General features: G+C 64.2%; 54 protein-coding genes (2 of these 54 only partly in view). 42 read left to right on the forward strand and 12 right to left on the reverse strand.

The features are described from left to right. The 21 genes from atpB to CGLY_RS06815 all read left to right on the forward strand — a co-directional run. Positions 1–272 carry the 3' portion of a F0F1 ATP synthase subunit A gene (atpB, locus tag CGLY_RS06720; protein WP_038547720.1) on the forward strand. The gene continues 529 nt to the left of window position 1, outside the view, so only the last 272 of its 801 coding nucleotides appear in the window; its start codon lies off the left edge, out of view; its stop codon occupies positions 270–272. Between the two features lie 92 nt (positions 273–364). Then, complete coding sequence (locus CGLY_RS06725) at positions 365–607, forward strand: ATP synthase F0 subunit C (RefSeq protein ID WP_038547733.1); 243 nt, start codon at positions 365–367, stop codon at positions 605–607. Between the two features lie 66 nt (positions 608–673). Continuing rightward, positions 674–1,231, forward strand: coding sequence for a F0F1 ATP synthase subunit B (locus CGLY_RS06730; RefSeq protein ID WP_038547737.1), 558 nt, complete (start codon positions 674–676; stop codon positions 1,229–1,231). A gap of 5 nt (positions 1,232–1,236) precedes the next feature. Continuing rightward, on the forward strand, positions 1,237–2,055 hold the full coding sequence (locus CGLY_RS06735) for a F0F1 ATP synthase subunit delta (RefSeq protein ID WP_038547740.1): 819 nt from the start codon (positions 1,237–1,239) through the stop codon (positions 2,053–2,055). A gap of 71 nt (positions 2,056–2,126) precedes the next feature. Continuing rightward, complete coding sequence (atpA, locus tag CGLY_RS06740) at positions 2,127–3,761, forward strand: F0F1 ATP synthase subunit alpha (protein ID WP_038551785.1); 1,635 nt, start codon at positions 2,127–2,129, stop codon at positions 3,759–3,761. Positions 3,762–3,823: 62 nt separating this feature from the next. Beyond that, positions 3,824–4,804: a F0F1 ATP synthase subunit gamma gene (locus CGLY_RS06745; protein ID WP_038547742.1), complete on the forward strand. Its 981-nt coding sequence runs from the start codon at positions 3,824–3,826 to the stop codon at positions 4,802–4,804. A 2-nt stretch (positions 4,805–4,806) separates the two neighbouring features. After that, positions 4,807–6,255: a F0F1 ATP synthase subunit beta gene (gene atpD / locus CGLY_RS06750; RefSeq protein WP_038547745.1), complete on the forward strand. Its 1,449-nt coding sequence runs from the start codon at positions 4,807–4,809 to the stop codon at positions 6,253–6,255. Positions 6,256–6,267: 12 nt separating this feature from the next. Continuing rightward, positions 6,268–6,642: a F0F1 ATP synthase subunit epsilon gene (locus CGLY_RS06755; RefSeq protein WP_038547747.1), complete on the forward strand. Its 375-nt coding sequence runs from the start codon at positions 6,268–6,270 to the stop codon at positions 6,640–6,642. Between the two features lie 203 nt (positions 6,643–6,845). Further along, complete coding sequence (locus CGLY_RS06760; RefSeq protein WP_227590414.1) at positions 6,846–7,301, forward strand: DUF2550 domain-containing protein; 456 nt, start codon at positions 6,846–6,848, stop codon at positions 7,299–7,301. A gap of 71 nt (positions 7,302–7,372) precedes the next feature. Then, positions 7,373–8,074 carry an endonuclease NucS gene (nucS, locus tag CGLY_RS06765; protein WP_038547750.1) on the forward strand — a complete coding sequence of 234 codons (702 nt, stop codon included), beginning with the start codon at positions 7,373–7,375 and terminating at the stop codon, positions 8,072–8,074. A 16-nt stretch (positions 8,075–8,090) separates the two neighbouring features. Then, a complete protein-coding gene (locus tag CGLY_RS17110) occupies positions 8,091–8,402 on the forward strand; it encodes a hypothetical protein (protein ID WP_081803810.1) in 312 nt (103 codons plus the stop codon). 11 nt (positions 8,403–8,413) lie between these two features. After that, positions 8,414–9,400 (forward strand): tetratricopeptide repeat protein, encoded by a 987-nt coding sequence (locus CGLY_RS06770; RefSeq protein WP_038547755.1) that lies wholly within the window; start codon positions 8,414–8,416, stop codon positions 9,398–9,400. Between the two features lie 68 nt (positions 9,401–9,468). After that, a complete protein-coding gene (locus tag CGLY_RS06775; protein WP_038547758.1) occupies positions 9,469–10,335 on the forward strand; it encodes an ABC transporter ATP-binding protein in 867 nt (288 codons plus the stop codon). Positions 10,336–10,487: 152 nt separating this feature from the next. Continuing rightward, a complete protein-coding gene (locus CGLY_RS06780) occupies positions 10,488–11,342 on the forward strand; it encodes an NUDIX hydrolase (RefSeq protein WP_052540744.1) in 855 nt (284 codons plus the stop codon). Next, complete coding sequence (locus CGLY_RS06785; protein WP_038547772.1) at positions 11,339–12,571, forward strand: class I SAM-dependent methyltransferase; 1,233 nt, start codon at positions 11,339–11,341, stop codon at positions 12,569–12,571. Before CGLY_RS06780 ends, CGLY_RS06785 begins: the two co-directional genes overlap by 4 nt. A gap of 162 nt (positions 12,572–12,733) precedes the next feature. Beyond that, complete coding sequence (locus CGLY_RS06790) at positions 12,734–13,522, forward strand: electron transfer flavoprotein subunit beta/FixA family protein (RefSeq protein ID WP_038547775.1); 789 nt, start codon at positions 12,734–12,736, stop codon at positions 13,520–13,522. Between the two features lie 48 nt (positions 13,523–13,570). Further along, the gene (locus CGLY_RS06795; protein ID WP_038547777.1) at positions 13,571–14,524 is read left to right on the forward strand and encodes an electron transfer flavoprotein subunit alpha/FixB family protein; all 954 of its coding nucleotides are present in this window, start codon (positions 13,571–13,573) and stop codon (positions 14,522–14,524) included. 195 nt (positions 14,525–14,719) lie between these two features. Then, a complete protein-coding gene (locus tag CGLY_RS06800; protein WP_052539807.1) occupies positions 14,720–16,342 on the forward strand; it encodes a cation:proton antiporter in 1,623 nt (540 codons plus the stop codon). A gap of 6 nt (positions 16,343–16,348) precedes the next feature. Beyond that, a complete protein-coding gene (locus tag CGLY_RS06805; RefSeq protein WP_038551803.1) occupies positions 16,349–17,551 on the forward strand; it encodes a cysteine desulfurase family protein in 1,203 nt (400 codons plus the stop codon). A 148-nt stretch (positions 17,552–17,699) separates the two neighbouring features. Continuing rightward, the gene (gene mnmA / locus CGLY_RS06810) at positions 17,700–18,806 is read left to right on the forward strand and encodes a tRNA 2-thiouridine(34) synthase MnmA (RefSeq protein ID WP_038547780.1); all 1,107 of its coding nucleotides are present in this window, start codon (positions 17,700–17,702) and stop codon (positions 18,804–18,806) included. After that, positions 18,803–19,756, forward strand: coding sequence for a uroporphyrinogen decarboxylase/cobalamine-independent methonine synthase family protein (locus tag CGLY_RS06815; protein ID WP_227590415.1), 954 nt, complete (start codon positions 18,803–18,805; stop codon positions 19,754–19,756). The genes mnmA and CGLY_RS06815 overlap by 4 nt, the downstream gene beginning before the upstream one ends. An 18-nt stretch (positions 19,757–19,774) precedes the next feature. Here the strand turns inward: CGLY_RS06815 and CGLY_RS06820 are convergent, their stop codons facing one another. Both CGLY_RS06820 and ligA read right to left on the reverse strand, forming a co-directional pair. Continuing rightward, a complete protein-coding gene (locus CGLY_RS06820; RefSeq protein WP_038547783.1) occupies positions 19,775–20,110 on the reverse strand; it encodes an antibiotic biosynthesis monooxygenase family protein in 336 nt (111 codons plus the stop codon). A gap of 95 nt (positions 20,111–20,205) precedes the next feature. Next, positions 20,206–22,278, reverse strand: coding sequence for an NAD-dependent DNA ligase LigA (gene ligA / locus CGLY_RS06825; RefSeq protein ID WP_052539808.1), 2,073 nt, complete (start codon positions 22,276–22,278; stop codon positions 20,206–20,208). A 347-nt stretch (positions 22,279–22,625) separates the two neighbouring features. On the opposite strand from ligA, the gene CGLY_RS17955 reads away from it, so the two are divergent. From CGLY_RS17955 to CGLY_RS06845, 5 genes are all read left to right on the forward strand, one after another. Then, entirely contained in the window at positions 22,626–22,748 is a 123-nt protein-coding gene (locus tag CGLY_RS17955; RefSeq protein ID WP_255372501.1) for a hypothetical protein, read from the forward strand. A gap of 149 nt (positions 22,749–22,897) precedes the next feature. Further along, positions 22,898–23,584, forward strand: a complete 687-nt coding sequence (locus tag CGLY_RS06830) for a 3'-5' exonuclease (protein ID WP_081803811.1) — start codon at positions 22,898–22,900, stop codon at positions 23,582–23,584. Positions 23,585–23,623: 39 nt separating this feature from the next. Beyond that, entirely contained in the window at positions 23,624–25,159 is a 1,536-nt protein-coding gene (ilvA, locus tag CGLY_RS06835) for a threonine ammonia-lyase, biosynthetic (RefSeq protein WP_038547789.1), read from the forward strand. 11 nt (positions 25,160–25,170) lie between these two features. Beyond that, the gene (locus tag CGLY_RS16705) at positions 25,171–26,118 is read left to right on the forward strand and encodes a hypothetical protein (protein ID WP_052539810.1); all 948 of its coding nucleotides are present in this window, start codon (positions 25,171–25,173) and stop codon (positions 26,116–26,118) included. 212 nt (positions 26,119–26,330) lie between these two features. Then, a complete protein-coding gene (locus CGLY_RS06845) occupies positions 26,331–27,134 on the forward strand; it encodes a hypothetical protein (protein ID WP_038547803.1) in 804 nt (267 codons plus the stop codon). 23 nt (positions 27,135–27,157) lie between these two features. On the opposite strand, the gene CGLY_RS06850 is transcribed toward CGLY_RS06845, so the two are convergent. Next, on the reverse strand, positions 27,158–27,817 hold the full coding sequence (locus CGLY_RS06850; RefSeq protein WP_038547806.1) for an ACT domain-containing protein: 660 nt from the start codon (positions 27,815–27,817) through the stop codon (positions 27,158–27,160). 129 nt (positions 27,818–27,946) lie between these two features. Between CGLY_RS06850 and gatC the strand changes: the two genes are divergently transcribed. Then, on the forward strand, positions 27,947–28,252 hold the full coding sequence (gene gatC, locus CGLY_RS06855; RefSeq protein ID WP_038547809.1) for an Asp-tRNA(Asn)/Glu-tRNA(Gln) amidotransferase subunit GatC: 306 nt from the start codon (positions 27,947–27,949) through the stop codon (positions 28,250–28,252). Between the two features lie 19 nt (positions 28,253–28,271). Next, entirely contained in the window at positions 28,272–29,780 is a 1,509-nt protein-coding gene (gene gatA / locus CGLY_RS06860; protein ID WP_038547812.1) for an Asp-tRNA(Asn)/Glu-tRNA(Gln) amidotransferase subunit GatA, read from the forward strand. A 31-nt stretch (positions 29,781–29,811) separates the two neighbouring features. On the opposite strand, the gene CGLY_RS06865 is transcribed toward gatA, so the two are convergent. Genes CGLY_RS06865 through CGLY_RS06875 form a run of 3 tightly spaced genes read right to left on the reverse strand, consistent with a single transcriptional unit; the run spans position 29,812 to position 34,072 of the window. Next, on the reverse strand, positions 29,812–30,471 hold the full coding sequence (locus tag CGLY_RS06865; RefSeq protein WP_052539813.1) for a TetR/AcrR family transcriptional regulator: 660 nt from the start codon (positions 30,469–30,471) through the stop codon (positions 29,812–29,814). Between the two features lie 29 nt (positions 30,472–30,500). Then, on the reverse strand, positions 30,501–32,255 hold the full coding sequence (locus CGLY_RS06870; RefSeq protein ID WP_038547815.1) for an ABC transporter ATP-binding protein: 1,755 nt from the start codon (positions 32,253–32,255) through the stop codon (positions 30,501–30,503). Beyond that, a complete protein-coding gene (locus tag CGLY_RS06875) occupies positions 32,252–34,072 on the reverse strand; it encodes an ABC transporter ATP-binding protein (RefSeq protein WP_038547818.1) in 1,821 nt (606 codons plus the stop codon). The genes CGLY_RS06870 and CGLY_RS06875 overlap by 4 nt, the downstream gene beginning before the upstream one ends. Before the next feature lie 105 nt (positions 34,073–34,177). Here CGLY_RS06875 and CGLY_RS06880 point away from each other — a divergent pair, with 105 nt between their 5' ends. The 7 genes from CGLY_RS06880 to pntB all read left to right on the forward strand — a co-directional run bounded on the left by CGLY_RS06880 (position 34,178) and on the right by pntB (position 43,527). Continuing rightward, positions 34,178–34,861, forward strand: coding sequence for an NUDIX domain-containing protein (locus CGLY_RS06880; protein WP_038547821.1), 684 nt, complete (start codon positions 34,178–34,180; stop codon positions 34,859–34,861). An 82-nt stretch (positions 34,862–34,943) separates the two neighbouring features. Next, a complete protein-coding gene (locus CGLY_RS06885; RefSeq protein WP_052540747.1) occupies positions 34,944–36,332 on the forward strand; it encodes a DHA2 family efflux MFS transporter permease subunit in 1,389 nt (462 codons plus the stop codon). Between the two features lie 18 nt (positions 36,333–36,350). Continuing rightward, complete coding sequence (locus CGLY_RS06890) at positions 36,351–37,379, forward strand: ATP-dependent 6-phosphofructokinase (RefSeq protein WP_038547828.1); 1,029 nt, start codon at positions 36,351–36,353, stop codon at positions 37,377–37,379. Positions 37,380–37,592: 213 nt separating this feature from the next. After that, complete coding sequence (locus CGLY_RS06895; protein WP_038551827.1) at positions 37,593–38,618, forward strand: bile acid:sodium symporter family protein; 1,026 nt, start codon at positions 37,593–37,595, stop codon at positions 38,616–38,618. An 11-nt stretch (positions 38,619–38,629) separates the two neighbouring features. Next, the gene (gatB, locus tag CGLY_RS06900; RefSeq protein ID WP_038547829.1) at positions 38,630–40,147 is read left to right on the forward strand and encodes an Asp-tRNA(Asn)/Glu-tRNA(Gln) amidotransferase subunit GatB; all 1,518 of its coding nucleotides are present in this window, start codon (positions 38,630–38,632) and stop codon (positions 40,145–40,147) included. A 352-nt stretch (positions 40,148–40,499) separates the two neighbouring features. Continuing rightward, positions 40,500–42,044, forward strand: coding sequence for a Re/Si-specific NAD(P)(+) transhydrogenase subunit alpha (locus tag CGLY_RS06905; RefSeq protein ID WP_038547832.1), 1,545 nt, complete (start codon positions 40,500–40,502; stop codon positions 42,042–42,044). 1 nt (position 42,045) lies between these two features. Continuing rightward, on the forward strand, positions 42,046–43,527 hold the full coding sequence (pntB, locus tag CGLY_RS06910; protein WP_081803813.1) for a Re/Si-specific NAD(P)(+) transhydrogenase subunit beta: 1,482 nt from the start codon (positions 42,046–42,048) through the stop codon (positions 43,525–43,527). Here pntB and CGLY_RS06915 read toward each other — a convergent pair. Beyond that, complete coding sequence (locus CGLY_RS06915) at positions 43,524–44,594, reverse strand: glutathione S-transferase family protein (protein WP_038547835.1); 1,071 nt, start codon at positions 44,592–44,594, stop codon at positions 43,524–43,526. The two genes, pntB and CGLY_RS06915, sit on opposite strands and share 4 nt — an antisense overlap. A 190-nt stretch (positions 44,595–44,784) precedes the next feature. On the opposite strand from CGLY_RS06915, the gene CGLY_RS06920 reads away from it, so the two are divergent. After that, positions 44,785–46,095 carry a DoxX family protein gene (locus tag CGLY_RS06920; RefSeq protein WP_144313646.1) on the forward strand — a complete coding sequence of 437 codons (1,311 nt, stop codon included), beginning with the start codon at positions 44,785–44,787 and terminating at the stop codon, positions 46,093–46,095. Positions 46,096–46,132: 37 nt separating this feature from the next. On the opposite strand, the gene CGLY_RS06925 is transcribed toward CGLY_RS06920, so the two are convergent. Next, complete coding sequence (locus CGLY_RS06925; RefSeq protein WP_227590416.1) at positions 46,133–46,906, reverse strand: LysE/ArgO family amino acid transporter; 774 nt, start codon at positions 46,904–46,906, stop codon at positions 46,133–46,135. Positions 46,907–46,976: 70 nt separating this feature from the next. Here CGLY_RS06925 and CGLY_RS06930 point away from each other — a divergent pair, with 70 nt between their 5' ends. Next, positions 46,977–47,861, forward strand: coding sequence for an ArgP/LysG family DNA-binding transcriptional regulator (locus CGLY_RS06930; RefSeq protein ID WP_038547838.1), 885 nt, complete (start codon positions 46,977–46,979; stop codon positions 47,859–47,861). Here CGLY_RS06930 and CGLY_RS06935 read toward each other — a convergent pair. Together CGLY_RS06935 and CGLY_RS06940 are read right to left on the reverse strand one after the other, a co-directional pair. After that, a complete protein-coding gene (locus tag CGLY_RS06935; RefSeq protein ID WP_038547852.1) occupies positions 47,851–48,633 on the reverse strand; it encodes an ABC transporter permease in 783 nt (260 codons plus the stop codon). The genes CGLY_RS06930 and CGLY_RS06935 overlap by 11 nt on opposite strands. After that, a complete protein-coding gene (locus tag CGLY_RS06940; protein ID WP_144313647.1) occupies positions 48,630–49,592 on the reverse strand; it encodes an ATP-binding cassette domain-containing protein in 963 nt (320 codons plus the stop codon). Before CGLY_RS06940 ends, CGLY_RS06935 begins: the two co-directional genes overlap by 4 nt. Positions 49,593–49,663: 71 nt before the next feature. Here CGLY_RS06940 and CGLY_RS06945 point away from each other — a divergent pair, with 71 nt between their 5' ends. From CGLY_RS06945 to tctA, 4 genes are all read left to right on the forward strand, one after another. After that, positions 49,664–50,524: a TetR/AcrR family transcriptional regulator gene (locus CGLY_RS06945; protein ID WP_081803814.1), complete on the forward strand. Its 861-nt coding sequence runs from the start codon at positions 49,664–49,666 to the stop codon at positions 50,522–50,524. Between the two features lie 298 nt (positions 50,525–50,822). Next, positions 50,823–51,854 (forward strand): tripartite tricarboxylate transporter substrate binding protein, encoded by a 1,032-nt coding sequence (locus CGLY_RS06950; RefSeq protein WP_038547857.1) that lies wholly within the window; start codon positions 50,823–50,825, stop codon positions 51,852–51,854. Continuing rightward, entirely contained in the window at positions 51,851–52,387 is a 537-nt protein-coding gene (locus tag CGLY_RS06955; RefSeq protein WP_038547860.1) for a tripartite tricarboxylate transporter TctB family protein, read from the forward strand. Before CGLY_RS06950 ends, CGLY_RS06955 begins: the two co-directional genes overlap by 4 nt. A gap of 1 nt (position 52,388) precedes the next feature. Beyond that, positions 52,389–53,918 (forward strand): tripartite tricarboxylate transporter permease TctA, encoded by a 1,530-nt coding sequence (gene tctA / locus CGLY_RS06960; RefSeq protein ID WP_038547863.1) that lies wholly within the window; start codon positions 52,389–52,391, stop codon positions 53,916–53,918. Here the strand turns inward: tctA and CGLY_RS06965 are convergent. After that, positions 53,915–56,287: an ATP-binding cassette domain-containing protein gene (locus CGLY_RS06965; protein ID WP_038547866.1), complete on the reverse strand. Its 2,373-nt coding sequence runs from the start codon at positions 56,285–56,287 to the stop codon at positions 53,915–53,917. The genes tctA and CGLY_RS06965 overlap by 4 nt on opposite strands. A gap of 31 nt (positions 56,288–56,318) precedes the next feature. Between CGLY_RS06965 and CGLY_RS06970 the strand changes: the two genes are divergently transcribed. Next, complete coding sequence (locus CGLY_RS06970; protein ID WP_038547870.1) at positions 56,319–57,065, forward strand: SDR family oxidoreductase; 747 nt, start codon at positions 56,319–56,321, stop codon at positions 57,063–57,065. A 104-nt stretch (positions 57,066–57,169) separates the two neighbouring features. Here the strand turns inward: CGLY_RS06970 and ilvD are convergent, their stop codons facing one another. Continuing rightward, positions 57,170–57,346 carry the 3' end of a dihydroxy-acid dehydratase gene (ilvD, locus tag CGLY_RS06975; protein ID WP_038547872.1) on the reverse strand. The gene runs 1,671 nt beyond the window's last position, so the window shows 177 of its 1,848 coding nt (coding positions 1,672–1,848); its start codon lies beyond the right edge, outside the window; its stop codon occupies positions 57,170–57,172.

Consider the following 57,346-nt stretch of genomic DNA (forward strand, 5'->3'; position numbering starts at 1 on the left):
TCTTCTCCACCTTCGTCCTGCGGCCGGTCACCCTGACCATCCGTCTCATGGCGAATATGCTGGCCGGTCACATTGTTCTCGTGCTGCTGTTCGGTGCCACGAACTTCTTCTTCTGGCAGCTCAACGGCTGGACGCTGTTGGCCGGAGGAACACTCGTCGCTGCCATCGCCTTCACTCTGTTCGAGATGCTGATCATCTTCCTGCAGGCCTACATCTTCAGCCTGTTGACGGCGGTCTACATCGAGCAGTCGCTGCACGCGGACGAGCACTGACCCCCGACATCCACACATAAAATTCTCGCCCCGCCAACCGGAACCACAACAGTGGACTTGGGTGGGGCACCACGAAAGGGAATGGAATCCTAATGAACGACCTGCTGCTCCTCGCCCAGGACACCACCACCAAGTTCGAGGGTCTCGGCACCATCGGCTATGGCCTCGCCGCCATTGGCCCCGGTGTCGGTATCGGTATCCTGGTCGGCAAGACCGCAGAGGCCATGGCTCGCCAGCCCGAGATGGCCGGCCAGCTGCGCACCACGATGTTCCTGGGTATCGCCTTCACCGAGGCTCTCGCCCTCATCGGCCTGGTCGCCGGCTTCCTGTTCTAGTGTGCGGTGTCCCGGTCAGGGACACTGTGACAAGACCTTCACACTCAAGAGCGAAAGCTGGAGACTATGACGAACTACCTCATTCTGGCAGCCGATGAGCTGCCGCTGGAGGAGCAGATCAACCCTCTGCTCCCCAAGTCGTATGACATCGTCTGGTCCCTCGTCAGCTTCATCATCATCTTCGTGATCTTCTGGAAGTTCGTTCTTCCCAAGGTCAAGCAGGTCATGGCTGACCGCACCGACCAGATCGAGGGTGGCATCGCACGTGCCGAGCAGGCACAGGACGAGGCCAAGGCCGCGTTGGAGAAGTACAACGCACAGTTGGCTGAGGCCCGCACCGAAGCTTCCCAGATTCGCGACGACGCCCGCTCGCAGGGTCAGAAGATCATCGCTGACATGAAGACCCAGGCGACCGACGAGTCCAACCGCATCATCGAGTCCGGTAACAAGCAGCTGCTTGCGCAGCGCGAGGCCGTCGTCTCTGATCTGCGTAAGGAGATGGGGGAGAACTCCATCAACCTCGCCGAGCGACTGCTGGGCGACCAGCTGTCGGACGACGTTAAGCGTTCCGGTACGATCGACTCCTTCCTCGCTGATCTCGACAGCGTCGGATCGGGGAAGTGAGGCCCGTGCACGCAGCGAGCAGAACAACCCTGGACCAGCTGACTGAGTCGCTGGACGGTGCACTGTCCGGTGCCACCGACACCGCCGCCGCCGGCGCAGCCACGGGTTCCGAGCTGTTCGAGGTCGCAGACCTCCTGGACAGCGACCGGTCCCTGCGCACGGCGTTGGTTGACCAGACTGTTCCGGCCGACCGTCGCGCCGCACTGGCCGACGGGCTGCTGGCGGGCAAGGTCTCCGACACGACACGCGAGACTGTCTCGCAGGTCGTCAAGGGCACCTGGTCCAACACCCGGGACCTGCGCCACGGGCTGGTCGAGCTGGGCCGCCGTGCCCTGCTGCGTGCAGCCCATGAGCAGGGCCATCGCGAGAAGGTCGCTACCGAACTCTTCGATGTTGCGCGTCTCCTCGAACGGGAGCCGGAACTGGAGATGCTTCTGGCAGACCGTCTCGCGTCCGGCGAGAAGCGTCGGGAGCTGCTGGCAAAGGTCCTTTACGGACACGTCAGCGCCATCACTGAGGCGCTCGCGCTTCAGGTGGTCGGTCGTCCCGTCGCCCGTCCGGTGGAGGACCTTGACGCACTGTGTGACTTCGCAGCTGGGCTTGACGGACGTCGGGTTGCCCGCGTCCGTTCGGCCGCGGCACTGTCGGAGGCACAGGAGCAGGCATTGGGTCAGAAGTTGGAGAAGATCTACGGTTCCGCGATGTCCGTCCATTCCGAGGTTGACACCAGCCTCCTCGGCGGAGCGGTCATCCGGGTCGGCGATGAAGTGATCGACGGCAGCACAGCTGGAAAGCTGGAGCGTATGCGTCGGGCGCTCGTCTAGCCCCGGATAGAACCTCGATCGACAAGATAATTCATGTAATGCTGGAAGACGATACCGAGAGCAGGAAGAACATGGCGGAGCTTACGATCTCCTCCGATGAGATCCGTAGCGCGATTGCGAACTACACCTCAAGCACTTCCGCGGAGGCCTCCCGTGAGGAGGTCGGCGTGGTTACGATGGCAGCGGACGGCATTGCCCAGGTTTCTGGTATGCCCTCCGTGATGACCAACGAACTGCTTGAGTTCCCCGGCGGCGTCATCGGAGTCGCACAGAACCTCGAGACCGATTCGATCGGCGTCGTGGTGCTGGGCAACTACGAGTCGCTGAAGGAAGGCGACGAAGTCAAGCGGACCGGTGATGTCCTGTCCGTTCCGGTTGGGGAGAACTTCCTCGGCCGGGTCATCAACCCCCTGGGCCAGCCCATCGATGGTCGCGGTGACATCGAGTCCACCGAGACCCGCGCCCTGGAGCTGCAGGCACCGTCGGTGCTGCAGCGTCAGCCGGTGCACGAGCCGATGCAGACCGGCATCAAGGCCATCGATGCCATGACCCCGATCGGCCGCGGTCAGCGTCAGCTGATCATCGGCGACCGTAAGACGGGCAAGACCTCCGTCTGCATCGACACCATCCTGAACCAGCGCGAGAACTGGGAGTCCGGGGATCCGACGAAGCAGGTACGCTGCATCTACGTCGCGATCGGCCAGAAGGGCTCGACCATTGCTGCGCTGCGGCAGACCCTGGAAGAGCAGGGTGCACTGGACTACACGACCATCGTGGCAGCTCCGGCATCCGACTCCGCCGGTTTCAAGTGGCTCGCTCCGTTCGCCGGCGCGGCCCTGGGTCAGCAGTGGATGTACGAGAGTAAGCACGTCCTCATCATCTTTGACGACCTGACCAAGCAGGCTGAGGCCTACCGCGCCATCTCCCTGCTGCTGCGCCGTCCGCCGGGACGTGAGGCATACCCGGGTGACGTTTTCTACCTGCACTCCCGTCTGCTGGAACGTGCCGCAAAGCTGTCCGACGAAGAGGGTGCTGGCTCGATGACCGCACTGCCGATCATCGAAACCAAGGCCAACGATGTCGGTGCGTTCATCCCCACCAACGTCATCTCCATCACCGACGGCCAGGTCTTCCTGGAGTCCGACCTGTTCAACCAGGGCGTCCGTCCGGCCATCAACGTCGGTGTCTCGGTCTCGCGTGTGGGTGGCGACGCCCAGACCAAGGGCATGAAGAAGGTTGCGGGTAACCTGCGACTGGACCTCGCCGCCTACCGTGACCTGGAGGCCTTCGCAGCCTTCGCGTCCGACCTGGACGAGTACTCGAAGGCACAGCTGGAGCGCGGTGAGCGTCTCGTTGAGCTGTTGAAGCAGCGGGAAACCGAGCCGCAGGCCGTCGAGGACCAGATGGTTTCCATCTTCCTCGCGGGTGAAGGTGAGTTCGACTCGGTCGCTGTCGAGGACATTCGTCGCTTCGAGGCTGAGCTGTGGGAGTACCTGCACGCCAACAACGCCGCGGTCTACGAGCAGATCAACGGCGGAACCCCGCTGTCGGACGAGTCCAAGAAGACGCTGGTGTCCGCTACCGGCGAGTTCAAGCGCAGCTTCCAGTCCACCGACGGAACCCCGGTCATCAACGAGCCTGAGGCTCAGGCTTTGGCCGACGAAGATCTCGATCAGTCCCAGATCACCGTCTCCCGCAAGAAGTAGGCGCGGGTAACTAAGACGATGACTGCACAGACCGAGTACACAGAAGAAAGGAGGTAGCAGCGATGGCAACACTTCGCGAACTGAGGGGTCGGATCAAGTCCGTCAACTCGACGAAGAAGATCACGAAGGCCCAGGAGCTCATCGCGACCTCCAAGATCACCAAGGCGCAGGCTCGCGTAGACGCGTCCCAGCCTTACGCCGACGAGGTCACTCGGGTCATTCAGCGTCTCGCGTCAGCGTCCTCACTGGATCACCCGATGCTGGATGTCGAGGCTGAAGCCAAGCGTGCGGCAATTCTCGTCATCACGAGTGACCGTGGCATGTGCGGTGGTTACAACCACAACGTGCTGAAGAAGACCGCCGAACTGCGTAAGCGGCTCGAGGGCGAGGGCAAGGACGTCGTCCTGTACATCGCCGGCTCCAAGGGAGTCACCTTCTACAGCTTCCGCGGCGAAGACGTCGCAGGGTCCTGGACAGGTTTTTCCCAGGATCCCGTCTACTCCGCAACGCACGACCTACGGCGACACCTCATCGACGGCTTCATCGCCGGTGATGAGGGCAACGTCCAGTGGCGCGAGGGGCTGAACGTCCCGGAAGGCGAAGAGCTGCCCGGATTTGGCGAGCTCCACGTGGTCTACACGAAGTTCGAGTCGATGCTGACGCAGACGCCGCGCGCGATTCGCATGCTGCCGATTGCGACCCAGATGGACGACGAACCGCTGCGCACCGGTGAGGACATGCTCTCCGACAGCGGCGACCCGGTCTCCGCAGAGGTCGATTTCGAGCCGGACCCGGATTCGCTCCTGAAGGCCCTGCTGCCGCAGTACGTTTCCCGGAGCATCTTCGCCCTGATGCTGGAAGCCGCTGCAAGTGAGTCCGCTGCTCGACGTACCGCAATGTCCGCGGCGACGGACAACGCCACAGCGCTGGTCAACGACCTTTCCCGTGTCGCCAACCAGCTGCGCCAGGCGAAGATCACCCAGGAAATCTCAGAGATCGTCGGTGGCGTGAACGCGCTCGCCGACAGCGGAGAAAGTGACTAACTATGACTACAGCTACTGAGGTGCAGCGCGACAGCGCCGCATCGACTGCTGCCGGTCGCGTGGTCCGAGTCATCGGACCGGTCGTCGACGTGGAGTTCCCGCGCGGCGCGCTACCGGCACTGTACAACGCACTTGAGGTGGAGGTGACTCTGGAAGCGGTGGCCAAGACCATCGTCCTGGAGGTCGCACAGCACCTCGGTGACAACATCGTCCGTGGTGTCTCCATGGCCCCGACCGACGGCCTGGTCCGTGGGGCCGAGGTCACCGACACCGGTCGTCCGATTTCCGTCCCGGTCGGGGACGTTGTCAAGGGCCACGTGTTCAACGCCCTGGGTGACTGCCTCGATGAGCCGGGTCTCGGTCGCGACGGCGAGCAGTGGGGCATCCACCGTGACGCCCCGAGCTTCGACCAGCTCGAGGGCCGTACCGAGCTCATGGAGACCGGCATCAAGGTCATCGACCTGCTGACCCCGTACGTGAAGGGTGGCAAGATCGGCCTGTTCGGCGGTGCCGGTGTGGGCAAGACCGTGCTCATCCAGGAGATGATCACCCGTATCGCCCGCGAGTTCTCCGGTACCTCCGTGTTCGCCGGTGTCGGCGAGCGCACCCGTGAGGGCACCGACCTGCGTCTCGAGATGGAAGAGATGGGCGTCCTCCAGGACACGGCCCTTGTCTTCGGTCAGATGGATGAGCCCCCGGGAGTCCGTATGCGCGTGGCACTGTCCGGCCTGACCATGGCGGAGTACTTCCGCGATGTCCAGAACCAGGACGTGCTGCTGTTCATCGACAACATCTTCCGTTTCACCCAGGCCGGCTCCGAGGTCTCCACGCTGCTGGGCCGTATGCCCTCCGCCGTGGGTTACCAGCCGACCCTGGCAGACGAGATGGGTGTGCTCCAGGAGCGAATCACCTCGACCAAGGGCCGTTCGATCACGTCTCTGCAGGCCGTCTACGTGCCCGCCGACGACTACACCGACCCGGCCCCGGCGACCACCTTCGCTCACCTGGATGCGACGACCGAGCTCAACCGTGCTATCGCTTCGAAGGGTATTTACCCTGCGGTGGACCCGCTGACCTCGACCTCGCGCATCCTGGAGCCTGGCATCGTCGGTGACCGCCACTACGCTGTCGCACAGCGTGTGATCGGTATTCTGCAGAAGAACAAGGAACTGCAGGACATCATCGCCATCCTGGGTATGGATGAGCTGTCCGAAGAGGACAAGATCACCGTCCAGCGGGCCCGTCGTATCGAGCGCTTCCTGGGCCAGAACTTCTTCGTGGCCCAGAAGTTCACCGATATCCCCGGTTCCTTCGTGCCCCTCGAGGACACGATCGACGCCTTCGAGCGCATCTGTGACGGCGAGTTCGACGCCTACCCGGAGCAGTGCTTCGACGGTCTGGGTGGACTCGACGACGTCGAGGCCGCTTACAAGAAGCTCACCGAGAAGTAAGGGGTCACGCACATGGCTGAGATTGCCGCTGAACTGGTGGCCGTGGAGCGGATGCTGTGGTCGGGTAAGGCCACCTCCGTCACCGCACAGACCACCGAGGGCGAGATCGGCGTGCTGCCCGGCCACGAGCCGCTGCTCGGCCAGTTGGTCGAGAACGGCGTCGTGGTCATCCGGACCACTGAGGGAGAGACTCTCGTCGCCGCGGTACAGGGCGGTTTCCTGTCCGTGTCGACGGCGAAGATCACCATTCTCGCCGATTCCGCATTGTGGGCCCATGAGGTCGACACCGCTGACGCCGAGGCGCGCGAGCGCGACGCCTCGACCGACGAGGAGCGGGAGTTGGCACAGTCCGAACTTCGCGCCGTGAAGCGTCTGCAGGAGAGCTGACAGCCGCTGCACCTGCCGCCGGGCCGGTCACCTCAATGAGGTGACCGGCCCGGCGTTCTTCGTGGGCTGCGGTGACGGCAGGAGTATCGTCCCCTTTTGGTACTCCCTCCGAGCGGCGGTAACATCAACCGAAAGTTCGGAGGCGCAATTCCCCCGACGGACGACTACCGTCGGAGGATGACGACCGAGAAGGGGCGTACCTGGTGCTGTTGAACATTCTGGTCACCGTTGTGGTGATCGTGCTCGTCTGCGGAGCACTTATCGCAGGTGCGCGTTTTCTTACGCTCCGCAGTCGAGGAATCCCCGTGGTGGTCAGAAGCCTTCCGAATCCGGATGGCAGGCACTGGCGCCACGGGGTTCTTGTATACGGGAGCGGGATCGCCAGGGTGTACAAACTCCGGTCGGTCCGGCCCGAGTCGGACCTGCAGCTGAGTCGTCACCACACCGAGATCACCGACAGGCGCCCCATCACCCGTCGAGAAGCGGCGTTCCTCGAGTCGGAACTGCACGTGATGACGTTGCTCGACGGAAAGAGGACCTGGGAGGTCGCCCTGGACGATGCCGGAGACACCGCTCTGGTCTCCTGGTTGGAGTCGGCGCCGTCGGAACGGATGGTGCGGTCGGACATGCGGATGGCGCGGAAGCGCGGAATCCGTTAACCCTTCTGGAGTGGATACGGGGGTGGGGTGCTGCCGTCAACCCCGGTGGTTGATGGGGTAGCCTGTTCTCCATGCGTTTGGTCATTTGCCGCTGCTCCGTCGACTACGAGGGGCGTCTCGCGGCCCATCTTCCCGAAGCCGACCGTCTGATCATGGTCAAAGCGGACGGTTCCGTGAGCATCCATGCGGATGACCGGGCCTACAAGCCTCTCAACTGGATGACGCCTCCGTGCACGTTGACCGTTGCGGAATCAGCCGATGTGCCGCAGGACATGGCGGAGCAGGGCGTGGAGTCTGTGTGGACCGTGGAGAATCCGAAGAAAGAGCGGCTCACCATCCGCCTCTGGAAGGTGTACTCCGACACGTCCCACGAACTGGGGGAGGATCCCGGGTTGGTCAAGGACGGCGTCGAGTCTCATCTGCAGGAGCTGCTGGCGGAACAGATCGATATTCTCGGCGAGGGGTACACGCTGGTTCGGCGTGAGTATCCCACCGCCATCGGCCCGATCGACATCCTGTCACGCGATGCGGACGGACAGACTGTCGCGGTGGAGATCAAACGCCGGGGCGGCATCGACGGGGTCGAGCAACTGTCGCGGTACGTCGATCTGTTGAACCGCGATGAACTCCTGGCGCCGGTACAGGGTGTGTTTGCCGCGCAGGAGATCAAACCTCAGGCGAAGACGCTGGCCGAGGACCGGGGCTTCCGGTGCGTGACCTTGGATTACCAGGCGATGCGCGGTGTGGAGTCGGACGAACTCCGTTTGTTCTGAGGACGGTCACGGGTCGATGCCGAGGCGAAACAGGAGACAGGGACACCAGGACCGCACCACACGTCGGGACGGGGCCTCATATCTCGGGACACGGCGCGAGGACGCGCCGTCCTGGGCAGGTGGTCCGTCCGGGTGGGCCGAATCGTACCTGGTACGTCGCATCGGGTCCCAGTCGGCTGTGAAGTACTACGTCTGCCCGGGCTGTAACCAGAACATCCCGCCGGGGCTGGCGCACATCGTCGCCTGGCCGGATTCACACCGTGGCGGCGACAACCGCCGGCACTGGCACACCGGGTGTTGGGAGCGGCGTCGGACCGGTCGGCGCTAAGATGGGGCGCCATGACGACACCGAACAATCCGGGACACCATCAGCAGCGCGGCCCCGCAACGCCGAATCGTTTCGCGGCAGGTGCCGTGGACCTCGGCGCTGTGAAGGAGGCTGCAGATCAGCGTCAGCGGGCAGCTGAACGGACCAGGGAGGAAGCCGAGAGCGGAGTGCGCGTCGCACGCAGTGCGGCGATCACTCCGGACACCTTCGAACAGGACCTCGTCGTCCGTTCAACCCAGGTAGCGGTGATCCTCCTTCTGGGAAGTCAGCGTGCGGAGGGATGCGCGGACATGGCCGCGGAGTTCACCCGACTCGCCGAAGCCCAGGATTCCTCCGGAGAGCCGGTCCAGTGGGTCTTTCGCGAGGTCGACGTTGACTCGACTCCGGAGATCGCCCAGGCACTTCAGGTGCAGGCGGTCCCTACGGTACTGGCACTGGCCGGCGGTCGCCCGCTGACCAATTTCGAGGGCGTTCAGCCGCCGGAACAGATCGCCCAGTTCGTCGCCGCAGTGGTTCGTGCCGTCGACGGCAGGTTGCCAGGGCTTCCCGAAGAGGAGGGCGCCGGCGAGGATGCTGGAGCGGCCGGGGTTGACGGTGCTGACAGTGACGCCGGTGACGGGGATGGAGCAGACCCCCGCTTCGACGAAGCCGCCTCACTGCTCGACGAGGAGGACTTCACCGGCGCCACGGCCGTGTATGACCGGATTATCGCAGACACCGCCGCGGAGCCGGAGACCGTCTCGGAGGCCCGAGCCGCACGGGTGACGGCTGTTCTCCTGGAGCGATCGGCGTCCGGTGCCTCCGACGACATCGATGACCTCTTGTTGGCAGGTGCGCGCGAGGAGGCGTTTGACACGCTCATTGAGCGCATCAGGACCAGTGAGGGGAAAGACCGCGATGCGGCGCGTTCGCGACTCCTGGAGATTTTCTCCATGTACGACACTGCTGACCCGGCGGTCATCGCCGCCCGGACCCGAATGGCTTCCGCGCTGTTCTGAGTGGCGGAGGACGGGATCGTCGGTGACGGGGACCCCTGATCTGCCGCCGGTGGTGCGGATAGGGCACGATGGGAAGGGTGAATGACACCATCATCTCGACTCCCGCCACTGCCGATGCCCTGGATGAGGACCTTGTCCTGGATCTCCGCGACGTTGCCATGGTCCGCGACGGACGACATGTCCTTCATCCGGTGACATGGCAGGTAGAGGTTGACGAGCGATGGATTCTCATCGGCCCGAACGGTGCCGGGAAGACGTCGCTGCTGACGATTGCCGGTGCACGTCAGTATCCGTCGTCCGGCACGGCGCGGATCGTGGGGGAGACGCTGGGGAGGACCGACGTCCGGGAACTGCGGACCGCCGTGGGGATGTCCTCTGCCGCCGTCGCTCATCAGGTCCCCGGAGGAGAGAAGGTCATCGACCTCGTTATCTCTGCCGGATATGACGTGATGGGGCGGTGGCGTGAGAAGTATGACCGGGGAGATGAACTCCGTGCCATGGAGATCCTGGAGCAGATGGGTGCGGTCCACCTCGGCGACCAGATGTGGGAGACGCTGAGCGAAGGTGAGCGCAAGCGGGTCCTGATTGCCCGGGCGTTGATGACTGACCCCGAACTTCTGCTGCTCGACGAACCGGGGGCCGGTCTTGATCTGGGAGGCCGCGAAGACCTGGTCATGATGCTCGGTGAACTGGCAGCGGACCCGGACGCACCGGCTACGGTGATGGTCACTCACCACGTCGAGGAGATCCCGCCGGGATTCACCCACGGTATGATTCTCGACGAGGGGCGTGTGGTGGCACAGGGATTGCTTGAGGACGTGATGACGTCAGAGAACCTGACACGTGCCTATCATCAGCCGATCTCTCTGACCGTCGACGATGGTCGGTACTTTGCCCGTCGGACGAGAAATGCTGGAAGTCACCGCGCACGGTAGCACCCGCCAGCGCTCGGTAACTGAGACGACGTGAGAGGGCTATGGTGGAGGACATGGTGGACGGCAGCGTGAACAGCAGACACCGCGCAGGAGACAACGGCGCCGTTGCGGCAGACTCTGCAGTGGCGCCCGCCCGGCACGCCTCGACACTGATGCTCCTGAGAGACACCCTCAGTGGCCCCGAGGTCTATGTGCAGGAGCGCGCAAGCACGATGCGCTTCTGCGCGGAGATGACGGTGTTTCCCGGTGGGGGAGTGGACGCCAGGGACCTGCCCGGTGACGCTGACGGTGACGGGCACGATTCACCGGCGATCGGCTGGCAGGGACCGTCGACCCAGTGGTGGTCAGAGCGACTGGGGACCACGCCCGACCTGGCCCGGGCCCTGGTGTGTGCGGCCGTGCGTGAGACGTTCGAGGAGACCGGGACTCTGCTGGCAGGTTATGCCGGGGAGTCGGCGGAGAACGGCAGTGGCCCGGTCCGGGACACGACTCCTTATCTGCCGTTTCGCCAGGAGCTGGAACATCACCGGCTGGCGTTCTCCGATTTTCTGAGTATGCATGACCTGGTTCTCCGCGGAGATCTGCTGCGGCCGTGGGCGAACTGGGTGACCCCTGAATCCCAGCCGATCCGGTATGACACCGCATTCTTCGTTGCGGCGATGCCTGAGGGCCAGGAGGCGTACGGCGACACCCGCGAAGCGACGTCGACCGGGTGGTTCCGTCCGGCGACGCTTTTGGACGGCTGGCGTAACAGGAAGATCAATCTGATGCCTCCGACCTGGGCACAACTCAAGATGCTCGATACTTTCCGGAGCGTCAGTGAGGTGCTGGATTTCGCCGAGACGCTGCGGGTCGACCCGGTCCGTAGTGAGCCTGTCGATGAACCGTATATGGCGGAGTACTACCTGTTGGAGACCCGGATGTACGGCTATCCGGAACGGGTGTTCGCTCCCGGGATGAAATTCGCCGTCGATCCGGAGGACCTGCCTCCGTCCCCGTTCTCGTGACATATACGGTCGACGAGGTCCACTGGCTCGCCGAGAATGCGGGTGCCGTGGCAGAGGCTGAGCAACTCGAGTTGTCGACGTCGAGCAAGGTGCGGGACAGTGCGAGACTCCGGGAGCGCCACGGTGACAAGGCGAGGGCGCTCAGTGAATTGGTGACGGCGCGGCGCGCGGCTGTGCGGGGCGGGAAAGTGCCCGGGGACTGGTTGGTCTGCGGAGAGTCGGGGCAACAGGCGACTCCGGCCCTGGTTGCGGCAGAACGTGCGGGTTTCCTTGCCGAGGTTCTGGGCGTGGGTTCGTCCGGGGGCCAGACGGGGCCGGTTGTCGCGGACGTGACCTGTTCGGTGGGCACAGAGCTCCTTCATCTGTCCCGGTGGTTCGGAACCGTGTTCGGTGCTGATCTGGATCCTGCACGGCTGGCGATGGCGCAGTACAACATGGCAGCGTCAGGTGTGTCCGCACACCATGTCGGGCTCGTCCGTGCGGACGCTGTCCTGCCTGCCTTTGCACCGGGAAGCGTCGACGTCGTGGTGGCTGATCCGGCACGTCGGACGTCCCGCGGGCGGATCCGTGATCCAAAGGACCTGCTTCCACCACTTCCTGACCTGTTGTCGGCGCATGCGGGAGCCGCTCTGGCGGTGAAGTGTGCCCCGGGAATCGACTACACAGACTGGGAGGGGCAGGTTGATGTCGTCAGCGTCGACGGTGGCGTGAAAGAGGCGTGTCTCTACACCCCCGACCTGGCACGCCATGATCGTCGTGCAGTGGTGTTCCGCAAGGGTGAACGACGGGTGCTGACCACTGATGACCCGGAGTCGGAGGACGTAGCTGCCCTCGGACGGTACATCCTCGACCCGGATGGGGCGATCGTGCGCGCGGGGCTGGTACGCCAGTACGCTGCAGCGATCGGGTGGTGGCGGATTGACCCGCATATCGCCTACCTCAGCGGGGATTCTCTCGGTGCGTTCCGGGAGGGTGGTGCAGTGCCAGGGCAGCGCGTCTTCGAGGTGATCGATCAGGTGCCGCTGAAGCGACTGAAGTCAGCACTTGCTTCGTTGGGGTGCGGGCGCCTGGAAATCCTCGTGCGGGGTGTGGACGTGGACCCGGATGCGCTACGCCGGAAGATGAAGTTGAAACGCGGACACGGTGGCCGGGAACTGACGGTCGTCGTCGCGCGGATCGGGGACACGGCGACAGCCGTGATCGCGCAGGAACTACACCTGCGGGGGTAGTGATAAAAAAATGATTTCCGGCACGCCGCCCGGTATCGGTGCAGGTGACGCAGTTTCTGAGGTGACGTGGCCCGGAGCGGATTTCCGATGTGCGCTACATCACGGTGATTCGCAGGTAGACTTCTGACCGAAGAAAAGCACCCCAAGCAGGAAGGCCTATGAATGTCGAACATCGTGGTTCTGGTCAAGCAGGTGCCGGACACCTATTCCGAGCGCAAGCTGACTGATGACGACTTCACCCTCGATCGTGAGAACGCCGACGCGGTCCTCGACGAGATCAACGAGAATGCCGTAGAAGCTGCACTCCAGCTCAAGGAAGCTGGTGGCGACCGCAACGTCGTCGTGCTTTCCGTCGGTCCTGCCAGCGCCAAGGACGCGCTGCGCAAGGCACTGTCCCTCGGTGCGGACGAGGCCATCCTCGTCACCGACGATGCCCTGGCAGGCTCCGATGCTCTCGGTACCGCCTGGACCCTGTCGAACGCGCTGAACCTGGTCGATGACATCGAGCTGATCATCGCGGGTAACGCATCGACCGACGGTGTCGCAGGTGCGGTTCCCGGCCTGCTCAGCGAGTACCGCCAGATCCCGGCGCTGACGCATCTGCGCACCCTCGATGTCACGGCCGACAAGGTGTCGGGCGAGCGTGTCACCGAGGACGGCGTCTACACGGTCGAGGCTCCGAAGCCGGCCATCGTCTCTGTCACGGAGAAGGCCAATACCCCGCGTTTCGCTGTCTTCAAGGGCATCATGGCTGCCAAGAAGAAGAAGATCCGCGAAGTCAGCCTGGGCGACATCGGCGTCGCTGCGGAGAACGTCGGCCTGGCGGCTGCGTCCACGTCCGTGACGAACGCTGCTCCGAAGCCGGAGAAGACCGCCGGCGAGATCATCACCGACGAGGGCGACGGCGGCAACAAGCTGGTCGAGTACCTCGTGTCGAAGAAGCTCGTCTAGTTCACCCCGATTCCCGAGAACGAATCTGTCGAAAGGACATTCACAACCATGACCAACGTCCTGGTACTTGTCGAGCACACGCAGGGTGAACTGAAGAACTCCACCCTCGAGCTCATCACCGCAGCCCGCGCATTCGGCACCGTCGGTGCCGTCGTCGTCGGTGCCCCCGGCACCGCCGAGAAGCTGCAGTCCGGTCTGGCTGCCGGTGGCGCCGAGACCATCTACGCCGCTGAGTCGGAGGACGCGGAGAAGTACGTCGTCACCCCCTCCGTCGACGCCGTGTCCGGCCTCGCAGCCCAGCTGCAGGTCCCGGTAGTCATCGCCGCTGGCGCCGCCGGTAACGAAATCGCCGGTCGCGTGGGCGCCCGCGTCGCTTCCGGTGTGCTCTACGACCAGATCGAGATCCACGCCGACCGCTCCGCCACCGGCTCCATCTTCGGCGGGGACTTCACTGTCGAGTCCACCGCCGGCGGCGCGTCCCCGGTCTACACCCTGCGCGCCGGTGCGGTTGACCCGGAGCCGCAGGCCGCCTCCGGCACCATCCAGCCCGTCGAGCTTCCTGCTGCCGGCCCGACCGCCGTGACCGTCACCTCCTTCTCCCCGGCGGAGAAGGCTGACCGTCCTGAGCTCACCGAGGCGAAGATCGTCGTCTCCGGTGGCCGTGGTGTCGCTGGTCCGGAGGGCTTCCGCGATGTCGTCGAGCCCCTGGCCGACGTGCTCGGCGCAGCGGTCGGTGCGTCGCGCGCTGCTGTCGACGCCGACTACTACCCGGGCAAGTTCCAGGTCGGACAGACGGGTAAGACCGTCTCCCCGAACCTGTACCTGGCCCTCGGTATCTCCGGTGCCATCCAGCACAAGGCCGGTATGCAGACTTCCAAGACCATCGTCGCCGTGAACAAGGATGACGAGGCCGGTATCTTCGAGATCGCTGACTTCGGTGTCGTCGGCGACCTCTTCAAGGTCGCCCCGCAGGCGACCGAGGCTCTCAAGGCCCGCGGCTAGGAGTACGTCCCTGCAGGCACCTGGCGGTGTCTGTGCCGGAACCGCCGGGTAGACTGTGCGGTGAACCGGTGAGGTGTACCGTGCACGGCACAACGAGGACCCGCACTCATCGAGTGCGGGTCTTCGCCGTATTCCCGGAAGTTTCGGCGGCGCCCCACCATGCCACTCCGAGCCCACCACGAAGGACAGAATGCCGTGACCACCCTCTTCGTCATCATGTTCCTGATGCTCGGCACCGTCCTGACGGTGGGGGTCGGCGACCGTATCGGCCTTCCGTGGCCGGTCCTGCTTCTCCTGGTGACGACCGCGGTGATGTTTATCCCGGGCACTCCCACCGTGTGGATTGAACCGGAGCTCATCCTTCCTCTGTTCCTACCTCCACTGCTGTGGGCGCTGGCACGCAGGACATCGTGGGGAATGTTCCGGGACCAGTGGCGGACGATCCTCAGCCTGTCGGTGGGGCTGGTGTTCACTACCGTCGCTGTCGTGACCGGCGTGACCATGCTGATCATCCCGGGAGTTGGGCTGGTGGCTGCCATGGCTCTCGCCGCAGCGGTTGCTCCACCAGACCCCGTCGCCGTCGAGGCGGTCGCGGAACCTGCAGGCATTCCCCGCAGGATCATCGGGTCCCTGCAGTCTGAGGGGCTGTTCAACGACGCTGCCTCTCTGGTGATCTTCAGTGCGGCGATCACCGCGGCAGAGTTCAATGATGACATCCACTGGTTTGAGGCCGGCGGGACGTTCATCTACAGCGCGGTGGGTGCGGTGATTCTCGGATGGCTCGTCGGACGGGGATCGGCGTTGGTGCTGGGGTGGCTGGATTCCCCCGTCGCCGGTAACGCATTCACCTGGGTCCTGCCGTTCATGGTGTACCTCGCGGCGGAGGAGATCCACGTGTCCGGCGTGATCGCCGTGGTCGTCGCCGCGGTGGAGCTGACGTCCCGTGCGGATGCGACGGCAGCGGACTCCAGGTTGACCGGCTCGGCGTTCTGGGAGGTCACCGAACTTCTGGTCACGGGGTTGGCCTTCGGGCTGATGGGCATGAATGTCCGCGACGCGATCATCGACGATCAGACAGACCACCTCAACCCGGTCTGGTGGGGTCTGGTGATCTCCGCCGTGCTGATCCTGGTGAGGTTCCTCTGGATGTTCTGGCTGCTGCGAGCCAACCGAACCAAGCGGGGCCGCTACCGTGCGCCGATCCGTTTCACCGACGTGATCTTGCTCAGCTGGTCCGGGATGAGGGGACTGGTGACGTTCGCGCTGGTGCTGTCGTTGAACCCGGCGGATTTCCCGCTGCGCGACGAGTTCACCATCGTCGCCTTCGTCGTACTTCTGTGCACGATGGTGATCCCGGGGCTCACCCTGCCTGCACTGACGTCGTACCTGCGCACGCACCACGACGTGCAGGACCTGGACGATAAGCTGACGGAGGAGGCCCTCGACGAGGCGTACCGGGTCGCGCTGGACGTTGTCCGCAAGCAGATGAGCGAAGGGCTCTCGCCAGAACAGGCGGCCCGGATCGAGGAACGGCTCGGTCTTGTGCGCTCGGCATCGAACCTGGACGACAGCTCTGATGACAGCGCCGATGATGCTCCGGACGAAGTGGGCGCGACGGAGGCCGAGATCCTCCGCAAGCGTCGCGCCCGCAGCCAGGCGTTGGGCCGCAAAGCCCTCGACGTCAGGCGTGAGGCGATGTACGCAGCCCAGCGCAGTCTGGCCGCGTCGAAGTCGCGACGGGGCGTGGATCCCGAAGCGATCGGGGAGAAGATGCGCGAGCTTGACCGCCGCCTCCTCGCTTTCCCCGAGGAAAAGTGAGTGCCTGTGACACCGACAACACCGACAACGCCGAGGATCTTCGCCGACCACGCCGCTACCGCACCGTTACGCCCGGAGGCGGCTGCCGCGATGGCCGATACAGGGATGCTGCTGAACCCCGCCGGTCAATACGCTTCGGGACGACACGCGCAGCGGGTGCTGGAAGATGCACGCGAACAGGTGGCCGAGCTTCTGGGCGCTGACCGCGCTGAGGTGATCTTCACTGCCTCCGGGACAGAATCGGACAATCTGGCTGTCCAGGGTCTCGCGTATGGCGCAAAGAAGTCACGGGGACCTGCAGCCCGGAGGATTCATGCTGCGACGACGGAACACCCTGCCATCGTCGAGACCGTCGACTGGCTGTGCAGCGACCTGATGGGCGGAGGAGCTCCGCAGTTCGATCACAGTGAGATGCCCGTCGACGAGAAGGGGCGAGTTCGTGTCAGCGAACTGCCGGAGCTGGAGGCGTCGGTCGACGCTGTCATGACCTGCATGTGGGCGAACAACGAAACAGGCAATCTGCAGCCGGTTGCTGACCTGGCAGGACGAGCAGCCGCCGCCGGTGTGCCGTTCCACGTCGATGCCGTACAGGCTGTCGGTCACCTGCCCGTGGACTTCCATGCTCTCGGCAGCTCGACGTTGGCGGCGAGTGCGCACAAGTTCGGCGGTCCAAAATCCATGGGTATCCTGCTCGCCCGTCGGGACGCGGTACTGGTCAGCCCTCTGCGCGGGGGTGGGCAGGAGAGAGGCGTCCGGTCAGGGACCGCGAACCCTCAGGGCGCGGCAGGCACCGCCGCAGCCCTGGCTGCCGCTGTCAGCGAGATGGAGGAGGAACGGCGACGGCTGTCAGTGTTCCGGAAGAAGGTTCTTTCCGTTGTCGGTGCGATTCCACAGTCGCAGATCTACACCGATCCCTCCGGCGGTGCGCTTCCCGGGCATGTCCATGTGGCATTTCCCGGGGCGGAGGGAGACAGCCTGATCATGTTGCTGGATGTCGCAGGAGTGGACGCCTCAACAGGGTCGGCATGTTCGGCCGGGGTGAACCGGGCCAGCCACGTGTTGACGGGCATGGGGGTCCCGGTTGAGGTGGCACGCGGCGCGCTGCGGCTGACCTTCGGGACGGCCACCACCGCGGACGACGTCGACCGGCTCTGCTCGTTGTTGCCCGGTGTCGTTGATCAGGCGCGTGCGGCAGGGATGGCCTCGTAGCGGCAGGGCTGTCGTGCCTGTCGATGGACGGATTCGCACCTGACCTGGCACGGTGTAGGGTGAAAGGTCGACTGCAGGGGCCTCGAGAGCTGGCGGTCACACACGATCACCGACGTGCACCGGTGTGCACGGGAGAGAAGAGGAAGGTATGCGGGTTGTCGCAGCGATGAGCGGGGGAGTGGACTCTTCCGTGGCTGCAGCACGGGCGCTGGAGGCAGGGCATGACGTCGTCGGTGTGCATCTGGCGTTGAGTCAGTCGCCGGAGGCTGTCCGGGCAGGATCGCGGGGATGCTGTTCACTGGAGGACTCCGCCGATGCCCGACGGGTGTGCGACTCCCTCGGAATTCCTTTCTACGTGTGGGACTTCTCCGACCGGTTTAAAGCTGATGTCATCGATAACTTCGTGGAGTCCTACGAGATCGGGGAGACGCCCAACCCCTGCCTGCGCTGCAACGAGAAGATCAAGTTCGAGGCGCTGCTGGACCGGTCGATTGCGCTCGGGTTCGACGCCGTGGTCACCGGGCACTACGCCCGTCTGCACGACGGCGTGATGCGTCGCGGCATCGACGACAACAAGGACCAGTCGTATGTCCTCGGTGTGCTCGATGATGAGCAACTGTCGCACTGCATGTTCCCTGTCGGTGACACCGTGAAACCGGACATCCGCGCCGAGGCGAAGGATCTCGGCATGGGGGTGGCGTCGAAGCCGGACAGTCACGACATCTGCTTCATCCCGGACGGCAACACCCAGGCGTTCCTCGGTAAGCAGATCGGGCTGCGCCCCGGGATGGTGAAGTCGGTCGATGGTGAGACTCTCGCCGAACACGACGGTGTGTACGGCTTCACCATCGGGCAGCGTAAGGGTCTCGGTGTCGCTGGCCCCGCGGCCGACGGACAACCGAGGTACGTCACTGACATTGACGCCTCCACCGGGACGGTCACCGTGGGCGGCCGGGAGGACCTGCGTGTCGGCCACATCACGGCCGACCGACTCAAGCGTCTGGACCCGTCCAAACACGGCACCATCTTTGACTGTGACGTCCAGGTCCGCGCCCATGGCGGCGTAGTCCCGGCGACCGCGACGCTCAGCGGCGAGTCCGTCGCCCTCGACCTCCACGAACCCCTGCGAGGTGTCGCACGCGGACAGGCGGCGGTGGTCTACCTCCCTGACACAGACGGTGACATCCTGCTCGGATCAGGCACTATCTGTGCCACCGTGCCGTGGACGGCCGACAAGCAGGCTCAGTCGGCGTGAACCCGGGAGAGGACGGACCACTGCGTTTCGGCTGGTGGGAGGACGTGGTGACCGACCACGCCGACCTTCGCTCTGCTCTGGCTGCGGCGTCCCGACGCACCCGTGACGTGGATGAGGACATCGGGGTGGTTCCTCCGTTGAGCCTGCCGCAGAGCGACCTGTTGCCGGCGACGGCCGCGATGGGCGCGCTTGTCGGGGGCCCGTACCTGCGGTCCCATGCGCGCGGCTGGGAAGTTGCCCCGGGAAAAACACTGGATGCACGCCACTTCCTCGGCCGGCTCCACGAGCTGGCTGACATTGTCGCCGAGGTGATGCCCGGCACGGATCGGCTGATGGTGCACGTGTCCGGCCCCTGGACGTTCGGGGCGTCTGTCGAGTATCGAGGGCATCCACTGTGTTTCGACCGCCCGGCATTCCGGGACATCGCCCTGTCTCTTGGCGAGGGGGTGAAGGAGTTCTGTGATGCTGTCGGAGCGTCTGTGGTGCATGTCCACGAGCGGCGACTCGGCGAGGTTGCTTCGCGGTTGCAGGGAGCGACGGAGTTCGAGACCATGCAGGTTGACCGCGAGGTCGCGGTGAATGTCGAGCGCCGTTTCATCGAACAGGTGCGAGGCGGGGGCGAACGGTCAGTCATCTTCGACAGTGGCGTCGAGTGGCCTGAGGTGACACACACCGGGGCGGATTGCATTGTCGTTGATGGTCTGACAGACAGCGTCGCGCGGATGGTTGACGGTGGTGCCTCGGTTGCCTGGCGGGTTGATGACGGACAGACCAGTGAAGACATCGCGCGCAGTGTCATCCGGACGTGGAGACAGTGGACCTTCGATGTGGCGACGCCGGAGCCTCAGGTTGACCTGGTTGCGGTGGGCGAGGGGATCCTGAAGCCCGGTGCGGCAGCTGAACTGGCACGGACCGTGCGGGGAGCTGCGGCATTGCTGCACCGCAACTGAGTAAGGTCGCAGGCAGGCCTAGTCGTCGGAGGTCTGCGCGCTGATCGCGTCAAGGTCCACGACCTCGAACTCCAGCAGTGAAGCCCCGGTAGCCACCGGCTTCTTTTCCTCGTCGCCATGCGGCCCGCTGTGTGCGGCCTTAGCCGGGCCTGCCGCCCAGGTCTGGAAGTCTTCTTCAGATGCCCAGGTGGTGACCACGAAATACCGGTCATCGCCCTTGGTCGGTCGCAGCAGCTGGAAACCTTCGAATCCGGGGGAGGAGTCGACAGTGTGGGCACGTGCTGCGAACCGTTTCTCCAGCTCGGGGCCGGCGCCCTCGGGTACGTCGATGGCGTTGATCTTCACGACGGACATGGAACTCCTGACTATGGTGAGGGCAAGTGTCTCAGGTGCGAGCCTACCGTGGAGGCCGCGTCCGCGGGGCGCGGTGACGGGGACCGCCGGAGACGTCAGCGCACCGCGTCCGGTCCGGAGGCGAGCAGTTTCTCGAATCCGGCCTCGTCGAGCACCGGCACACCGAGGTCCTCGGCCTTTGCCAGCTTCGATCCTGCTTTCTCCCCGGCAACGACGAAGTCGGTCTTTTTCGACACAGACCCGGAAGCCTTTCCTCCCCTCGACTCCACCGCTTCCTTGGCCTCCGTCCGATCGAAGTGCGCCAATGATCCGGTGACGACCACGGTCAGCCCTGCGAGGGTCTGCTCGGGCAGCTCGGACGCTTCCACGATCTGTTCCATCCGGACGCCGGCCGCTGCCCAGGCATCGACGATTTCCCTGTGCCAGTCAACGGCGAACCAGTCCTTGACCGACTGCGCGATGATTCCACCGACCCCGTCGATCTCGGCCATGTCCTCGACAGACGTCTTATCGATGACGGGAATGGACTGCAGGTTCGCCGCAAGTGCCTTGGCAGCCGTGGGGCCGACGTGGCGGATCGACAGTGCGGTGATGACCCGCCACAGGTCGACCCCCTTCGCCTCCTCAAGATTGTCGAGGAGAACCTTGCCCTGCTTGTTCAGCGTCCCTGCCTTGGTGGTGTAGGCGCTCGTGGTGGCCAGTGTCTCCGCGGTGAGTGAGAAGAGGTGGCCTTCATCCGGCAACACCCCCGACGCGATGAGGTCGTGGGCGGCACGCTCACCGAGCGCGTCAATGTCGAAGGCACCACGCCCGGCCAGGTAGTTCAACCGGTTCTGCAGTTGGCCGGGGCAGTACCGGGTGTTGGGGCAGCGCCAGTCGGCGTCACCCTCTTTGGTGGGGGAGAGCGGGGTCCCACATTCCGGACACAGTGAGGGATACACGTACTCCCGTTCGTCTCCGGTGCGGGCTGTCTCCACCGGGCCCAGAACCTCGGGAATGACCTCGCCGGCCTTACGGATCATCGCGCGGTCTCCGAGGCGGACGCCCTTGCGGTGTGCCTCAGTGGCGTTGTGCAGCGTTGCCATGGTGACCGTTGAACCTGCGACATAAGTGGGTGTCATCACCGCGTACGGGGTCGCGCGACCGGTTCTCCCGATACCTACGCGGATGGACTCCACGGTCGTCACCGCCTCCTCCGGTGGGTACTTGTAGGCGATCGCCCATCGTGGTGCGCGGCTTGTGGAGCCGAGGTTCTGCTGCTCGGTGACGTCGTCGATCTTCACGACGAGTCCGTCCATCTCGTGAGCGGCGTCGTGTCGGTGCTCGCCCCAGTACGTGACGGCGTCGAGGACCTCGTCGGCGGAGTGGACCTGCCTGGTGTACGGACTGACGGGAAGCCCCCACGCCTCGATCGCCCGGTAGCCGTCGTGCTGGCTGGCAGGTTCGAATCCTTCCCTGGCCCCGATGCCGTGGCAGATCAGACGGAGGGGCCGTTTGGCTGTTTCCTCCGGGTTCTTCTGCCGCATTGCGCCGGCTGCGGCGTTCCGGGGATTCGCGAACATCTTCTTTCCCTCGGCCTGCCGGTCTGCGTTCATCGTCGCGAAGTCCTCGACAGTGATGAAGATCTCTCCCCTGATCTCCACGAGAGAGGGGACCGGGAACTCGTCGGTACCGGTGAGAACGTCGGGGATGTCATCGAGTGTCCGCGCGTTGTGGGTGACATCTTCACCGGTGACACCGTCACCTCGGGTGAGAGCGAGGTTCAGACGGCCGTCGATGTACAGAAGATCAATCGAAGCACCATCGATCTTCAGCTCGGTAAGATAGGTCGGTGCGGGGGTCCTGGTCAGCCACTCCCGCATTTCGTCGAGGCTGAAGACGTTGTCGAGGCTGAGCATCGGCTCCCGGTGGTCGACGTTGCGGAACGGTGAGTTCTCCGGGGACGGAGCGACTTCCTCGGTAGGGCTCGGTCCCTGCACGGCTTCAGGATGAGCTTCTTCCAGCTCCTGCAACTCGCGCATCATCGCGTCGAAGTCGGCGTCGGAGACTTCGGGTGCCTCGTAGTAGTACAGCTCCCGGTGTCGGCGGATGTCAGCGGCCAGACGGTTCCAACGGTCCTCAGGCGTTTCAGGCGTCTCTGGCGATGTCTCAGTCGGTGTCTCAGTCACCGTCGCCAGTGTAGTGAGCGCAGCGTCGACTGGGGAGCTCCATCCGGTGCATGGGCAATTGTTCTGTCGGTATGTGAGTGTGTCTTCACAGTAGGAGGGGCTGATGTGATGCGCCCCACTGCAGGCGGGGGTGGGGCTTCTTGCGGTCTGCATAACTAGATGCGGCGGAGGTCGGGCCGATGGCCTGCGGTGATCAGCTGAATGTGATGTAGGTATCGGGGTGGTCCTCTACGGGAAGGGGTGGAACTGTTCACCGGGCAAAATCTAGCGTTGGCCGTGTCAAGAAGAACACCCCCTCGCAGACCAGCGAATAGTTCAGATGGCTGCATTTCGGAAAGGACGATCACATGTTCAACCTGCTCAGCCGTGAAGAGATCAACGAGATGACCTCCGGCGCCAACTACTTCCTCTTCGGAGACGACGAGGCCATCGCCGTCGACACGCCGGAGCATGACGACTTCCTCGTCTAAGTCCGCACGGGGCGCAGGGGTATTGTGCCCGTCATTCCCTGCGGTGACGTCGCCCGGGCGCACGGCCAGATCGACCGTGTGCCCGGGCGATGTCGTATGTCGAGTACACCGCGGCATTGGTGTCCGGGCGGCGTTATAGAGTGGCACCTATGACGACCGCCGCGCATTTCGATCCGACCCATCTCCTCAGCTTCGACCTGGAGACCACAGGTACGGACCCGCTTACCGCACGCATCGTGACCAGTGCCCTGATCTCGATCAACGGTCGTCAACGTGATGACCTGGAGATGCTCGCTGACCCGGGTATCCCGATTCCTGAAGGGGCGGCGAAAGTCCACGGCATCTCCACGGAGTACGCCCGGGAACACGGGCGCCCTCATGATGAGGTCCTCGCTGAGACGATCGAGCGGATCCGGGCGGGATGGCGCGATGGAGCGACACTGATCGTGTACAACGCCGCGTACGACCTTACGGTTCTCCGGAGCCTGGATCCCACGTTCACCGTGGACGGCCCGGTCGTCGACCCTCTAGTCATCGACAAAGCGAAAGATCCGTACCGCAAAGGTAAACGGCAGCTGGAACCGGTGTGTGCCCACTGGGGTGTGACGCTGGGCAACGCGCACGAGGCCACGGCAGATGCTCTGGCAGCTGCCAGAGTGGCATGGAAACTTGCCCGTGCCTACCCCGAACTTTCCGAGGTCAGTGCGGACGAACTCATGCTCAACCAGGCAACCTGGCACTACGAGTCGCAGTCCGGACTCAAGAAGTACTTCGAGGACAAAGGGCAGACGGACCGTGCAGCCACGGTCAACACCTCCTGGCCCGTACAGTCCTAGTGACCGGTCGGATACAGCCGTTCAGTACGATTGACCACCATGGCTAACTCCGTGACGAAGACCTCGGCCGAATACCTCCGCGACATCGTTGCCGCGCCGGTCTACCGCGCGGCCAAGCACACGCCCCTGGACACCATGGATGCTTTGTCGGAGAAGACGGGCAACCGTGTCCTGGTCAAGCGTGAAGACCTTCAACCCGTCCACAGTTTCAAGCTGCGTGGCGCGTTCAACCGGATGTCGCAGCTCACCGGCTGTGCCGGTGTGATCACCGCCTCAGCGGGGAACCACGCGCAGGGCGTGGCGCTGTCCGGACGCGAACTCGGTATCCGGTCGGTCATCGTCATGCCGGTGACCACCCCGTCCATCAAAGTGGACGCGGTGCGCGGGTTCGGCGGCGACGTTGTGCTGCACGGTGAGAACTTCGACGCGGCACAGGGGAAGGCCAAGGAGCTCTCGGAGACCGAAGGCCTGGTCTACGTCCCACCGTTCGACAATGAAGCGGTGATCGCCGGCCAGGGCACCATCGGACTGGAGATCTTCCAGGCTGGCCCCGTCGACCGTGTTTTCGTTCCCGTCGGCGGCGGCGGCTTGGCCGCCGGTGTCGCTGTACTGCTGAAGGAACTGAACCCGGAGATTCAGGTCATCGGCGTGGAACCCGAGGAGTCCGCATGCCTCACTGCAGCGCTGTGGGCCGGTGAACCGGTCGAACTTGAGCATGTCAGCCTCTTCGCCGAAGGCGTGGCTGTCCGCAAGATCGGTGCCGAGACCTTCCGACTGTGCAGGGAGTACCTGGACGAAGTCGTCACGGTCAGCTCCGATGAGATCAGCGCAGCCATCAAGGACCTTTTCGACGACACGCGGGCGATCGCTGAGCCGGCAGGCGCGGTGTCCCTGGCGGGACTCAAGAAGTATGCCGCGGCCAATGACATCCAGGACGAGACCCTGGTGAACGTGCTCTCCGGCGCCAACCTGAACTTCCACACCCTGCGCTACATCTCCGAGCGGGCGGAACTCGGCGAAGGTGGAGAGGCGATCTTCGCGGTCACTATCCCGGAGGAACAGGGCGCGTTCTTCAAGTTCTGTGAGGTCCTCAACGGTCGGATGGTCACGGAGTTCAACTATCGCGTCGGTGAGCGCGGCGATGACCGCCGAGCGCGGATCTTCGTCGGTGTCCAGCTCAAGGAAGGTGTCACGGAGCGGGAAGCGATTGCGGATGCTCTGGCTGACGCGGGCTACGACGTGGTGGACCTGTCGGACGATGAAGTCGCCAAGGAACATATCCGCTACATGATCGGTGGTGTGCCGCCAGCCTTCGTCAACGAACGGATGTTCTCCTTTGAGTTTCCGGAGCACCCGGGCGCGCTGGTGCATTTCCTTGATGTTCTCGGCACGAACTGGAATATCACCGCCTTCCACTACCGGAGTCAGGGAATGGACTACGGACGGATCCTCGCCGCGTTCGAGGATGCACACTCCGCAGACTTCGAATCCCATCTCAGCGACCTGGGCTATCCCTTCACCGAGGTGACCGACAACCCGTCCTACCAGCTCTTCCTTGCCCCGGCCGGGGAGTAGGAGTCAGACGGATGGAGCGGCAGAGTACGGGGATCGAATGGAATGAGCTGCTCCCGATCCTGCTCGGCTACCCGTCCGATTCATTGCATGCGACGTTGGTGATGCGCGGCGACGGCGACTCGGACGTCCGCTACGAAGTGTGGCGGCAGGGCAGGAAACTCCGCGTGGAGAAGGACGGTTCGCCCGACTATATCTGCGACGGGGAGACGACCTGGTCCTTCGAGGAGGCGACCGGTGTGCAAGGATCAGACGGACGTCCTGTCGCTAGTGATGCACGGAAGGCGGTGTACTGCGGTCCCGCACAGGGCCTGTGCGCGCCCAGGCGGTCCAGCGACTGGCAGGGATCCGATTTCACGACTCCCGAAGGTCCGGTCACCGTGGAAGAGTTCCAGGGGCGGGACTGCTGGACTGTTGCGCTGAAAGCGCCACCGCGCAAGGCCGGACCGTTGCGAATGTGGGTCGACCGGGACTCCGGGTACCCGCTGGGCGAAGTGAACGAATCCTCGGAAGCGGGGGACTATGGACGATGGTTCGAATCCCCGGAGATTGGTATCCCACTCGACGACTCATTGTTCACCTGGGACGGCCCATCCCTGACGCAGTCTGAACGCCATGAGTTGATCGCGAAAGAACTTGAAGTGCTACGGAAGACTGGGGTCGAATGGTTTGTCGACAACATCATGTCAGGAAGTCTCACCGCATCTGCCATCGTCGACATTGCGCCGCAGGACATCGGGCGACGTGACGGAGGTGGTTTCCTTGCACGGAGCGAGGGAGCCTACTACTCGATGACCCGGCGTGGGGGAGAGGCAGCCGTCGGTGATGACGGTGATCACGATGCCATCGTACGGTGGTCGACTGCAGGCTACGATTGGGCATTCAGATTTGAGAACCCCCATGTGATCTGTGACGATGCTGTGCGGGATGAACTCGGGAGACGTTTCGGGGGCCAGGGATGACGACGACCTGGGATGAGATTCGACGCAGACTCGTCAGCATCCCGCGGTCCACACTGCACGCACGGGTCCGGTGGTATGGGCGGAGAAGTTCCCGGTGGGACTATGTTAACGGCCGATATCCCTGGGGGCCGGGGCCGAGTTTCATTGACGTCACCAATCGCGCCCTCGGAACCCTGCATGCATCTGACCTCGAGGTGTGGCGGGACGGGCCTATGCTGCGAGTGGAGAAGAACCGGTACCCGCTGTACATCACCGACGGCGAATCGGTCTGGGATTTCCAGGACAATCCCAGGCGCCCCCAACTCGGTACGCCAGGGGATTTGCGGTATTCGTGCGAAGCACAGTGGCTCATCCTGCCGCCGCCGGCTGCCCAGTGGGATATCAGTGACCAGCACACGACCGACGTGTACAACGAGCAGATCGAGGGTCGTGACGCCTGGGAGATCACTGTCGGCGGTGTACGGGTGTGGATCGACTGTGAAACGTTCTACCTTCTCGCACTAGGTGACGTGGATTCCGGTTACCGGGAGTACTTCGCAGCCCCTGATATAGGATCCGAACTTGACCCGGGGCTGTTCACCTGGGACGGAGATGTCATTCCTGCCGAGGACCTCGAGCGGCGGAGGAAACTGGCGCAGTCCCGGAAACAGGAGGACAAGCGCCAGCGGAGCCGAGAGTGGTTGCTCGACAACGTTGTTGCTGACCCTATGGCCGACGAAGCGTTCTTGCCGCTACCGGTGACGATTGACCTGACTCCGACATCGGTACCACACCACAACGACACTACCGGAGAATTCACGGCCGTCTGCGACGGATTTAGCCTGGGTAGGCGGTTGCGGGGAACACGCGACAGACTCCCCGCCGCACCGTATACCTACTTCTGGACGACCACGAGGTACGACTGGGAGCTTTCACTCCTTGACGGTGTCACCCTGACCGATCAGGGAATCCAGGACGTCTGGAACCAGCTCCACCCCGGCGAGCCGGTGACCGACTACCGCCCGCCCGGGCAGTGATTCCCAGAAAGTACCGGGAGGTGTCAGCTCAGTAGCGCGCCGAGTATCTCGCCGACCTCACCGAGATGCTCGATCTCCGAGAGCAGGAAGTCCGGGCCGCCCGGCCGCCCGAGAATCAGGATGTAGTCCGTACCGGACAGGGGAGTGGCTGCCAACGCAGAGTCCATCACTGTCCAACTCGACGGCACCCAGGTGTCACGGTCGGTCAAGGCACGGGGCTCGGCGACGGGAGTCTCGGACAGCACCCGGCCGTCGTCCTCCGGGGCGGAGGACGAGGCTGCGACGCGCCGGGTCTTCTCACCGGACTCGAGGATGACCGCCCACTGGACCGACATCGACTTCGGGAGTGCGTCAATCAGTTTCTGGACGCTGTCGACGGTGCGGCGCCGGTGCCGCGCGAGCTCTGCGAGCAGGCTGATCTGGCCCCTACGGTCGACTGTTCCCGAGAACGGCCGAATGGAGTCGACGTAGACCCCGTCGACTTCCTGCGCGGCACTGATCAGCGCGTCGGCGAGACGGCCCGCGGGAAGGTCGACGACGACGTCGTCGACGACGGTGCCGTCAGGATCATGCTCGACCACATCCACGCTGCGGATGTCCGCGTCGATCGTTCCCATCGTGGCGGCAATGAGCCCGAGGGTACCGGGGACATCGGGAAGACGGACGCGCATCAGATAGGACAAGGTGTACCTCAGCGTAAATAGGACGGTGGACGCCCCGATTGTAGCGAACCGGGGTGAGCGTACGCTCGACGCAGCGTCCTACTAGAGTGGTCGGGGTAAACCCAGCGAAGACGAAAAGGGGACCCACCTGTGTCCGAGATCTCCCGTGACGAGGTCGCGCACCTCGCCAGGCTCTCCCGCCTCGACCTGACCGAGGACGAGCTCACCCACTATGCAGCACAGATCGACGGCATCGTGGAAACGGTTGCCGCCGTGCGTGAGGTCGACACCACCGGTGTCGAGCCTCTGAGCCACCCCACCCAGAACGTCGACGGTGCTGTGTCGGTGATGCGTGAGGACGTCCCCCAGGAGTCCCTCACCGCCGAGCAGGCCCTTGACCAGGCTCCGAAGCAGGCGCAGCAGCGTTTCCAGGTTCCACGGATCCTGGGCGAGTAGAGGGCGAGACGACAGCGAAATGAGTGAAGTGAACAGCACCACCTACACCGTCGGTACCCGGGACGATTCGGACCTGACGACCTGGACCGCCGCAGAACTCGCGGAGAAGATCCACGCCGGAGAGGTCAGTTCCGTTGACGCCACCCGCGCGCACCTGGACCGCATTGCCGCCGTTGATGAGGCCGTCCACGCGTTCCTCCACGTGGGGGAGAAAGAGGCTCTCACGGCAGCGGAGAAGGCGGACAAGGACATCGCCTCCGGGCATGTCGCTTCCGCTCTGGCTGGTGTTCCGCTGGCGTTGAAGGACGTCTTCGTCACCACCGATGCGCCGACGACCTGTGCGTCGAAGATGCTCGAGGGGTACATGAGTCCCTACGACGCCACCGTCACCCGGCGCCTTCGCGAGGCAGGCATCCCCATCCTGGGCAAGACGAACATGGACGAATTCGCGATGGGTTCGTCCACCGAGAACTCGGCCTACGGACCGACGCACAACCCCTGGGACCTCAGCCGTACCGCCGGCGGTTCCGGCGGTGGCTCCTCCGCAGCACTCGCCGCAGGCATGGCGCCGCTGGCCATCGGCACCGACACCGGCGGGTCCATCCGCCAGCCGGCAGCGCTGACCAACACCGTCGGGGTCAAGCCGACGTACGGCACCGTCTCCCGGTACGGCCTTGTCGCCTGTGCGTCCTCCCTTGACCAGGGTGGTCCCACGGGGCGGACCGTGTTGGACACCGCACTGCTGCATGAGGTCATCGCGGGGCACGACGCGCAGGACTCCACGTCCTCCGAACGTCCGGTCGCTCCCGTCGTCGACGCGGCACGACAGGGCGCCGACGGTGACCTGACCGGCGTGACCGTCGGCGTGGTGAAGCAGCTGGAGACGGTTCAGGGACTGCAGGCCGGGGTAGCCGAGAGCTACCGGGCATCCCTGGAGCAGCTCAAGGCACAGGGCGCGACGATCGTGGAGGTCGACTGCCCCAGCTTCGAGTACGCACTCAACGCCTACTACCTCATCCTGCCCTGCGAAGTCAGCTCCAACCTCGCCAGATTCGACGGGATGCGGTACGGGCAGCGTCAGCTCGACGACGGGCACCACTCCGCAGACCAGGTGATGTCAGCGACCCGCGCCGCCGGTTTCGGGCCGGAGGTGAAGCGTCGCATCATCCTGGGCACCTACGCCCTGTCGGTCGGATACTACGACGCCTACTACCTGCAGGCACAGCGTGTCCGTAACCTCATCGCGCAGGATTTCGCCAAGGCATTCGCCGATGTGGATGTCCTGGTGTCCCCGGTGACCCCCACGACGGCTTTCGAGTTGGGGGAGAAGGCCGACGATCCGTTGGCGATGTACCTCTTCGACCTGTGCACGCTGCCGCTCAACCTCGCCGGTGTGTGCGGCATGTCTGTCCCGGGACCTCTGTCCGCGGACACAGGTCTTCCGGTTGGTCTGCAGATCATGGGTCCGGCACACGGCGATGATCGCCTGTACCGTGTCGGTGCGGCCTTCGAGGCGGGCCGACAGTAGCGCTACTGGCGCGGGCGGCAGACGGAGGCGATCAGACCTCCGGCCAGTGGCGCTCCAGTCCCTCGATGATGAAGTTGACCTTCACATCGACGAACCCCCGCTCCGACCAGGAATCGTCAGGCTGGAAGAGATGGTCCGCGCTGATCCGGTCCTGAACCCGTTCCAGCCCCGACGTTCCGGCAGAGTCAGTGGCCCGCATGCTCTCGATGCCGAGGCGGCAGGCCATCACCGTATCTCCGATGAAGTCGAGGGCGAACGCGGCCTGCATCCGGGACCTGCCGTGCTCCTCGAGGATGCGGACATATCCGCGCAGGGGATCCTCGATGTGAGCGAACGCAGCAGGGTAGGCATACAGCGTCTTTGCCAGACCGGGGACCTCCTCGCACATGCGCCAGCATTCTGTCGCCCAGAGGCGCAATGCATCCTGCCATGCAGCACCCGTCTCCGGAGTCTCGATTGTGGCGGCCACGCGGGCCAGGCAGGCGTCGAGGAGCGCGTCCCGTGACGGGAAGACCCGGTATAACGCCGGGGTGACCACACCCAGGCGCCGGGCGATGGCGGACAGAGTGAAGTCTGCGATTCCGAGCTCCAACGCAGTATCGAGCACGTCTTCCCGGGTGAACGAGGGCTTCGGCCCGGTTTTCCTGCCGGGATTCCCGGTGGACAGAGGTGTGTGCGGTGAGCCGGTCATGCTCCCCAGCGTAGTGGGCGGCCTGCCGTCTACTCCACCAGCCGCCATCCCTGGGCTTCGTGCAGATGCCTCCAGTACCGGGCGTAGGTGCCGTCCAGACACATCAGGTCCTCGTGCGTACCCTGTGCCTCAACCTGCCCCCGGTTATTCAACTGCACGATGACATCGGCGCGGGCAATCGTGTCCAACCGGTGCGCGATCGTGATGACGGTGGCACGTGTGCGCAGCGTATCGACCGCAGCGACAATGTTCGCCTCGTTCTCGATGTCCAGTGCGCTGGTCGCCTCGTCCAGAAGGACGATCGGCGCCTTCTTGAGCAAGGCCCTGGCTATGGCGACCCGCTGGCGTTCGCCTCCGGACAGCGCTCGGCCCCCTTCACCGACGCGGCTGCCCCAACCGTCTGCCAGACGCGCGGCAATGTGGTGGGCTCCGGCCAGGGTCGCTGCTTCGAGGACGTCGTTGTCGGTGGCATCCTCGCGGCCCACGCGGATGTTCTCCAACAGAGTGTCGTCGAAGAGGTAGACGTCCTGGAAGACCATCGACAGCTGCGACATCAACTGCTCCGTCGTCTGAGAAGTCACCGGAACACCGCCGACGCGGACTGTCCCGGTGTCCGTGTCGTAGAACCTGCTGACAAGGCGGGCTACCGTCGTTTTACCGGATCCGGACGGGCCGACCAGGGCGACCATCTCCCCCGAAGGAACCTCAAGGGTCACGTCGCGGAGGACAGGCGTATCCGCCGAGTAACTGAAAGTGACGTGATCCAGCGACACTGTTCCGGGGGCGGTCAGATCTGCGGGAGCGGACGGTTCGGGTAACGGTTCTGCGGTGAGCACCTCGTCCAGCCCGTCAAGGACCGCACGTCGTCCCTCTATACCCATCGCATTTTCGGTGATCGCGGACAAGGTACTGGTGAAACGCATTGCCAACCCGATGAATGCGAGTGCCGGGACCGGGTCCAGGATTCCGGACACGGCGAGGGATCCGGTCACGCTGATCAGGATAACGATCACACCCTGTGTGGCGGCTCCGCTGAGAAGGAGCCCGCCTGTCTCGATGCCGAGCGCTCTCAACTTTGTTGTCCGCGCATCATCCATTGCATGTCGCAGCGGCCCGAAATCCTCGCTGCGGCCACAGGAACGGAGAGCACCCTGGCACTGGGCAAACTCTACGATGCGGTCCGCGAGTTCCTCCTGTGCCGGTGTTGTACGGCGGGTCGCTCGCCGCATCAGGGTTGTCGACGCGATTGTCAACAGTATGAAAACGGGGACGGCTCCGGTCAGTACCAGTCCCAGTAACGGATCCCAGCACCATGACACCACGATGATCACACCCGCGGCCGCGGTCCTGCTGATCAATGGAACGATCATGTGAGCGAGGATCTCGCCTGTGGTCATCAGCTCCGTGGAGACGATGCGGGAGAGTCTTCCTGCGCGGGACTGAGCGAACCAACCCAGGGGCTGTCGGGTAACCCGGTTACCGACCAGGCGGTGAATGTTCTTCAGGAAGTCCAGCGCGATGGAATAGCCCCACCGGTTTGAGAGGTAGTTGGCGACGAACGTGGTCAGTGTGAGGCCGGCGAGAACCCACAGCCAGGCGGTGAACCCGAGCCCCCACACCGTCCTATCGGTGGCTAAGGCGGTCACAGTAGGCAGGAGTGCGCCGAGGGCGGCGCCCTCGAGGAGGCCGGCGATGACAGCGATGGTGATGACAGCGCGCATCGCCTCGGGACGCGCGAGCATCCTTCGACACCGGGGAATGATGTCCGTCAACGGGAGGTTCATTGCTGAGGTCCTTCGGGGTGATCGGTCTGGGCGGTGTCCCAGAGGTGGGCGTAACCAGGCTGGGACAGCATGCTGGCGTGGTCGCCGGTTGCCATGACACGACCGTTATCTATGAGGACAATCTGGTCGACGCCGGTGATCACCTCGGGGCGATGCGCGATCAGCAGGACGGTTCGTCCCTGAACGAGTGTTGACAGTGCCTGTTGAATCTCATGCTGTGACTCCGGGTCGGTCAGGGCTGTGGCTTCGTCGAGGATCAGTACAGGGGCGTCGACAAGTAATGCGCGGGCGATGGCGATGCGCTGGGCCTGCCCACCGGACAACCCGGAGTCTGAGCCGAGGACGGTGTCGAGACCGTGGGGGAGTGCTTCGATCTCCGTGAGAATATGGGCGGCTCGCGCAGCGTCACGGATCTGTGTGTCGGTGGCACCGGGGCGGCCCAGCGCGATGTTGTCGCGGATGCTGATGCTGAGCAACTGTGGGTCCTGCAGGACGAAACCGACATGTGAGTACAGGTCAGGTATGTCGGAGACCGGGACACCACCGATGGTCACGGAGCCGGAGTCCGGATCAGCGAAGCGAGCCAGCAGGGTGGCGATGGTGGATTTCCCTGAACCTGATGGTCCTACCAGTGCGGTGATGGTGTCTTCATGCAGGATGAAGGTGGCGTCGTCTACTGCAGGGGAGTTGGATCCTCCGTAGGTGAACGTCACGTGGTCGAAGACCACGTCGTGGCGTCCTGGTGTGCGTGCACTACCGCGCAGCTCGTGCTCTGCCCCGGTGTTCTGAAGTGAGGGGGTCTCCAGAAGTGCCGACAGTCGCAGGGCTGCCTGTCCGGCGAGTTGACGTGACCACAGCGAGTTCATCCCCACCTCGATGGCGAACGGGACCAGCAAAGCGATGAGCGACGTGGCCGTCACATCCGCTACGGAAACATGACCGTTGTGGACCAGCCACGCGCCGCCACCGAGGTTGATCAGCAGGAGCAGGGGTACTGCGAGAGTCGACTGTCCCAGTGCCGCCATTCGGATCATTGGTTGGCACCACGCGAAATAGAAACTGTAGAAAGCGTCAGCGGCTTTCTGATAGCGGCTGTGGGCTCGTCCCACCTGTCCGAACGCCTTGACGACGGTGATGCCCGTGACGAACTCCACCATCCGCGCTGACACGTCGCCGAGCTTTCTGTCCATTTCTACGGTCTTCTCGCCCATGCCGCGCAACATCACCAGATTCGAGACAAGGTACAGCGGGAGAGTCGCGATCGACAGGAACCCGAGGCGCCAGTCGATGATGAAGGCGTAGACCATCAGGGCCAACGGCATGACGATCGCATTCGTTCCTTCGACCGGCTGATGGGCGATGAGCTGGTGGACGGTGGTGATGTCGTCCTGCAACGCTTTGCGGACCCGGCCGGAGTTCGTTGCGGTGAACCAGGACAGCGGGACTTTCGCCAGACGTGCCACCAGATTGCTACGGATGACGTGGCCGAGCCGGACATCGGCGACATGGGTCACCGTCAGCGCAGCGAAGTAGATGAGCAGACGTGCGCTGAACGTGCCGACGAGAATGAAGAGCCACTGTCTGACGGCGACGCCGTCGACCCCGTCTCCGGTCGCCGAGGCACGGAGGAGGATTTCACCGATCTTCACCAGTGCGACATAGGGGACAACGGACAGGACCGCGGAGAGTACCGCGAGGATGCGGCCGATGGTCAGGGCGCCGGGCACCGGGGACAGTAGGCCCCTCAGAGCCGCTGCACCAGCGTTCTGCCGGTCTTTTTCCGGGGACGTCCCGGTCGTCGGATCTGCGGGCGACATGGTCCTCCAAAGGTATGCCATACTTAACAACTAATGGCATTCATGGTAGGTGGGATAGGGCTCTCGCACAAGGGGGCATGCTCGAAAAGGCGTACCCTTGTCGGCATGACCCAACAGGCACTGCACGGTGACGGGTGGGCGGTCGGCGTCGACGGCACCCGACGGTGGGGCACGCTCGGAGCGGCGGGCCTCTTCCTCACCACACGGGAAAATGACACGACCCTCCTGCTGGTCCAGCATCGGGCCAACTGGACAAATTTCGGAGGTACCTGGGGAATTCCCGGCGGAGCGGTGGAGCCAGGGGAGTCTGCGGTCGAGGCTGCTCTGCGGGAGACCCAGGAGGAGACCGGGGTGGACCCTGCGAATGTACGGGTTTCCGACCACCTCGTCACGGCCCGCGCTGAACTCTCCCACGTGCTGGTCAGAGTTCCACTGGCTCCCGAAGACATGGTGTTGGCGGCGCCGGTGACGGCAGCGGCCGAACGCGGTGCTTCGCTCCTGGACGCCGTGCGGTCGCACAAGATCACTCACCCGGAGACGGGGTACCCCTTGACGATCACCCTGAGCGGGCAACTGTGCTGGGAGACCCCCGACGACAGCGTCGAGGAATGGACTTACACGACCGTGCTGGGGGTGTGCGACGCCCCGTTGGAGCTGTTCCCGTCAGCGGAGAGCGCGGACCTGGCGTGGTGTCCACTGGACGAGGTCGCGGAGCTGCCCCTGATCCCGCCGTTCCGAGACGCGCTGCCAGGCCTCCGTGAACGGATGGAGGGGGCGGAGCAGGACTGACATTCCGGTCGCCTTCGTGGCAGACTGGTCCGACGTGACCGAAACGAACGCTCCGGCGACACCGGCTCCGCACTATCCCACGATGCCGTTGCCGGCAAAAGAGGCATGGCCTGCCCTCTTCGCCCTCTGCACCGGCTTCTTCATGATCCTGTTGGATCAGACCATTGTGGCCGTGGCGACGCCGGAGTTTCAACGCCAGCTCCACGCAGACTACAACCAGGTCATCTGGGTCACGTCCGCGTATCTCCTGACGTTTGCGGTACCGCTCCTGGTGACCGGACGCCTCGGGGACAGGTTCGGTCCCCGGAATGTCTACGTGGTGGGTATGGCGGTTTTCACCTGCTCGTCGCTGTGGTGCGGCCTGGCCGGAGGCGTCGAGGAACTGATCGCCGCCCGTGCAGTACAAGGTTTGGGTGCAGCCTTACTGACTCCGCAGACCATGGCGGTGATCAACCGGATCTTCCCTCGCGACAAACGTGGCTCGGCGCTGGGGGTATGGGGCGCCACTGCCGGGCTGTCCACACTGTGCGGGCCGCTGCTCGGTGGTCTGATCACCGGCACCGTCGGCTGGGAGTGGGTCTTCTTCATCAACGTGCCTATCGGGGTGCTGTCGATCATCGCGGTCATGGTGTGGGTACCTCGCTTCCCGCCGGCCGCACGGCGTATAGACCCGCTGTCCATCGTCTTGTCTGTGGTGGCCGTGTTTCTGCTTGTCTTCGGATTGCAGGAGGGCGAGAGCATGGACTGGGCATGGTGGATCTGGATGATGATCGGCGTGTCCTTCATGCTGTTCGCGTTGTTCGTCCGTCAACAGGTTGTCGCTGAGCACCGCGGACGCGATCCGTTGATGCCGTTGAGCCTGTTCCGCGTCCGCAACTTCTCGCTGGGTAATATCGGCATTGTCAGTATGGGATTCGCCGTGGCGAGCGTGCCTCTGCCATTCACGCTCTACTACCAGCAGGTCCACGGTCTGAGCCCGTTGCAGGCCGGAATAATGCTCGTGCCCCAGGCCGCCACGTCGCTGGTGCTGTCACCGATCGTGGGACGTTTGACCGACAGATACAGCTCGCGCGGGCTGGGAGCGTCGGGTTTCGCGGTGATGGCACTGTCCACCGTCGGGATGACTGCGGTGATGGTCTCCGGAGTACACCATTACTGGACAATCATTCCCTTGATCGGCCTGGGAATCGGGAACTCGCTGGTGTGGGCGCCGAACTCGGCATCCACCATGCGTGATCTCGAGATGAACCAGATGGGAGCAGGATCCGGCGTCTACAACCAGACACGGCAACTGGGCTCGGTCATCGGCGTAGCAGCGGTTGGTGCGATGATGCAGTGGCGTCTGACCGTCGATGACCCCGGTACCGCGTTCGGTCTGTCGGTGCTCATCCCCGCCGCGATGATGCTCGTGGGCGTGACCTCGTCGCTGTTGTCGACCAACAACCTGCACCAGTCGCAGGCGCGGAAGTAGCTGACTAGGATCGTCACCATGCGTATCGCAACCTTGACCAGTGGAGGGGACTGCCCCGGACTCAATGCCGTCATCCGGGGTGTTGTCCGTACAGCGGCAGGCCGAGGAGCAACCGTCGTCGGCTACGAGGACGGTTGGCAGGGGCTGGTGGAGGACCGACGGGTCCAGCTCTACGACGACGAAGACATTGACCGGATCCTCATCCGCGGCGGCACGATCCTGGGGACCGGGCGACTCAAGACCGCCACGTTCAAGGATTCGATTGACCTGGTCAAGGCGAACCTGGCGGACGCCGGTATCGACGTGCTCATCGCCATCGGCGGCGAAGGCACACTGAAGGGAGCGCAATGGCTCCATGACAACGGCGTTCCTGTCATCGGTGTGCCCAAGACCATTGACAACGACGTTAACGCTACTGACTACACCTTCGGTTTCGACACTGCCGTGGCGGTGGCCACGGATGCCATCGACCGGCTGCATACGACTGCTGAATCACACAACCGGGTGATGATCGTGCAGGTCATGGGGCGGCATGTGGGGTGGATCGCGTTGCACGCGGGCATGGCCGGTGGCGCCCACGACATTCTGATCCCCGAGGTGCCGTTCGACATCGACGAGGTGTGCAAGCGGATGTCCCGGCGCTTCGAGTTGGGTGAGAAGTACGGGATTATCGTCGTCGCTGAAGGGGCGGTGCCGAAAGAGGGGACGTTCGATATCGGCGACCGGGCGATCGACCAGTTCGGCCATCAGAAGTTCGACGATATCGGGGCCAAGATCGCCCACGAGATCGAGAACCGTCTCGACACCGACGTGCGCTCCACGGTTCTCGGGCACATTCAGCGTGGTGGTACTCCCACAGCGTTCGACCGGGTGTTGGCGACCCGGTATGCGGTGCATGCCACCAAGGCGGCGTTGCGTGGGGAGACCGGTCAGGTTGTTGCCTTGCATGGTGAGCGCATTGAGTTGGTGTCTTTCGACGATGCCGTGGGGCATCTGAAGGTGGTGCCGCAGCAGCGTATCGACTCGGTCGGCGCGCTGATCGGCTGACCACTAACGGGACTCGAGGTGCCGCCTTCCGGTGGAGAACTCCTCACCAGGGGTGTCCGTTGATCACGGTGCACGATCACCTGCTTATGTCTCCCCGGAGCAATCCGTATCGCCGGCGGAGTTGTAGTGTGTCGCTCACCGCCGGATTTCACTGTGATTCTTGACCATGATCTGACCTCGACATCACAGCGCCATGTCTCCCTGGAAAGCGTCATGCCATCCCCTTCTGTCTCCACTGAACCATCCACACGGTCCGTCCAGGCTTCTCAGGACCGTAGTGCCTATATCGCCTCCCTCGGTTTTCCACTGTTGGTCATTATCGGCGGCATCATCGGCTTCTTCGGGGGCCAGGAGTTGGCCACCGCGACGTCCGGCTGGACCAACTGGTTGCTCGGTCTGATCATGTTCGGCATGGGGCTGACCCTGCAGCCCCGTGATTTCGTCCTCGTCATCAAACGCCCGCTACCTGTGCTCATCGGGGTTGTGGCGCAGTTCGTGATCATGCCCCTCACTGCGCTGTTGGTGGTGTGGGTGCTCGGTCTCCCCTCCGCCATCGCCGCAGGAGTGATCCTCGTCGGATGCGCGCCGGGCGGTACCGCCTCGAATGTCGTGTCGTACTTGGCCCGTGGTGACCTTGCCCTGTCCGTGGCGATGACCTCGGTCTCCACGCTGCTTGCACCACTCTTGACCCCGTTGCTTACTCTGTGGTTGGCGGGGGAGTACATGCCCCTCGACGGTGCTTCCATGGCGTTGTCGATCGTCCAGGTCGTGCTTGTCCCCGTTGTTGCAGGACTGGTGTTCCGATTCTTCCTTCCGTCGGTGATTGAGCGGATCCTGCCGGCGCTGCCCTGGATCTCCGTATTCGCCATTGCCGCTGTTGTGGCGATCGTCGTCTCGGGCAACCGCGACAATCTCTTGGAAGCGGGCCTGCTCGTTCTGGTTGCCGTCGTGCTTCACAACACCCTCGGTCTGACGTTGGGGTACGGTGCCGGGCTTGTCACCGGACAGCCGGTCCGGGTGCGGCGCACCATGGCGATTGAGGTCGGGATGCAGAACTCAGGGTTGGCGGCGGGCCTTGCCGCCCAACACATGGAGCCTATGTCCGCTCTGCCGGGTGCGATCTTCTCTGTGTGGCACAACCTGTCGGGCGCGATCTTCGCCGCACTGTGCCGTGCCGCCGACGGTCGGGCAGCGCGAAGATCCGACCGCCCCAGCGACGGTTCAGGAACCATCCACTAGACTGACTCACCATGACTGCCGTGGTGAACGATTACTCCGATGATGTGATGGACTTCGACGAGGTGCTCGAGCGCTTCGACCCTGTGATGGGTATGGAGGTCCACGTTGAACTGGCGACGCGGACGAAGATGTTCTCTGCCTCCTCGGCGGAGTTCGGGGACGCGCCGAACACCAATGTCGATCCCTGCAGCCTCGGGCTTCCTGGAGCTTTGCCCGTCGTCAACAAGCAGGGAGTGGAGTGGGCCATCAAAATAGGTCTCGCGCTGAACTGCGAGATCGCCCCGTACTCCCGCTTTGCCAGGAAGAACTACTTCTACCCGGATCAGCCGAAGAACTACCAGATCTCCCAGTATGATGAGCCGATCGCCCACGACGGATACCTGGATATCGTTCTCGACGATGGCACACCGTGGCGTATCGAGATCGAACGGGCCCACATGGAGGAGGACACCGGCAAGCTCACCCACCTCGGAGGAGCAACAGGCCGGATTCACGGCGCGACGGCTTCTCTGGTGGATTGCAACCGGGCAGGGATTCCACTGATCGAGATCGTGACCAAGCCGATCGAGGGCGCGGGGGAGCGTGCCCCGGAAATCGCTCGCGCCTACGTCACTGCCTTGCGTGACCTCGTCAAAGCCCTTGAGGTTTCTGATGCCCGTATGGATCAGGGATCGATGCGTGTGGACTCGAATCTGTCTCTGCGCGCGGTGGGTGCATCGGAGTTCGGCACCCGCACCGAGACCAAGAACATTAACTCGCTGAAGTCAGTTGAACAGGCTGTGCGTTTCGAGATGCAGCGCCAGGCGGCGTGTATCGTCAACGATGTCGAGATCATCCAGGAGACCCGCCATTACCAGGAGGCAGACGGTACTACCTCCCGGGGCAGGGTCAAGGAGACGATGGCCGACTACCGCTACTTCAACGACCCTGACCTTCCTCCGGTTCTGGCGCCGTCGGAATGGGTTGAATCAATCCGTGAGACCCTGCCCGAGATGCCGTGGATCCGTCGCGCCCGCATCCAGGAAGAGTGGGGTCTCAAGGACGAGGAGATGCGTGACCTGGTGAATGCCGGTGCGCTCGACCTAATCATCGCCACAGTCGAGTCCGGGGCATCGCCGGCAGAGGCTCGCAGCTGGTGGGTCGCCTACCTCGCTCAGAAGGCCAAGGAAGCGGGCGTTGAGCTTGAGGGACTGCAGATCACCCCCGATCAGGTTGCCCGGGTCAGTGCACTGGTCAAGGAGGGTAAGTTGACCAACAAGCTGGCCCGCAAGGCGGTCGATGGTGTACTCGCCGGTGAAGGCGACGTGGATGACGTCGTGGCGGCGCGCGGTCTCGAGGTCGTCCGTGACGATGGTGCGATCGAGAAGGCGGTGGATGACGCCATTGCGGCTAATCCGGACATTGTCGAGAAGTACCGCGCGGGAAACAAGAAGGTCAGCGGAGCCATCGTCGGCGAGGTCATGAAGGCGACCAGAGGCAAGGCGGATCCTGCCCAGGTGAACAAGCTCATCGCGACGAAGCTGGCCTGATCATCTCCCTGGTCGGACAACAGGGGCTGACCGGCCAGGGCACAAGGGTGGGAGAGTAGCTGTAGAAATGTTCCTTTGGGGCGAGAAAAGGAAAACTGGGCCCGAATATCGGCGACGGGGGGAGCAGGGACGCGGATTCGGGGGTAGCTGAGGCCGTGTGGGTGGAAGATCCGGACAATATCTCGGAACTTCTGTTGGACAGTCAGCTACATGTGCATAATAAACCGGACGTTAACATACGTGTACCCAATGACTGGGTTGACGTCTGGACACGTGCGGAACCTCCAGCCACCACTCAGGAGGTGCCTGCGTGATTCCGGAGCGATCGACCACGCACCAGAGGAGCCCTCCGTTGCTCATAGGTATCCCCCGGGAACCGCAAACCTTGGTCTCGGCGACGCCTGACACCGTCGGCAAACTGATCAAGCTCGGCTACGACGTAGCCGTCCAGGCCGGCGCAGGTGACCAGGCGAACTTCCCCGACAGCCAGTTTGAGGCTGCGGGTGCCACGATCGTCGGCGAGGACGTATGGTCCTCCGACATCGTCACCACTCTCGACACTCCGTCCGCCGACCACCGCGCCGCTCTGAAGTCCGGAGCGATGCTGATATCCCGGCTCGCACCGGCCCGCAATGATGAGCTTATCGCCGAGCTGGCAGCAAAGAACGTCACTGCCGTTGCGATGGACACCGTTCCCCGGATCAGCCGTGCGCAGTCCATGGACGTGCTCAGCTCCCAGGCCAACATCGCTGGATACCGTGCTGTCATCGAGGCCGCGAACACCTTCGGTCGTCTTTTCACCGGGCAGGTGACTGCCGCGGGGAAGGTCCCGCCGGCAACTGTCTACGTCATCGGAACCGGTGTCGCCGGTCTGGCAGCCATCGGTACGGCGAATTCGATGGGTGCGGTGGTTAAAGCCACGGACCTACGGCCGGAGACTGCCGAGCAGGTGGAGTCCATGGGCGCAGAGTTCGTGGCTATCCCCACAGCTTCGGAGAAGTCTGACGACGGGTACGCCAAGGAGATGACACAGGACCAGGCAGCTGCCGCCGCGAAGCTCTATGCTGAGCAGTCGGCTGCCGCGGACATCGTGATCACCACGGCGAATATTCCGGGTCGTACGTCACCGGTGCTGCTGACTGCGGCGGACGTGGCGAAGATGAAGCCCGGTTCCGTCATCGTCGACATGGCTGCCGCCAACGGCGGAAACTGTGAACTCACCGTTGCCGGTGAGGTGACCACCACCGACAACGGTGTGAAGATCATCGGCTACACCGATCTCGCCGGGCGTCTGCCCGCACAGTCCTCACAGCTTTACGGCCAGAATGTCGTGAACCTGTTCAAGCTGGTCACTCCCGGCAAGGACGGCGAAGCGGTGTTGGATCTCGAGGATGAGATCGTGCGAGGGATCACCGTCACGAAGGCTGATGAGGCAGGCTCTGCCGCCGATATCCTGTGGCCGCCACCTCCGGTGAAGGTTTCGGCGGCTCCCGCGCCGACTCCGAAGGCAGAATCGGCCGAGCCGTCCGGGTCGTCCGGGGAGGAGGCACCGGCAAAGTCCACCCTGCCGTGGAAGCTGCTTGCGGGCCTGCTGGGGATCGCCCTGGTGTTGGCCAGCCCGTTGGCTGTCGCCGACGAGTACATGGTTCTGATGCTGGCTGTGGTGGTCGGGTTCTACGTGATCACCGCGGTGACCCACAAACTGCACACACCGTTGATGAGTGAGACCAACGCTATCTCCGGAATCATCCTGGTTGGCGCGATTCTGCAGGTCGGCTCGTCCAATATCGCCGTGGCAGTGCTGGCATTCATCGCCATCGTCGTCGCCTCGATCAACATTTTCGGTGGCTTCTTCGTCACCAGGCGCATGCTCACCATGTTCGAGGGAGGCAACTGACATGAACCTGACCAACCAGCTGATTCTTGCCAACGGTCCGAGCGCGTCTGTCCTGGAGTGGACAGACAAGGTCACCAATCTGGCGTACATTGTCGCTGCCCTGCTGTTCATCCTGGCGCTGGCCGGTCTGGCCAAGCAGCAGACCGCATCACGCGGTAACCGGTTTGGTATGGCGGGTATGGCGATCGCCCTGATCGCCACCATCGTCAAGGCCGTCGTTGCTTCCGCCGACGATACTGAGAACTACAACAGTCCGGTCGTTACCCTGCTGCTCATCGCCGTGGCGATGATCATCGGTGCGGCCATCGGCATCCCCCGTGCCCGCAAGGTCGAGATGACCGGTATGCCCGAACTCATCGCCATGCTCCACAGCTTCGTGGGCCTGGCCGCCGTGCTCATCGGTGTCAACTCGTTCATCCAGAAGTCGGAGTCCACCGAGCCTGTCGCCGGATTCAACCTGGGCGAGATCTACCTCGGCATCTTCATCGGCGCAGTGACTCTGACCGGTTCTATCGTCGCGTACCTGAAACTGTCGGGGAAGATCGGCGGTTCCCCGCTGATGCTGCCTGGACGCAATCTGCTCAACGTGCTGGTCATTGTGGTGTCCCTGGTCGGTATGGGCGTGTTTATCGCCGCCGGCATCGACAACCCGGCACTGTCCTGGACGATTCTGGGCATCATGCTGGTGCTCGCCCTGGCGCTGGGTATTCACCTGGTGGCCGCTATCGGCGGTGGTGACATGCCCGTGGTCGTCTCGATGCTGAACTCCTACTCGGGATGGGCCGCCGCGGCCGCTGGCTTCATGCTGGCAAATCCGCTGCTGATCATCACCGGATCGTTGGTCGGTTCCTCCGGTGCCTACCTGTCGTATGTGATGTGCAAGGCGATGAACCGCTCGTTCATCTCCGTGATTCTCGGTGGGTTCGGAGCAGATTCCTCCGCCGGTGATGACCGTGATTACGGTGAGCACACTGAGGTCTCTGCCGAGGACACAGCGGAGCTGCTCAAGGGTGCGAAGTCTGTGATGATCACCCCGGGCTACGGCATGGCGGTGGCGCAGGCGCAGTACCCTGTTGCCTCCCTGGTGGCGAAGCTGCGCGAGCAGGGGGTGGACGTCACCTTCGGTATTCACCCGGTTGCCGGTCGACTGCCCGGTCACATGAACGTCCTGCTGGCCGAAGCCAAGGTGCCCTATGACATCGTCCTGGAGCTCGACGAGGTCAACGACGACTTCGGCGATGTGGACGTGGTGCTGGTCATCGGCGCCAATGACACCGTCAATCCGATCGCCGAGGAGCCGGGTTCTCCGATTGCCGGCATGCCGGTGCTCAAGGTGTGGGATGCCGAGAAGGTCATCGTCTTCAAGCGCTCGATGGGCTCGGGTTACGCAGGGGTGCAGAACCCGCTGTTCTTCAATGAGAACACCGATATGCTGCTTGGCGACGCCAAGCAGTCGGTCGAGGCGATTACCGCGGCTCTCTAGTTTTCCTCGACGCCGTCACCCGGCCGGACGTCTTCGGCCCGGGGTGTGGCAGGCGCACTGCCCTCGCCGAAGGGGGAGCCGCCGAGCCGCTCTCTGCTATGCGGCGTCGTGAACCCCGCCGGGTCTGGCCCCACTGCCACGACCCCGGTGGGGTTCACGTCTGTGTGGACGATGTAGTAGTGGTTCTTGATCTGGCCGAAGTTCGTGGTGTCGCCGAATCCGGGGGTCTGGAAAAGGTCACGGAGATATCCCCAGAGGTTCGGTTTGCTGGAGATCGTGTACCGGTTGCATTTGAAGTGACCGTGGTAGACCATGTCGAAGCGGACCAGGGTAACGAAGAGGTAGATGTCGGCCAGCGTGATGTGCTGTCCGACCAGGTACCGATTCTCTGCCAGTCGGTCCTCGAGCATGTCGAGTGTCGCGAACAGCTCGGAGAACGCCTTTTCGTAGGCGGCCTGCGATCCGGCGAACCCGCACTTGTAGACACCGTTGTTCACGGTGCGGAATACTCGGTCGGCGATTTCGTCGATTTCCGGCGTGAGGTCGGTGGGGTAGAGATCGGGCGCGCCGTCTCTGTGCAGGGGCGTCCACTCGGTGACGAAATCCTGGACGAGCGTCCGGAAGTCGTTGGTGACCACGGCTTTCGTCTCGACATCCACCAGTGCGGGAACCGTGATTCCTTTGGGGTAGTCGGAGTAACGGTGGAGGTAACAGTCACGTAGTCGTCCGACCCCGAGCACAGGATCGACGGAGTCCGGGTCGAGGTCGAATGTCCAGGATTTCCAGTCGTGGGTGGGGCCGGCGAGTCCCAGAGTCAGCGGTGCAGGATCGTCCGGAGCGTCTGCCCCGTCGAGCCCCAGAAGGCGACGGACGATGACCGCACGATGGGCCCACGGGCAGGCCCGGGCGGCGACCAGCCGGTAGCGACCGGCTTCGACGGGCCACGGCTGCCCCTGCCCTGAAGAGGTGGAGGCCGGACGGAATCCGGCCGGGTCGGCGACGACGCGGTCGTCGATGTAGTTCATATCTCTGTTGAAGCCTTCGTCCCCACTGGCGACGTAGCCCATGGTGTCCTCCTGGTGTCTACTGTGTCGTTCCTTCTGTCCTGTGGGTGCGACATACCGTGTCATCCTCCGCTGTCGCGCCCGGGTTCTAGCCTAGGCTTGACACACGTATCCATGCGGAAACGAGCACACAGACCAGCACGAGATCTGGCGCCAGAGGCCACCACGCCAGCGGCGCAGAAGGTGGAAGACCATGGGATTGTTTGACCGTAATCCGGACAAGTCGGGAAGGCCACGCAGCGAGGACTCGGCCACGCCCACCGGAGGCGTAGACCACAGCGACGACGATCTGTTCGACGCCATCGACTCAGTGGACGGGATCGATGTCCCGGAGGCGACACGCCCTCTGTCTGTGCCAGGGGCGAACAATAGGACCCCGGACGGCCCAGTGCCGGACGGCGTCCGGGAGCAGGCTGCCCCGGAGACCCCGGAGACCCCGGAGACCCCGGAGGTCCCGGAGCCTACGGAGTCAACGGCAGTCACGGACGCGACGGAGCGCATGGACAGTGCGAATCCGTCCGATGCCGGGGAAGCGAAGCCGAAGCGGGACATCTACGCGATGTCGGGCAGGGCCCGGCCGCAGCGTATCGAACCGCGTTCTGCGGAGCCGGCGGGCACTCCGGAGCCGTCGGACGGTGACCGTACCGAGGTCTTCGGCGCCGCGGCGGCCGATCCAGCCTATGGCGTCCCCGATGACGAGGAACAGCATCAGACCCGCGCGTTCGGAAGTTCGGTAGGAGCGTCCGGCGTGACGGAGCCGGCCTACACTGACGGCTCGTCGACGTTCGACGGGGATCCGGGAGCAGGACAGTACGCCCCGGAGACCTCGGTATTCGCTGCAGGTGCAACAGGAGCTGGGGCTGCTGCAACGACCCAGGTGAGCGCCCGGCCGACGACTGACGACCGTACTGTCGTCTCTCCTGACGATCCTGAGTCGGCAGACGCGACGGCAGGCTCGGCTACCCGGGGCGGGAACGTGGAGGCCGACCCGAGGAGAGGGACCCTCGATTTCGGCTTGTTCATCCTGCGTGTCGTGGTCGGGGCGCTGCTCGTGGTACGCGGGTTGCAGACACTCTTCGCCTTCGGTGGTGACCCGGGCATCAGCGCTTTCGAGCAGACGTTGGCGGCCTACAACTTCGCCGACATTCTGGCCGTCGGTATTCCGGTCGCGCAGATCGTGGCTGGAGGACTTCTGGTCTTCGGTCTCCTCACCCCGGTGGGAAGTGCTCTGACGGTGGTGGTCGCCGGGTTCCTCGCGTTGCACAACCTGTCGATCTGGGACTCGGGGTACTGGCCGTACACCCTCAGCCCCCAGGTGCAGTTCTGGGCCCTTCTCGGCCTCGCTGGTCTTGTCCTGACCTTCACCGGGCCGGGGCGGTACGCCGCGGACGCCTCCCGGGGCTGGGCCACCCGGCCGTTGGCCTCAGCCTGGGTGTTTGCCGTCATCGGTCTGGCGGGTGCAGCAGGGGCATGGCTGGCCGTCGGGGGTGGAAACCCGTTCTGATCAGGGGAGGGGGGCGCCTGCGCTGCCGCCTGTCAGATCACCCCAGGGCGAGACGGGCGGCCATGCCGATCATCAGCAGGCCGATCCCCAGGTTGATCCACCGCCATACCCGTGGGCGGGACAGCGGGCGACTCAGTAGGCGGGCTCCGTATCCCACTACGAGGAAGAACAGGGTTGATCCGAGAACCGCACCGGTGGTGAACATCCATTTTCCGGTGTCGTCGTATTGGTTGGCCATTGTTCCGAACACGACAATGCCGTCGACGTAAGCTGCGGGGTTGAGAAAGGTCACCGCCAGTGCGGTGGGCAGGGCCGCGAAGGCCTGTCGCCGGCGGGGGCGGAGGGGAGCGTCCGTGCGGCGGGGGATTGTACGGGTGATAGTCGCCACCTGGCCGACGCCTCCGTGCGGATAGTCGGCGGTGGGCGCAGGTAGGTCGGTGGACACGGCAGGGGCTGGTGAGCCGGATTCGGGGGTGTAATCCCGAGGGGTGCTGTCGATTCCGGTGGGGTGGCGGACGTCCCGCAGACAGGTGACAGCGAACCAGAGCAGGTAGGCGACGCCTCCCCACCGCAGGATCTCCAGGAGAACCGGAAGTTTATCGGTGACGACGCTGACTCCTGCGGTGCCCAGCGGCAGCAGGATCAAGTCACCGAGGATGAAGACAGAGACGACCAGTCCCACACCCCAACGCTTGACCCCCTGCTTCAGAAGAACCACGTTCTGCGGACCGACTGCCGCGATGACGGACAGCTGGAACACCAGGCCGGCAAGGCCGATGTGGAGGACCGGGAGGAAGTTTTCGTTCAGCACGAGGACGAGCCTAGGAAGCCCAGATTGTGAAGACAAGCAAGCTTAAGTTGATATGATTAAGATATGCTTCATGATGCCACGTCACATGGATACCTTGCTGCTTGTCGTCGATGAGGGGAGTTTCGAGGCCGCAGCGGCTCGCCTCGGTGTCAGCCCGTCCGCGGTGAGTCAGCGCATCAAGGCTCTCGAGGCGGATGTCGGCCGCGTCGTCGTACGACGGACATCGCCAGTGGGCGTCACGGATGCCGGCGAGGTGCTGATCCAGACTGCTCGACGGATGCGGTTGCTGGAGTCGGAGACAGACGACAGATTACGTGGACGGCTAGGTGAGCGGCCGGTCAGTGTAGGAGTCAACGCGGATTCGCTGGGCACCTGGTTCCGTCCCGTGCTCACGCACGTTGCGGATGTGGGAGGTATTTCCCTGGAACTGAATCTGGAGGACGAACAACACTCCCTGGCGATGCTCCGTCGGGGAGACTGCATGGGGGTGGTCACCGCAGAAGCGGAGCCGGTCGCGGGATGTGTGGTCGAGGAACTCGGGAGTCTGCACTACTGGCCGGTCGGGGCCCCGGATCTGGCCGATGAGCTCCAGGCGGCCAGGAACGTCCACGGTGAGGACGCGTGGGCTTCGCTGCCCCTCCTGGTCATCGGGCCGCACGACCGGATGACCGACGGGGTGCTGGAGCCACGCGGTGTGACACCGCGGCCGGGCCGCAGGGTCTCCCGGATTCCGAGTTTCGAGGGGCTCAACGACGCGGTGGTCGCGGGCCTGGGGTGGACGCTGGTGCCGGTGGCGTCAGCACGGCCGTACGTGGAGGCGGGAACGATGGTACGTCTCGCAGAGGACGTCATCGAGGTCCCGTTGTACTGGCAGCACTGGCGCCTGGAATCGGACACCCTCGGTGTGCTCACCGACGCGGTGCATGCGGCGGCGGCCCTGGGGCTCAGTTCCTGAGTCTCCGGTAGGCCCGGGCGGACAATGGAAGAAAGATCGCCACCAGGGCCAGTGGCCACAGAGCAGCGGCCAGTACCGCGTGGTCTGCGAGTGCGCCCCCGGTGAACCCGGTGGGGTTGCCGAAGAGTTCGCGGGCGGCGGTGGCCGTGGCGGACACCGGGTTCCAGGTGGCGAGGGGTTCCAACCATGTAGGCATGTATTCCGGAGAGACGAAGGCGGTGGACAGGAATCCTACGGGCCAGACCAGCACCTGGACCATGGTCGCGGCGCCGTCGTTCCTGCCGAGAGTGAGTCCCAGGTAGATTCCGATCCACAGCACGGCGAACCGGAACCAGAGCAGCAGCGCGACGGCGAGGATGGCCTCGGGGGCGCTTCCGGTGACTTGCCAGCCCAACAGGAGTCCGCCGGCGACCAGGACGATGAGCTCCACTGACGAGGTGATCATGTCGGCTCCGACGCGGCCGAAGGCCACCGAGGCGTCGCCTATCGGAAGGGACCGGAAGCGGTCGGTGATGCCTTTCTTCGCGTCATTGGCCATCGCGGTGGTTGTCGCCTCGACACCGAACATCATCGACAGCGCCATCATGCCGGGCAGGAGGAAGTGGATGTAGTCTCCGCCGCCGGGCAGACTGATCGACCCACCGAAGAGCAGGGAGAACATCAGCAGGAGCATGACGGTGAACATGATGGTGAACACCGGTGTGAGGGGTTGGCGGCGCCAGTGGAGGAGCTCCCTGGTTGTGAGCGTCAGCCCGCTGGTGATGCTGTTCATCGGTTCTCCTCGGTAGACGGTGATGATTCTGTGACGGAGAGGAAGACTTCGTCGAGGGTGGGACGGCGCAGCGCGATGTCGGCCGGCGTCAGGTTTGCGGCGTCGAGCCGGCGGATGATGTCGACCATGTCTGCGGTGCCGTGTGGTGCGGGCAGGCTGACGAGGAGTCCCTCGGGGCCCGGTGTAAGTGACAGCTCTGCCGGTGCCAGCGCACTCGCCACATCGACGCTGGACACCAGACGGCTGAACGAGAGGTCGACACGGTCACCGCCACGGTTCCTCTTGAGCTCGTCGGGCGTGCCGTCTGCGATGATCCGACCTGCCCTCATGATCGAGATGCGGTCGGCGAGTCGGTCGGCCTCCTCCAGGTACTGGGTGGTCAGCAGGACGGTGGTGCCGGCGTCGGCGGCCCGGAGAACGGCATCCCAGACGTCGATGCGGCCCCGTGGGTCAAGTCCGGTGGTGGGTTCGTCGAGGAAGAGGACGTCGGGATGGCGGATGAGGGAGACCGCGATGTCGAGACGTCGGCGCATTCCTCCGGAGTAACCCGACACCGGCCGACGGGCCGCGTCCGTCAGGGAGAACTGCTCCAGGAGTTCGTCGGCACGGCGGCGGGCAGCGGGCCGGCGGAGCCCCAGGAGCCGAGCAAACAGCATGAGGTTCTGGTGTCCACCGAGAACCTCATCCACTGCCGCGTACTGGCCGACCAACCCGATACGGGCGCGTACGGCGTTGCCCTCGCTCACATCGGTCCCGGCGATGCTGGCAGTCCCCTGGTCGAGGGAGGTCAGTGTGGTGAGCACCTCGACGGCGGTGGTCTTGCCGGCTCCGTTCGGTCCGAGCAGTCCATGGATGCTGCCGGTGGGAACGGTGAGGCTGAAGTTGTCGAGTGCGCGGCGTGCCCCGTAGGTCTTGACCAGGGAATCGGTGTAGATGGCGGGAGGAGGATCGGAACTCATCATAAACTCCTAACAGTGTACGGAATTGCCGAGGGAGGTTCAACGTACGCCGTTCGGAGTAGGCTGTCAACATGACATCCGACGCCAGCCACGCGACCCCGCAATCCTCGCCGGCAACGTCCGCTGGAGACGAGGTCCGGGAGCCCGACCGAATGCTGCGACTGGTGTGGCGGCACCAGGTAGGTGAAGAGGCCGGAGCGCGCGGACCCCGGAAGAAGTGGTCCGTCGACCAGGTCGTGGACACTGCCATCGAAGATGCCGACGCGGCCGGAATCGAGGGGCTCTCCATGCGCAAGATCGCCGAGAAACTCCACACCTCCGCCGCGAGTCTGTACACCTATATCCCGGGCCGCGACGAGCTTCTCGGGCTGATGATCGACCAGGTGATGGGACGCGTCGATCTCGTGCCTTTCGGCGGGGCAGCAGCGGACCCGGAGGCCGTCGGTGATCGGCTGCGGGAGATCTCACGGATCGCCTGGGAGGAGATTCACCAGCACCCGTGGTTGCTCGCCGCCCAACGGCACCGGCCCCTGATCGGGCCGAACATCTCCCGGCGTTATGAATGGCAGCTCTCGGCCCTGGACGGGTGCGGACTTGATGACGTCTCCATGGACCACACCATCGCACTGGTCGAGTCCCATGCCATCGCCAGCGCCTCGGCCAGTGTCAATGCGCGCGAACTCGCCCGAACGTCCGGGCATAGCGACGCGGAATGGTGGAAGGTCAACGAACCTGTCCTCGCCCAGGTCATGCAGGACGACGAGTTTCCCGTGTCTGGGCGTGTGGGCACCGCAGTGGGGGAAAAGTACCAGGCCATCACCGATCCGGTCGCGGTCTACGAGTATGGGCTCGAGGTGATCCTCGACGGGGTCCGGACGCGACTCACTGACGTCGCCGACGTCGCCGACGTCGGTGGCACCGATGGTGGTTAACTTCTGGAGGGGCTGGTCCCGGGGTGCGATCCACTCGTCGGGGTGGGCAGGCGGCACAGCTGTGTGAGGGGAAACCTGCGTGAGGTCATGCCGTGCGTGCCGCCGACCATGCGGTTTTTTTCGGTGAACACTTTCCTGCAATGATTGAACGCGTTCAAGGCTCGGCCTTCCGTGACCCCGTCGGTCTACCGTCCCCGAGACGGTGTGTACCGCGCTGGTCTCCGGCAGCGTCCGGTGTCACAGTCACTCGAGCCACGCGTCCCGGTTACTTCCCTCCGGGGCCCGTCAAGGAGCTCCAATGAGCCAACCCAAGGCCACAGATCCCCCCGACCACGCGAGGTCCCGGTTCCGCACCGTCGGCACCGCAGTCTTCGCCGTCGTCGCCGTCGTAGTCATCGGGACCGCATCCTTCTTCTCGATCCGGTCGGCCTCGGGCGGCACGGATGTACGGAGCAATCTCTCACTTATCGCACCAGCGGCTGCCGGCGGCGGCTGGGACACGTTCCAGCGCGAGCTGCAGCAGACCCTGAGAACCAACGGGATCGTCAACAATGTCCAGGTTGTCAACGTTCCTGGCGCGGGCGGCACGATCGGCGTGGGTGTTCTCGCCCAGCAGCCGGAGGCCAACAACCTCATGGTCGGCGGATCCGGCCACATCACGGCGCAGGTCCAGTTCGGCACCCCGTCCAGGATCCAGGACGTCACCCCGGTGGCCAAGGTCCTCGAGGAATACGACATCATCGCAGTCCCCGCCGATTCCCCTCTCGAGTCGATGGATGACGTCAGCGACGCGTGGACGCAGAACCCGCGTTCGCTGGCATGGACCGGGGGCGGCTCCTTCGACCAACTCGTCATGACGGATATCGCCCTGGAACTTGGTGTCCCCGCGTCGGAGACCACGTACATCCCGTCGGACGGCGGCGGCGAGGCCATTCAGGCGCTGCTCAACGGGACGGCCGACGTGACGGCTGGCGGCTTCGCGGATATCTACCCCCAAGTCGAGTCCGGACGGTTGCGGGTCCTGGGCGTCGTGGCTGAGGACCGCCTCTCCGGAAGCCCGGAGATCGAAGCGATCCCCACGCTGGCCGAACAGGGCATCGACGTGACTATCACCAACTGGAGGGCACTTTTCGCCCCTCCCTCCGCCACACGCGAGGACATCGAGGAACTTCAGGACCTCATTGCCGAAGCTGTGGAGACCCCGGAGTGGCGTGCCACCGTAGAACGCAACTACTGGCGCGAGGCGCCAATGCACGGCGAGGAGCTCGATCAGTACATCCAGGACGAGACGGACAGGATCACCACCCTGTTCGAGGAGATGGGACAATGACCACAACAAGCGACATCGCGGAACCTCGGACCACCTCGCCGGTCGGTGCGGGCACGGTCTGGGCCGGCCGGTCCGGGCTGATCATGCCCGTCGTAATCGCCGGGTTCAGCCTTTTCCTCGTCATCGGTTCGATCGCCATGGACGGCCCCGACGCGGATTTTCCCGGACCGGGATTCTTCCCGACTTTGATCGGAGTCATCGGCCTCATTCTCGCCACGGTGATTGCCGTGGGCATTATTCGCCGCCCGGAGCACGTGGAGGGTGCGGACGAACAGACGACGCGGTTCCATTCGGACTTCGGGGCCCTCGGGTGGACGGTCCTGGGGTTCCTCGCCTTCGCGGTTTTGCTGCCGTGGCTCGGCTGGATCCTCGCCTCCGGACTGCTGTTCTGGTGTGTGGCCCGGGGATTCGGTTCGCGCCGTCCCGTGTTCGATATTCTGGTGTCGGTGTTCATGGGCTCTGTGGCCTACCTCGCTTTCGACGTGGCACTCGGCCTCAGTCTTCCTTCCGGCATCATCGGCGGGGGGTTCTGACATGGATTCGCTCAGCCTCCTGATGGAGGGCTTCGCAGGTGCCCTCACCCCGGTCAATCTCATGTGGGTGCTCCTCGGCTGTCTCCTCGGCACTGCCGTGGGCGTTATGCCGGGTCTCGGCTCCTCGATGGCGGTGGCGCTGCTCCTGCCCATGACCTTCGCCCTCGACCCGACGGCGGCCTTCATCTTCTTCGCCGGCGTGTACTTCGGCGGACTCTTCGGCGACTCCACCATGGCGATCCTGATGAACACCCCGGGGCAGGCCTCTGCCATCGCCTCGACGTTCGAGGGGCACAAGATGGCCCTGTCCGGTCGGGCACCTCAGGCGTTGGCGACGGCGGCCATCGGTGCCTTCATCGGTGGTTTCGTCGCTTCGGTCGTGGTCGTCTTCTTCGCCCCGCTGCTCGCTGAGCTGTCGACGTACTTCGGACCGGCAGAGTACTTCGCGCTGGCATTGTTCGCTTTCGTCGCGACCTCCTCCGTGGTCTCCGACTCGGTTCCCAAGGGTCTGTCCGCCCTCATCATCGGCCTGGGTATCTCGACGGTCGGCATCGATTCGGTGACCGGTACGGAACGGTTCACCCTCGGGGTGCCGCAGCTGTTCGACGGGATCTCGATCGTCACTGTCACAGTGGCAATCCTCGCCCTCGGAGAGGTCTTCTTCATCGCTTCCCGCGCACGACGTGAGAATCAGGACCTCAAGACACGGTCCGCAGGGCGGCCGTGGCTGAAGCTCGCCGAGTTCCGCGAGGCGTTGCCGGCCTGGTTGCGGGGCACGGCGATCGGCATGCCCTTCGGCATGATCCCGGTGGGTGGCTCCGAGGTTCCGACGTTCCTCGCCTATTCCGTGGAGCGGCGCCTGGACACCCGTCGGAAGTCGCCGAAGTTCGGTAAAGGCGCTATCCGTGGACTCGCCGCGCCGGAGGCCGCCGGGAACTCGACGACAGGTATGGCGATGGGTGCTCTGCTGGCCCTTGGCCTGCCGGTCTCCGCCACGGCGGCCATCCTGCTTGCGGCCTTCCGCCAATACGGTCTGCAGCCTGGCCCGCTGCTCTTCGACCGCAACCCGGACCTGGTCTGGGCACTGCTGGCGAGCTTCTTCATCGCCATGGTGGTGCTGTTGATCATCAACCTGCCTTTCGCCCAGCTCTGGGCCAAACTCCTGCTTATCCCACAGCCCTATCTTTATGCGGGGATCGCCCTGTTCTGCGGTCTCGGTGTCTACGCCACCTCGGGCCGGGTGTTCGACCTCCTGCTTCTGTTGGGTATCTCGGTGGTCGGCTTCCTGATGCGCCGCTACGGCTACCCGCTGGCACCACTGATTATCGGCATGGTCCTCGGACCGCTGGCCGAGACGTCGATCCGCGACGCCCTGCTGTCCTCGTCAGGCGACTTCACCGTCCTGGTCTCCAGCCCCATCACCTGGACCATCTACGGTGTGTTGGCGGTCGTCCTGCTGGTGGCGATCCGCAGCGTGGTGATCAACCGAACCCTCCGGCGACGTCTGAAGGCCGGGAAAGCGGATGCCTAGACGCCCACGGCTACCGACGCCAAGGCAGCCCCCGTCGCCGTTCCGCCCGCCGCGATCGTCGCGGGTGTCCCGGCGGCGATGATCCGGCCTCCGTCGACACCGGCACCGGGGCCCAGATCCAGGACGCGGTCTGCCTGCGCCACGACGCGCAAGTCGTGTTCGACCACCACCACGGAATCACCGGCGTCGACCAGCCGGTTGAGTTCCTTGACCAGCAGGTCAACATCCGCGGGATGAAGCCCCGTCGTGGGCTCGTCGAGCAGATGGACCGTGGGCGTACTGCGGCGTACCCGCCGGCTGCGTTGAAGTTCTGTGGCCAGTTTGATGCGCTGAGCCTCCCCGCCGGAGAGCTCAGGGGCGCCCTGGCCTAGACGAAGATAGGACAGCCCCACCGCCTCCAGTGCCTGAAGGGCAGTGTAGACGGCAGGCTCATCGGCGAAGACGTCCAGTGCCTCGGTGACCGTCAGACCGAGGACGTCGGCGATGGTGAGCCCGCGCCAGGTCACCTCCAGTGTCTCGGCATTGTACCGGGCGCCGTGACAGTCCGGACAGATGGTGTAACTGCCGGGGAGGAAGACGAGCTCGACCTCGATGGTCCCCTCGCCGCTGCAGGTGGGGCATCGCCCCTGGGTGACGTTGTAGGAGAACCGCGACACCGTCCATCCCCGTTCCTGGGCGTCATCCGTGGCGGCGAAAAGCTTCCTGACGTGGTCGAATAATCCCGTGTAGGTCGCCAGGGAGGACCGGGTGGTCCGACCGATGGGTTGCTGCGTGATATGGACCGTGCGGATCCCTGCATCGGCGAGCACCTCGGGCAACGCGCTCGACACCAGTGTCGACTTGCCTGAGCCTGAGATCCCGGTCACCGCAGTGAACTGGCCGAGCCCCAGCCCGGTGTCAACATCCAGGGTGCGTTCAGTCGTCCGCACCGGCAATGACGACGACGCCTGCCGGACCGCGAAACTGCCCGACCCTTTCAACGGTGGAACGGGTGCGGCAAGCGCCCGGCCGGTGGGCGTGTCCTGTCCGGACAGGCCGGCAACCGGGCCGGACCACAGGACCTCGCCACCGTTCTCCCCGGCACCGGGACCAATGTCGACGACCCAGTCAGCACCGGCCACCAGCGACATGTCGTGCTCGACGAGGATCACGCTGTTACCGGCCTCCAGGAAGCGCACCATCAGCTCACTGACGGCGACCCGCTCTGTCGGATGCAGTCCTGCAGAAGGTTCATCCAGGACGTACACCACGCCGAACAATCCGGAATGAAGCTGCGAAGCCAGACGCAACCGCTGCAGTTCACCACCGGACAGAGTCGAGGCAGGTCGATCCAAGCTCAGATGCCCCAGCCCCAGTTCCACGGCTGCCCGGACCGTAGGAATCACCTGTTCCAGCAGGAGACGCTCGGCCTCCGACGGGGACGTGACCCCGGTGAACAGTTCCACCAGGTTCTCCAGCGGGACCGAATTGAGCTCGTCGATCGCCATACCGAGATACGTCACCGACAAGGCGTCCGTGGTCAGACGACGGCCACCACACGTCGGGCACACCGAATGATCCATGAACGAGAGAACCCGGCGTCGGGTCGCGTCCGACGATGACGACGCCAACGTCTCCTGGAGGTAGGTCGACACCGACCGCCACGTCCCGTCATAGGTCCGCTGGATCTGGTGGGCACCGCGGACCGGATGCACGGTCACCACCGGCTTGTCCGGAGTGAAAAGGATCCAGTTCCTGTCCTCACGGGACAACTCAGACCACGGTACGTCCGTCCGGTACCCCAGAGTGACGAGAATGTCGTGGAAGTTCTTCCCCAGCCATGCCCCGGGCCAGGCTGCGATCGCCCCGTCATCAATCGACAAGGACGGGTCCGGGACCATCGACTCCTCGGTCGGCACGTGGACCGTTCCGGTGCCCTGGCACGTCGGGCACATGCCTGATGCCGTGTTCGGAGAGAAGCGGTCAGAATCCAGCCGCCCCACGCGCTCCCTCACCTGTGTCGGATACGTGCCGGCCCGGGAGAACAACAGCCGCACCGAGTTCGACACGGTGGAGAAGGTGCCCACCGTCGACCGCGCACCACCACTCGTCCGGGCCTGTTCCAGGGCGACTGTCGGGGGAAGTCCGTCAATCCGGCCGACCCGTGGATCCACCGCGCCGGCAATCAGACGTCGGGCGAACGGCGCCACCGACTCCAGATAACGCCGCTGCGCCTCACCATGGATCGTGCCGAACGCCAGGGACGACTTCCCAGAACCGGAGACACCCGTGACCGCGACAAGTTGACCGCGGGGCAGGGTGACGTCCACGTGCCGAAGATTGCGCAGGTCGGCGTCGTGAACGCGGATATCTGAATTCGTGTCGGTCATGCCCGCTCATTCTAGGCGGTAGCGTGGGGACATGGACTTCGGGATACATGGAAAATGGGCCGTGATCGGAGCCTCCAGCCAGGGGCTGGGATTCGGATGTGCAGATGCACTGGCTGCTGAGGGGGTGAACCTCGTCGTGAACGCGCGCCGGGCAGCGCCACTGGCTGAGGCAGCTGACCGCCTGCGTTCGCACGGGGTGACGGTGCACGAGATCGTCGGCGATATCAGCGACCCGGCGGTCCGCTCGTCGTTGCTGGGTGCAGCCCCGCAGGTGGACATCCTCGTCACCAATGCCGGTGGGCCGCCGCCCGGCGACTTCCGTGACTGGGACGAGGATGACTGGTTCGCCGCGCTCAGGCAGAACATGCTGACCCCGGTCGAACTGATCAAGGCCACAGTGGACGGTATGGCGGACCGTGGGTTCGGGAGGGTCGTGAATATCACGTCCGGGGCAGTGAAAGCACCGATCGCACAACTCGGACTCTCCAACGGCGCTCGGAGCGGCTTGACCGGGTTTGTAGCCGGCGTGGCCCGGCAGCCACAACTCGCCACGGCGAATGTGACCGTGAACAACCTGCTCCCCGGGCGGTTCGCGACGGCGCGGTTGACGCAGACCGGAGGCGGTTCCGCACCCTCGCCCGACGGAATCCCGGCCGGACGGTTCGGTGACCCCGCAGAATTCGGGGCGACGTGTGCTTTCCTCTGTTCATCTCAGGCGGGCTACATCACCGGTCAGAATGTGCTCATTGACGGGGGAGTCTACCCGGGCACGCTGTGAACCCGCGGCGATCTGAGACACCAGGGCCGTGTCGGTTTGACGGGGTCAGAACCGACACAGCCCTACGGTGCCAGCAGAATGCGCGGATGAGCACACGCGACGGGTCAGTCGACCTCGCGCACGGCACCCTTGTCGGCGCTGGTGGCCATCTTCGCGTAGGCACGCAGCGCCTTGGTGACCTTGCGTTGGCGGGTAGCAGGCTTCCAGGGGTTCTCCGACGCATCCATCGCGTCGCGCCGTCGGGCGATTTCCTCGTCTGGCACGTCCAGAGTCAGCTGACG

This window comes from Corynebacterium glyciniphilum AJ 3170 (assembly GCF_000626675.1).
GTDB classification, from domain to species: domain Bacteria; phylum Actinomycetota; class Actinomycetes; order Mycobacteriales; family Mycobacteriaceae; genus Corynebacterium; species Corynebacterium glyciniphilum.

Bases quoted from the DNA above. Each gene is read 5' to 3' on its own strand.
- CGLY_RS06725 (WP_038547733.1), top strand. From the start codon at position 365: ATGAACGACCTGCTGCTCCTCGCCCAGGACACCACCACCAAGTTCGAG.
- CGLY_RS06730 (WP_038547737.1), top strand. From the start codon at position 674: ATGACGAACTACCTCATTCTGGCAGCCGATGAGCTGCCGCTGGAGGAG.
- atpA (WP_038551785.1), top strand. From the start codon at position 2,127: ATGGCGGAGCTTACGATCTCCTCCGATGAGATCCGTAGCGCGATTGCG.
- CGLY_RS06745 (WP_038547742.1), top strand. From the start codon at position 3,824: ATGGCAACACTTCGCGAACTGAGGGGTCGGATCAAGTCCGTCAACTCG.
- atpD (WP_038547745.1), top strand. From the start codon at position 4,807: ATGACTACAGCTACTGAGGTGCAGCGCGACAGCGCCGCATCGACTGCT.
- CGLY_RS06755 (WP_038547747.1), top strand. From the start codon at position 6,268: ATGGCTGAGATTGCCGCTGAACTGGTGGCCGTGGAGCGGATGCTGTGG.
- nucS (WP_038547750.1), top strand. From the start codon at position 7,373: ATGCGTTTGGTCATTTGCCGCTGCTCCGTCGACTACGAGGGGCGTCTC.
- CGLY_RS17110 (WP_081803810.1), top strand. From the start codon at position 8,091: ATGCCGAGGCGAAACAGGAGACAGGGACACCAGGACCGCACCACACGT.
- CGLY_RS06770 (WP_038547755.1), top strand. From the start codon at position 8,414: ATGACGACACCGAACAATCCGGGACACCATCAGCAGCGCGGCCCCGCA.
- CGLY_RS06775 (WP_038547758.1), top strand. From the start codon at position 9,469: ATGGGAAGGGTGAATGACACCATCATCTCGACTCCCGCCACTGCCGAT.
- CGLY_RS06780 (WP_052540744.1), top strand. From the start codon at position 10,488: ATGCTCCTGAGAGACACCCTCAGTGGCCCCGAGGTCTATGTGCAGGAG.
- CGLY_RS06790 (WP_038547775.1), top strand. From the start codon at position 12,734: ATGTCGAACATCGTGGTTCTGGTCAAGCAGGTGCCGGACACCTATTCC.
- CGLY_RS06795 (WP_038547777.1), top strand. From the start codon at position 13,571: ATGACCAACGTCCTGGTACTTGTCGAGCACACGCAGGGTGAACTGAAG.
- mnmA (WP_038547780.1), top strand. From the start codon at position 17,700: ATGCGGGTTGTCGCAGCGATGAGCGGGGGAGTGGACTCTTCCGTGGCT.
- CGLY_RS06820 (WP_038547783.1), bottom strand. From the start codon at position 20,110: ATGTCCGTCGTGAAGATCAACGCCATCGACGTACCCGAGGGCGCCGGC.
- CGLY_RS17955 (WP_255372501.1), top strand. From the start codon at position 22,626: ATGTTCAACCTGCTCAGCCGTGAAGAGATCAACGAGATGACCTCCGGC.
- CGLY_RS06830 (WP_081803811.1), top strand. From the start codon at position 22,898: ATGACGACCGCCGCGCATTTCGATCCGACCCATCTCCTCAGCTTCGAC.
- ilvA (WP_038547789.1), top strand. From the start codon at position 23,624: ATGGCTAACTCCGTGACGAAGACCTCGGCCGAATACCTCCGCGACATC.
- CGLY_RS16705 (WP_052539810.1), top strand. From the start codon at position 25,171: ATGGAGCGGCAGAGTACGGGGATCGAATGGAATGAGCTGCTCCCGATC.
- CGLY_RS06845 (WP_038547803.1), top strand. From the start codon at position 26,331: ATGCTGCGAGTGGAGAAGAACCGGTACCCGCTGTACATCACCGACGGC.
- gatA (WP_038547812.1), top strand. From the start codon at position 28,272: ATGAGTGAAGTGAACAGCACCACCTACACCGTCGGTACCCGGGACGAT.
- CGLY_RS06865 (WP_052539813.1), bottom strand. From the start codon at position 30,471: ATGACCGGCTCACCGCACACACCTCTGTCCACCGGGAATCCCGGCAGG.
- CGLY_RS06870 (WP_038547815.1), bottom strand. From the start codon at position 32,255: ATGAACCTCCCGTTGACGGACATCATTCCCCGGTGTCGAAGGATGCTC.
- CGLY_RS06875 (WP_038547818.1), bottom strand. From the start codon at position 34,072: ATGTCGCCCGCAGATCCGACGACCGGGACGTCCCCGGAAAAAGACCGG.
- CGLY_RS06880 (WP_038547821.1), top strand. From the start codon at position 34,178: ATGACCCAACAGGCACTGCACGGTGACGGGTGGGCGGTCGGCGTCGAC.
- CGLY_RS06885 (WP_052540747.1), top strand. From the start codon at position 34,944: ATGCCGTTGCCGGCAAAAGAGGCATGGCCTGCCCTCTTCGCCCTCTGC.
- CGLY_RS06890 (WP_038547828.1), top strand. From the start codon at position 36,351: ATGCGTATCGCAACCTTGACCAGTGGAGGGGACTGCCCCGGACTCAAT.
- CGLY_RS06895 (WP_038551827.1), top strand. From the start codon at position 37,593: ATGCCATCCCCTTCTGTCTCCACTGAACCATCCACACGGTCCGTCCAG.
- gatB (WP_038547829.1), top strand. From the start codon at position 38,630: ATGACTGCCGTGGTGAACGATTACTCCGATGATGTGATGGACTTCGAC.
- pntB (WP_081803813.1), top strand. From the start codon at position 42,046: ATGAACCTGACCAACCAGCTGATTCTTGCCAACGGTCCGAGCGCGTCT.
- CGLY_RS06915 (WP_038547835.1), bottom strand. From the start codon at position 44,594: ATGGGCTACGTCGCCAGTGGGGACGAAGGCTTCAACAGAGATATGAAC.
- CGLY_RS06920 (WP_144313646.1), top strand. From the start codon at position 44,785: ATGGGATTGTTTGACCGTAATCCGGACAAGTCGGGAAGGCCACGCAGC.
- CGLY_RS06930 (WP_038547838.1), top strand. From the start codon at position 46,977: ATGATGCCACGTCACATGGATACCTTGCTGCTTGTCGTCGATGAGGGG.
- CGLY_RS06935 (WP_038547852.1), bottom strand. From the start codon at position 48,633: ATGAACAGCATCACCAGCGGGCTGACGCTCACAACCAGGGAGCTCCTC.
- CGLY_RS06940 (WP_144313647.1), bottom strand. From the start codon at position 49,592: ATGAGTTCCGATCCTCCTCCCGCCATCTACACCGATTCCCTGGTCAAG.
- CGLY_RS06945 (WP_081803814.1), top strand. From the start codon at position 49,664: ATGACATCCGACGCCAGCCACGCGACCCCGCAATCCTCGCCGGCAACG.
- CGLY_RS06950 (WP_038547857.1), top strand. From the start codon at position 50,823: ATGAGCCAACCCAAGGCCACAGATCCCCCCGACCACGCGAGGTCCCGG.
- CGLY_RS06955 (WP_038547860.1), top strand. From the start codon at position 51,851: ATGACCACAACAAGCGACATCGCGGAACCTCGGACCACCTCGCCGGTC.
- tctA (WP_038547863.1), top strand. From the start codon at position 52,389: ATGGATTCGCTCAGCCTCCTGATGGAGGGCTTCGCAGGTGCCCTCACC.
- CGLY_RS06965 (WP_038547866.1), bottom strand. From the start codon at position 56,287: ATGACCGACACGAATTCAGATATCCGCGTTCACGACGCCGACCTGCGC.
- CGLY_RS06970 (WP_038547870.1), top strand. From the start codon at position 56,319: ATGGACTTCGGGATACATGGAAAATGGGCCGTGATCGGAGCCTCCAGC.